General features: G+C 34.0%; 34 protein-coding genes and 2 pseudogenes. 14 read left to right on the top strand and 22 right to left on the bottom strand.

Annotated features, from left to right (window positions below; all coding sequences use genetic code 11):
• Positions 1 to 919: 919 nt before the first annotated feature.
• Positions 920 to 2755, top strand: coding sequence for a signal peptide peptidase SppA (sppA, locus tag RINTHH_RS00705; protein ID WP_044304295.1), 1836 nt, complete (start codon positions 920 to 922; stop codon positions 2753 to 2755).
• A gap of 1464 nt (positions 2756 to 4219) precedes the next feature.
• Here the strand turns inward: sppA and RINTHH_RS00700 are convergent.
• The 6 genes from RINTHH_RS00700 to petB all read right to left on the bottom strand — a co-directional run bounded on the left by RINTHH_RS00700 (position 4220) and on the right by petB (position 11193).
• Complete coding sequence (locus RINTHH_RS00700) at positions 4220 to 5845, bottom strand: alpha/beta hydrolase (RefSeq protein WP_331270883.1); 1626 nt, start codon at positions 5843 to 5845, stop codon at positions 4220 to 4222.
• Positions 5846 to 7306: 1461 nt separating this feature from the next.
• A complete protein-coding gene (locus tag RINTHH_RS11305; RefSeq protein WP_008231631.1) occupies positions 7307 to 7438 on the bottom strand; it encodes a hypothetical protein in 132 nt (43 codons plus the stop codon).
• A complete protein-coding gene (locus RINTHH_RS10060; RefSeq protein WP_008231629.1) occupies positions 7426 to 7632 on the bottom strand; it encodes a Tryptophan synthase beta chain in 207 nt (68 codons plus the stop codon). Before RINTHH_RS10060 ends, RINTHH_RS11305 begins: the two co-directional genes overlap by 13 nt.
• Before the next feature lie 1453 nt (positions 7633 to 9085).
• The gene (locus RINTHH_RS00690) at positions 9086 to 9553 is read right to left on the bottom strand and encodes an ATP-binding protein (protein ID WP_044304294.1); all 468 of its coding nucleotides are present in this window, start codon (positions 9551 to 9553) and stop codon (positions 9086 to 9088) included.
• A gap of 310 nt (positions 9554 to 9863) precedes the next feature.
• Positions 9864 to 10346, bottom strand: coding sequence for a cytochrome b6-f complex subunit IV (petD, locus tag RINTHH_RS00685; RefSeq protein ID WP_008231623.1), 483 nt, complete (start codon positions 10344 to 10346; stop codon positions 9864 to 9866).
• Between the two features lie 199 nt (positions 10347 to 10545).
• Positions 10546 to 11193, bottom strand: coding sequence for a cytochrome b6 (petB, locus tag RINTHH_RS00680; protein WP_008231622.1), 648 nt, complete (start codon positions 11191 to 11193; stop codon positions 10546 to 10548).
• Positions 11194 to 11562: 369 nt separating this feature from the next.
• Between petB and ctpA the strand changes: the two genes are divergently transcribed.
• On the top strand, positions 11563 to 12792 hold the full coding sequence (gene ctpA, locus RINTHH_RS00675; protein WP_008231621.1) for a carboxyl-terminal processing protease CtpA: 1230 nt from the start codon (positions 11563 to 11565) through the stop codon (positions 12790 to 12792).
• A 906-nt stretch (positions 12793 to 13698) separates the two neighbouring features.
• On the opposite strand, the gene RINTHH_RS00670 is transcribed toward ctpA, so the two are convergent.
• Positions 13699 to 14385 (bottom strand): MBL fold metallo-hydrolase, encoded by a 687-nt coding sequence (locus RINTHH_RS00670; RefSeq protein WP_044304296.1) that lies wholly within the window; start codon positions 14383 to 14385, stop codon positions 13699 to 13701.
• 195 nt (positions 14386 to 14580) lie between these two features.
• Between RINTHH_RS00670 and RINTHH_RS00665 the strand changes: the two genes are divergently transcribed.
• Positions 14581 to 16059: a site-2 protease family protein gene (locus RINTHH_RS00665; RefSeq protein WP_008231619.1), complete on the top strand. Its 1479-nt coding sequence runs from the start codon at positions 14581 to 14583 to the stop codon at positions 16057 to 16059.
• 221 nt (positions 16060 to 16280) lie between these two features.
• Here RINTHH_RS00665 and RINTHH_RS11640 read toward each other — a convergent pair.
• From RINTHH_RS11640 to purC, 5 genes and pseudogenes are all read right to left on the bottom strand, one after another.
• A pseudogene (locus RINTHH_RS11640) lies at positions 16281 to 16420 on the bottom strand (acyl-ACP--UDP-N-acetylglucosamine O-acyltransferase); the annotation flags it as partial.
• Positions 16421 to 16668: 248 nt separating this feature from the next.
• Positions 16669 to 17163, bottom strand: coding sequence for a 3-hydroxyacyl-ACP dehydratase FabZ (gene fabZ / locus RINTHH_RS00660; RefSeq protein WP_008231618.1), 495 nt, complete (start codon positions 17161 to 17163; stop codon positions 16669 to 16671).
• 320 nt (positions 17164 to 17483) lie between these two features.
• Positions 17484 to 18083 (bottom strand): annotated as a pseudogene (locus RINTHH_RS11430) (UDP-3-O-acyl-N-acetylglucosamine deacetylase).
• A gap of 85 nt (positions 18084 to 18168) precedes the next feature.
• Positions 18169 to 20520, bottom strand: a complete 2352-nt coding sequence (locus tag RINTHH_RS00650) for a BamA/TamA family outer membrane protein (protein ID WP_044304293.1) — start codon at positions 20518 to 20520, stop codon at positions 18169 to 18171.
• Positions 20521 to 20629: 109 nt separating this feature from the next.
• Entirely contained in the window at positions 20630 to 21382 is a 753-nt protein-coding gene (gene purC / locus RINTHH_RS00645; RefSeq protein ID WP_008231614.1) for a phosphoribosylaminoimidazolesuccinocarboxamide synthase, read from the bottom strand.
• A gap of 1597 nt (positions 21383 to 22979) precedes the next feature.
• On the opposite strand from purC, the gene pip reads away from it, so the two are divergent.
• Positions 22980 to 23930, top strand: coding sequence for a prolyl aminopeptidase (pip, locus tag RINTHH_RS00640; protein WP_008231613.1), 951 nt, complete (start codon positions 22980 to 22982; stop codon positions 23928 to 23930).
• Between the two features lie 550 nt (positions 23931 to 24480).
• Here the strand turns inward: pip and RINTHH_RS00635 are convergent.
• Together RINTHH_RS00635 and RINTHH_RS00630 are read right to left on the bottom strand one after the other, a co-directional pair.
• Complete coding sequence (locus RINTHH_RS00635; RefSeq protein WP_008231611.1) at positions 24481 to 25530, bottom strand: ABC transporter permease; 1050 nt, start codon at positions 25528 to 25530, stop codon at positions 24481 to 24483.
• A gap of 89 nt (positions 25531 to 25619) precedes the next feature.
• A complete protein-coding gene (locus tag RINTHH_RS00630; protein ID WP_044304291.1) occupies positions 25620 to 26141 on the bottom strand; it encodes an adenine phosphoribosyltransferase in 522 nt (173 codons plus the stop codon).
• A 1214-nt stretch (positions 26142 to 27355) separates the two neighbouring features.
• On the opposite strand from RINTHH_RS00630, the gene RINTHH_RS10590 reads away from it, so the two are divergent.
• From RINTHH_RS10590 to RINTHH_RS00615, 3 genes are all read left to right on the top strand, one after another.
• A complete protein-coding gene (locus RINTHH_RS10590) occupies positions 27356 to 27535 on the top strand; it encodes a hypothetical protein (protein WP_008231607.1) in 180 nt (59 codons plus the stop codon).
• Positions 27536 to 27805: 270 nt separating this feature from the next.
• The gene (locus RINTHH_RS00620) at positions 27806 to 28435 is read left to right on the top strand and encodes a DUF3038 domain-containing protein (protein WP_008231606.1); all 630 of its coding nucleotides are present in this window, start codon (positions 27806 to 27808) and stop codon (positions 28433 to 28435) included.
• Positions 28432 to 29856, top strand: a complete 1425-nt coding sequence (locus RINTHH_RS00615; protein WP_008231604.1) for a DUF4335 domain-containing protein — start codon at positions 28432 to 28434, stop codon at positions 29854 to 29856. Before RINTHH_RS00620 ends, RINTHH_RS00615 begins: the two co-directional genes overlap by 4 nt.
• 55 nt (positions 29857 to 29911) lie before the next feature.
• Here the strand turns inward: RINTHH_RS00615 and RINTHH_RS00610 are convergent, their stop codons facing one another.
• From RINTHH_RS00610 to RINTHH_RS00600, 3 genes are all read right to left on the bottom strand, one after another.
• The gene (locus tag RINTHH_RS00610) at positions 29912 to 32182 is read right to left on the bottom strand and encodes a transglycosylase domain-containing protein (RefSeq protein ID WP_008231602.1); all 2271 of its coding nucleotides are present in this window, start codon (positions 32180 to 32182) and stop codon (positions 29912 to 29914) included.
• Between the two features lie 1783 nt (positions 32183 to 33965).
• Positions 33966 to 34427 carry a signal peptidase II gene (gene lspA / locus RINTHH_RS00605; RefSeq protein ID WP_044258141.1) on the bottom strand — a complete coding sequence of 154 codons (462 nt, stop codon included), beginning with the start codon at positions 34425 to 34427 and terminating at the stop codon, positions 33966 to 33968.
• 335 nt (positions 34428 to 34762) lie between these two features.
• Positions 34763 to 35350 (bottom strand): biotin transporter BioY, encoded by a 588-nt coding sequence (locus RINTHH_RS00600; protein ID WP_008231600.1) that lies wholly within the window; start codon positions 35348 to 35350, stop codon positions 34763 to 34765.
• 509 nt (positions 35351 to 35859) lie between these two features.
• Here RINTHH_RS00600 and pstS point away from each other — a divergent pair.
• The 4 genes from pstS (at position 35860) to pstB (ending at position 39859) form a co-directional block, all read left to right on the top strand.
• Positions 35860 to 37017, top strand: a complete 1158-nt coding sequence (gene pstS, locus RINTHH_RS00595) for a phosphate ABC transporter substrate-binding protein PstS (RefSeq protein ID WP_008231596.1) — start codon at positions 35860 to 35862, stop codon at positions 37015 to 37017.
• 112 nt (positions 37018 to 37129) lie between these two features.
• Complete coding sequence (pstC, locus tag RINTHH_RS00590; RefSeq protein WP_008231594.1) at positions 37130 to 38080, top strand: phosphate ABC transporter permease subunit PstC; 951 nt, start codon at positions 37130 to 37132, stop codon at positions 38078 to 38080.
• Between the two features lie 22 nt (positions 38081 to 38102).
• On the top strand, positions 38103 to 38999 hold the full coding sequence (pstA, locus tag RINTHH_RS00585; protein ID WP_008228181.1) for a phosphate ABC transporter permease PstA: 897 nt from the start codon (positions 38103 to 38105) through the stop codon (positions 38997 to 38999).
• Positions 39000 to 39052: 53 nt separating this feature from the next.
• The gene (pstB, locus tag RINTHH_RS00580; protein ID WP_008231592.1) at positions 39053 to 39859 is read left to right on the top strand and encodes a phosphate ABC transporter ATP-binding protein PstB; all 807 of its coding nucleotides are present in this window, start codon (positions 39053 to 39055) and stop codon (positions 39857 to 39859) included.
• A 1065-nt stretch (positions 39860 to 40924) separates the two neighbouring features.
• On the opposite strand, the gene recA is transcribed toward pstB, so the two are convergent.
• Together recA and gyrA are read right to left on the bottom strand one after the other, a co-directional pair.
• On the bottom strand, positions 40925 to 41995 hold the full coding sequence (gene recA / locus RINTHH_RS00575) for a recombinase RecA (RefSeq protein ID WP_044304284.1): 1071 nt from the start codon (positions 41993 to 41995) through the stop codon (positions 40925 to 40927).
• Between the two features lie 975 nt (positions 41996 to 42970).
• Positions 42971 to 45499 (bottom strand): DNA topoisomerase (ATP-hydrolyzing) subunit A, encoded by a 2529-nt coding sequence (gene gyrA / locus RINTHH_RS00570; RefSeq protein ID WP_008231588.1) that lies wholly within the window; start codon positions 45497 to 45499, stop codon positions 42971 to 42973.
• A gap of 207 nt (positions 45500 to 45706) precedes the next feature.
• Here gyrA and RINTHH_RS00565 point away from each other — a divergent pair, with 207 nt between their 5' ends.
• Positions 45707 to 46102: a response regulator gene (locus RINTHH_RS00565; RefSeq protein WP_008231587.1), complete on the top strand. Its 396-nt coding sequence runs from the start codon at positions 45707 to 45709 to the stop codon at positions 46100 to 46102.
• Between the two features lie 179 nt (positions 46103 to 46281).
• On the opposite strand, the gene RINTHH_RS00560 is transcribed toward RINTHH_RS00565, so the two are convergent.
• Positions 46282 to 47151: a tetratricopeptide repeat protein gene (locus RINTHH_RS00560; protein ID WP_008231584.1), complete on the bottom strand. Its 870-nt coding sequence runs from the start codon at positions 47149 to 47151 to the stop codon at positions 46282 to 46284.
• 242 nt (positions 47152 to 47393) lie between these two features.
• Between RINTHH_RS00560 and RINTHH_RS00555 the strand changes: the two genes are divergently transcribed.
• Together RINTHH_RS00555 and RINTHH_RS00550 are read left to right on the top strand one after the other, a co-directional pair.
• On the top strand, positions 47394 to 48872 hold the full coding sequence (locus RINTHH_RS00555; protein WP_008231582.1) for an efflux RND transporter periplasmic adaptor subunit: 1479 nt from the start codon (positions 47394 to 47396) through the stop codon (positions 48870 to 48872).
• A 14-nt stretch (positions 48873 to 48886) separates the two neighbouring features.
• Positions 48887 to 50104 carry an ABC transporter permease gene (locus RINTHH_RS00550; protein WP_044304283.1) on the top strand — a complete coding sequence of 406 codons (1218 nt, stop codon included), beginning with the start codon at positions 48887 to 48889 and terminating at the stop codon, positions 50102 to 50104.
• 498 nt (positions 50105 to 50602) lie between these two features.
• On the opposite strand, the gene RINTHH_RS00545 is transcribed toward RINTHH_RS00550, so the two are convergent.
• Positions 50603 to 50977 (bottom strand): hypothetical protein, encoded by a 375-nt coding sequence (locus tag RINTHH_RS00545; RefSeq protein ID WP_044304282.1) that lies wholly within the window; start codon positions 50975 to 50977, stop codon positions 50603 to 50605.
• 68 nt (positions 50978 to 51045) lie between these two features.
• Positions 51046 to 52761, bottom strand: coding sequence for an ABC1 kinase family protein (locus RINTHH_RS00540; RefSeq protein ID WP_008231578.1), 1716 nt, complete (start codon positions 52759 to 52761; stop codon positions 51046 to 51048).
• Between the last annotated feature and the right edge of the window lie 1035 nt (positions 52762 to 53796).

The following is a 53796-nucleotide window of genomic DNA, read 5'->3' as shown; positions in this document are numbered from 1 at the left end:
GTGCAGTTCAAATTCCTAGGTTTATTCCTAAAATAAATTTATGGATAATTTCCAGGTATCTATTCAGAGGTTATAACAATTAGTTATTAAGTATAATCTCAACTAACTTCTGAAAATTATTGATATATTTCAAGCAGATACTTTAATTTACATAAACCTTATAAAGGAATATATGTAGTTATAGGAAAGTAAAAATTATGATATTTCTCTTAACGAAATAAATAATCTATCTATAAGTTCAACTACCTATATTTATGATTTCTAAATAATTAGGTAACCAAAATGGAGATCACATAGTATATATTTTTTTAGCAATAAATTACAGCAATTGATATAAATATCATAGTGGTTGTATGCTAATTAAAGTTCTTATGCACAGACTGAATTTGCCAGTATTGGGTCAATTTTGCTGAAAGTTAAGTTGATTAATTTTGGAAAACTACATTGTAAATTAAATGAAATATAAGTAATACATTTGTACCAAGAAAAAAATTGTTAGGATATGTTATAGTTTTCTTCATAATGATATATGATGCTAAAAAAAACCTGTAATAACGTGCAGAAGTTTTAATTCTTGAATTAAGAAAAACAAAACTCTAGACTATCAATCATGAGTTAGAAAAGAATATTGTCACTGTTTGATTGTCAGCTACTACCAATTAGGAGATAAATATTTTTCCTAGTTAAAACGTTAGTATTGAATCTCAAATAATAAGAGTGATAATAATTTTATGATAATCAAAATGTTATGCGAAGTTCACTTTAGCTTGCTTATTTTAACAATTAATTTTGGGCATAAAGAGTGTATTGAGAAACTAAAAAAGTTTTAAAAAATGGAACAAATACATAAATGCTTTATCCAAAAAAATATATATATAGCTAACTTATCAATAGATTAATCTCAAATACAAAATTGAATATGGGTAATTTTTTCAAACAAATATTTGCCAACTTGATTGGTACTCTACTTGGACTGATGCTTTTTACAAGTGTAATTACTACAGGATTAGTCATACTGATTTTTGCTTTCACCATATCCCAGAGTACAAAGCTAGTAGTCAAAAATAATTCAGTACTAGTCTTTAATTTGTCCATGAAAATCACTGAAAGTAAGCCTAATAATAATCAACTCCTGAGAAAGATTATATATAATGATAATGAACCCCGCATGCCTCTCCGCAGTATTCTTACATCCATTGATAAAGCAAGCAAAGATAATAAAATAGTAGCGATTTATATCAATGGAAGTATAGCCAAAGGGGCAAATGAAGTAGGGTTTGCTACCCTCAAGGAAATCCGCCAAGCATTAAAAAAGTTTCGTAGTTCTGGTAAACAGGTCATTGCTTATGGTGTAAATTGGGGAGAAAAAGAATATTACTTAAGCTCTGTTGCTAATAAGATATTATTAAACCCTTTGGGAAAAGTGGAAATAAACGGTTTTGACTCCCAACCCATTTTTTTGGCTGGAGCACTCCAAAAGTATGGCGTTGGTGTACAAGTTTTACGGATGGGTAAGTTTAAGGGAGCAGTAGAAGCATTAATCCTTGAAAAATTAAGTCCAGAAAACCGTCAACAAACCCAAAAATTACTCAATGATATGTGGGGAGAATGGCTTACTACTGTTGGCAATAGTAGGAAAATTAGTCCCCAAAACCTCCAACTTATCGCAGATAATCAAGGTATATTACTTGCTGATAAGGCTAAAAATTATGGTTTTGTAGACCAGGTAGCATATTTTGACGAAGTGGTGAAAGACCTGAAAAAAATCACCAACAGTAAAAAAAATGAAAAAACTTTTACCCAAATTACCTTAGACAAATATTCTAATCTTACTCATGGTATTTCGCATGCCACCAAAAACTCTAAAAATAAAATTGCTGTTGTTTACGCGGAAGGAGAAATTGTTGATGGTGAGGGAAAATACAAACAAGTAGGTGGTGATTATTTTGCTAAAGTCTTCCGTAAAATCAGACAATGCAAAGATATTAAGGCAGTAGTCCTACGAATCAATAGCCCTGGTGGTAGTGCTACTGCATCGGAAATTATACAGCGCGAAGTTCATCTAACTCGTGAAGTTAAACCTGTGGTAGTGTCTATGGGGGATGTAGCTGCATCGGGTGGTTACTGGATTGCTGCAGATGCCAATCGTATTTTTGCAGAAGCATTTACCATAACAGGTTCCATTGGCGTCTTTGGTGTCTCATTCAATATTAAAGATCTAGGTAATAATAACGGTATTACTTGGGACTCCGTTAAAACGGGTAATTATGCTGATGCTGAAACTGTTTCGCGCCCCAAATCAGCTGAAGAGTTGAAACTATATCAACGCTCTATCAACCAAATTTATAGTTTTTTCTTAAATAAAGTTGCTAAAGGTCGTAATTTGCCCCTAGAAGAAGTTGGTAAAATTGCACAAGGTCGTGTTTGGTCTGGTATAGTTGCTAAGGAAATAGGCCTTGTTGATGAGATAGGTGGTTTGAATGCAGCAATTACTTATGCTGTAAAACAAGCTAAGCTAGGGAATAATTGGATAATACAAGAATATCCCCAGGTGGATAGTCTTAAAGAATGGTTATTTAGCAAGGCAGCACAAGAGACTACAAAGACCTTGGGTATTAGAGATAAATCCTTGCAAATACAGAACCCAATAATGGCAGAATTCCAAAAACTCCATAGGGAAGTAGCTATTTGGCAAGGAATGAATGACCCTAAGGGGGTTTATGCACGTTTACTTTTTAATATCCTAATTAAATAAATTCATATAAAAACCCCATCTTAATTCTGAAACAGCGGAAATCTAAAATATTCACACAATTTACTGTGCAGCAAATTCTGATGAAACAGATTTTTTGAAGACTTTTCGCTGAATATTACCTTCTGTAATATATCTATACTAATAGTCAAAATTAATTGAATTCAAATTTACTAATATATTTGCTTTTTATATTTGCTGTCTATGCTACATATACTAGGGTTAGAAGTTCTATCTTATGGTTAAAGGGAATTTACTCAAAGGCAATTATGGCTTGAAAAAATTACCAAAATCTATGGATAATTCGGGGTATTTAAGTAATATTTAGTTTTTTGTGAAATTAAATTTTAGTGGCTTTATAAGGAGCTGAGAATTTCCAAAAATTGTCGTGAGATTAAAATAATCCTGATGATTATGACTGAAAAATACTACATTTCAAATTGTTTTAACACTTATACTGAGTAAAGCCAAAATAAATGATTTTACTCCAATAATCTAGCCTGAAAAATTTCCAGAAGTATTAAATTAATCTAAGATAATTGTTAAAAACTTAGTAGTAATATTACAATTATAATTGAACTGTAACTTAGGATGTTTATTTAAAATATATTTATTAATATAAAGATAAAAAATATCCAAATCATTCTTAGTATTACTCATTTTTTAAGTAAAAATGAGTAATACTGAATTTGACTATAGTCAAAATATACTAAATTTTAATTCTTAATTTTTCAATAATATAATCTTGGGTTTGAGAGGTTTAAAGAATATAAATTTAAGCTAAAATAACATCACTTAATAATAATTAAAGCAGCAGCACTTAATTCAACTAAATCATAACTAGAATCAATCATTTTGATAAAGTTATTTAGAGAAAATACTTTCCCTAAGCTAGGAACAAGACTACAAAAATTTTGCCTGATTTTATAGTTATAATAATCAGCAATATCAGTTTAAGCTTTCAATGATAATCTAACACATTCAAGTCAGTGGTAAATATTTGATTGAGAGTTTTAGGTTTCATAATATGCTGAGATTATGAAATTTTATATTTTATCTTTTTCTTCATATCTATATGTTTTGTATTATCATATGTACACATTAAAGCGGCGGATTTACTTTCCAATAAGCTTTGCATTATTTGATAAATTTATAAAATAATCTTAACTACTATAAGTATCATAGTATGTTTTAGAAACCAGTAATTTATCCAATAATTTTATACAAATAAGTTCAAAACTTGAACATATCAAATATCTTATATTATTCAAAATAATTTTGGATAGCAAAGTTCACTTTCAGTAGATTTATATAATGCCGGTAGTTAGATGATAACTAGTAAGTTATTGGCTAAACTTTTAGAGAGAGACTTTGCTCTTTTTATAGATTGCTAGGATATGAATAATTATAGTACCTCCTAATAATTTTTTAAACTTTATTTCAAGTTATCCAGTACCCAATTTGTTCCTAATAACTATTCTTAGCCTTGTATTTCTGAACCAAATCTATATTTCCTAAGGATTTGACAATATTTAAACCCATAGGGTGCTGGGAAATAACTTTGGCATAACTAGCATTTAGGTATCGCTTATATTGAGATTTACCAACAGCATAGGTAGAAAAGAAAGGTATACTCAAGGATTTCATATAACTACGAGCTTGTTGTGGATTATCCCCCATTAATTGTGGGGGTGATTCTAGCGCATTACTAACTTGTTTTCCATTCCCAATAACAGAGAAGTGGGTTCCTCCAGCAATTAAAGCTAAATACTTTTGACGTTTGTTAATTAGAGCAAATGGAAGAATTTGTTCATATAGTGCTGGCGCAACTGTATCATCACTACTAGCAACTAACATTACTGGAACCTGAACTTGACTCAAACCAGATGTCCCAAATACAGAGCTGGTAATAGGGTTAACTGCAATTACCGCTTTAACCCTTTGATCACGCAAATCTTGTATGCGATTTATCTCTTCTACCTTGATAGCACGACACTGTAATAACAAAGAAAGGTTCAGGGTTTGCTTAACTATTTGGGGTTGACAATCTTTTTGGAGACGAATGTAGTCTACTTTTGCTCCTGCTAGAACTAAAGCTGTATAACCACCAAAAGATTGACCAAATACCCCCACCTGCTCTAAATTTAAGCGATTGTTCAGATTGGGATAAGATTCTAAGCAATCAAGAATAAACTTGATATCTAAGGGATGGTCATAAAATTCATTGCGTTTATTAACTTCTTCTGTACGTCTATTGAAAAGTTCCTGCCATTCTTTACTATTACTACCAGGGTGATTAGGAACAATAACAGCAAAACCGTGAGATGCAAGATGGGAAGCTAAATAACGGAAGTTGCTACTATCTGAACCTAAACCATGGGAAATTACTATTACTGGTGCTTTATTTTTAGTTTCTGGTATATATACATCTGTTACCAGAACCCTTTTACGGGATAGATCTAGTAATCTTAGTGGTGGGATTTTTTGCCATTTCCACTTTCCAGAGCGACGCAAATTGGAAATTTTGATATTGTTTCTGTGAAAAAATGGGAGGCCAGCAGCTTCTACCTCAGACTGTTGAGATACTGTAGCAATTGCTTGATTCGTTTGCCGAACTATTTCCTTTAGCTCAGAAGCTATACCTAATGTCCTGGCCAAATCAATATAAATGCTTACAGTAGGATATTTCCGCAATACATTTAACAGGGTTAAGCCCCCTGGTTCTTGTGATGCTAAAATTAGCGCTGATCGTAAAGCATAAAACCCTGGTTTTTGTTTTTTGGGTCTTGTTTTTATTACCTCTCCCAACCGACGTAATAATAATTCTCCTTGCTGTGTATAAAGAAATTGTGAAACAGCTGCCGGATGCACCTTAATTGGACTAGTTAAAACCCGGTGTAAATCCTTAATTTGCTCTGGTTGAAGATATTGCTGATAAATAGATAAATCTCGATCAATTTCACCTTTTTGAGCAAATCTTTCTAGTGCTGTTACCGGAATTGATAATTTTAGTGCTGAGTAAAATGCATAAATTCTTTCTGCTGAACCGGCAGACTCACTCATCCCTAGAGTTGGTATTAGTATTGACAGCAAAAATGGTAGCGAACACCTTTTAAGGACGCTATTCTCATTACCAAACAAACTTTTCATCGTTTAACTGGTTCAATGACTTTGTTTCAGGAGGTATGCATTTTAGTATTTATGCAAATACCCTGGTAAATTTACCTGCTTGAGATACCTCAATATTTAGTGATTTTGTGAGTATTTTTTACTCTTGGTTTAGATTTCATAAAAGCTAATACAATCACAATAGGTAATTTTTATTCCTAATAAGTAATAGCTCTTACTTTAAAAATCTCCAAATAAAATGTTGGCAGGTAGATTATATATACTTACTAGAAATAACAGGTAAGTATCATCAACATAATATTTTCCATATTATATTTAACATTGAATTTTGCTTAGATTAAAGCTCTAATCAAATAGATATAACTACAATAAAATAATAACAAATTAAATAATAAATATGCCTCAGTATTCATAATATTATGATAGGAAATAGATAAATCTCTATTCCTTTTTACAGTAATTATGCGCAAAACTATTATCCACAATTTATTTTACTTGTAAAAATTACTACGTAATCAGCAAAGCTTCTACTAATTTTATCAGGAATTATGTTGGAATTTTGTTACCAATTTTGCTTATAGGATTTTATTTTATGCTGATATAAAACAAGGATAACTTATTATGTCAAGGGCTGATTTTATTCAATATTGTTCAAGAGCCTCAATTTTATTTATGATGGATTTATTAAGATACTGTCAAGATTAACCTAGATAAAAGTGTTATCAAAAATTAAATATGATTAAATACAATATTATTTTTTATTTTTTGATGTTAGATAAATTTGAGACCTTTTAGACTTCTACGTAAAGATTATGAATCATCTAAAGTTTTTAAGTTCTAAAAGAAACAAAACTAATTTAAATTTTAGTGCTATTATGTATGCATTATTGCTACATTTTCATAGTTATAAAACTTTTTGTATTAATTTATTCCTGGGTTTACCCTGCCCCTATGTATAATAATTATTACCAATAGACGAAAAGTAGAAGTTAAATAATGAAAATGAATAGGTGAAAGGTTAAATACTTATCTCTCCTTCTATTTTTACTGTTATTAATTTTTTGGAGAGTATAACCATATCTGGATCTCTTCTTTTCCCCTCAGTTTAGATTTAATGCTTTAGTTGCCATTTGCACATCATTCTTACCTTGCTCAGAACTGTCAATCACAATGTGGAGATTTTCTTGGAGGTGTGGACATCAAATTTCCAAATCAACGACCGCATAAGATGTTTATAAGGCAGGAATAATCCTTTCCAACTGGTATAGCCTCTGAAAGGCTTTTAATTCCTCAAAGTCTGTAACACTTTAATATTCTGCTCTCACTGATACTTTTAAGTAGCTCATGGTGCTGTGAACTACTCCAACACATCCTTTTATCAAGGTAGGAGCATGCTCTTCTTTAGCTATCTCTTTTCTTCCAGCTTCAAAACCAGTTAGTCTTACAGAAGAGTAATTGATAAACTCGTTGAATATTCCCAATTATTGCATTGGAAACATCCCCTACACAAATCCCAATTGTATTGGGTGAACTACCCCATTCCTCTATAGTCTGCATGCGAGTTTCCTGTTCAAAATTATTGCACGAAAATTTCTGACCATCATGGGGTAGATATGAGGACTAGTTACAAAGCCAAGAATATAGTGGGTTGATTCCACATTTATTACCCAATCACGGATAGTTTGAGAAGTAGCCTCTTTGATAGTTTCAGTACTAATGATTAATAATACAGGATATATTTCTGCTTCCATTAGGTACATTCTAAAAACATTTAAAGCTTAGCATTTCATATCATTGATACCCATATAGATAATACACTCCAAACCAAATTGAGTACATACCGTTGCTGTTGCAACTCCATGCTTTCCAGCCCTAATTTCTGCAATATTACATTAATAATTTTAAAACTAAGAGGATGTTTATAGGAAAAAATAGATAGGATACAGATTCATTAAAATACTTATATTCTATATGCAGAAATACAATTTTTATTCCTAGTTTTATGAGTTACGATCTAAACAGAATGAGAATAAGATTTATATTAGCTATGAATAGTCTTAACTGTCTTTTTACCTTATGATACAACTACTTCCAAGTACAGCCAATTTTCAGCAGAGTTAGTTTTACTAAAACCATTTGTCAGGTGTCTATATAGGTTGAATTAATGTAGCTTTTGTATACTTAAATTATTCCCATCCAAATTGTAAAAGATGACAGTACAACAATCATCATCAGACAAAACCTCGGCACCATAAATTTTTACCCCCAAGCCAGCAATTCCAAAACCCTCTTAATAAGTTATGATATAGGCATCCACCAGACAGCAATATTCAATTAATTCTGAACTGAGTATAAAACCAATCAATATAAGGTTATCACTAACTAATCCTGGATTCTCAGTAGTTTATGCCAACCTTGTTTATTTATCTGCCATGCCAGCAAATAAATATTTTAATTCTAGAAAAATCTGGGCAATTTTTAATTAGTAACTTAACTTATATGGCTGGATATATATTCTTTGAATATGTATCCAGCCATATAAAACCTAGCAACGGTGAATTCATAACTTTCTCCATTGACTCAGAAGAGTTTAATATAACCTAGGATTTTTTGCTGGATTGAGGTAATCACCATCAACTACTAATAGTAATGTCCTGAACTTCCCTTGATATTATAAATAATTGAGAGGGAATGAATGTAATACATGTATTGTATTCATATTAATTAACAGATTGATATATTAAGCCAATTTGGCTGAAAATAGATACAAATAATTAACAAACTATGAAATGATTACAATCAACAAATATAAAAATATAGACCTATTATTTTGTATTTATAAATACTAATAACTATAAATAAAAATCATTGTTCCTAATTTATTAACTGTTGATTTTAATTAGTCATTTATTCTAAAATATAGATAGGCTACAAAAATATTTTATTAAATTAATTTACTGAAAATATTCTTATAAAACCTGTACTTTGTGTATATTACCACTAATTTATAAAAATCTTAATAAAGAAGAAACTATATTATGAATAATCTAAATGAACTGCGATTCTTAATATTTTATTTTCAAGCAATAATTACGTTTTAGTAGTTTTATTTATACCATGAAATCTAAATACTTCAACCAGACTAAGATGTTATTAGATTTATTGAGTATATCCCTACATACTAGTACTATAAACTTCAAAAATTTACTTGTCTTCTTGCTCTGGAGGAGAAAGATACTTCAGAATCAGTAGACAATTACGCCTAGGTTCCGAATTCTCCCTAACATCACTATCAACACATTCATATGCAACTCTATCGGACAATCGACGTAGAAGAAACCATCCATAACCTCCTGCTTGGAGCGTGCCAGGCTTTGGCTCTGAAATCATATCTGGATTAAACGGTTTTCCTCGATCCCATATTCTAATTTCTAAGCGACTAGCCCATAGACTTACTTCAATGTCAATAGTGGTTTCTGGAGGTAAATCATGGTGGGCATGACGAACAGCATTAGTAAAACCTTCTGCCAAGGCTAAGCTAAGGTGATCAACTTGAGCTTCTGACCATCCACACTGATATAAATTTTGGGAACAAAATAGCTCAAACCAATTTTGAACTTGGTTGAGAAGTTTTAATTCACTCCTTATTGTTATATGGTCTTTCTGATACATACTAAGTAGTAACCTTCGCCGTAATAAACACAAAGGTATTAGAACAATCAAATTAACAGTCAAAAATAACTTTATTTTCAACTTGCCAGGAATATTAACAACCCAAATTTATCATATAAGGGAATTTTTATTTGCATTCTTTATCATCGTATTCCTCAATTATAAAAGTAAACACCTGCAAATTTTCTGTAGAAGATGATTACCACTTTTTTCAGAAATTTACAGGTGTTATACTCATTAATTCCTGCTTGAGATTTTAAGAGTGGCAAAGTAACAATTGCATTCACTCATATGCAAGGTTGCTATTTATTTAGAATAGGCCTAGGGTCAAAGACTTATCTAGTGGTAATACAGCACCAATTCCTAGCCATATAGTTACCAGAGTTCCAAATAGGAAAACTGTTGTAGCCACTGGACGACGGAAAGGGTTTTGGAATTTATTAACACTCTCAATGAAAGGGACTAAAATTAATCCCACAGGCACAGAGCTCATTAATAAAACCCCTAAGAGTTTATTAGGAACTGAACGCAAAATCTGGAATACTGGGTACAAGTACCACTCAGGTAAGATTTCTAGAGGTGTAGCAAAAGGATTGGCAGGCTCGCCAGTCATTGCTGGATCTAACACAGCTAAAGCTACTAAACAAGTAAAGGTTCCCATAATACAAACTGGGAAAATGTATAGTAGATCATTAGGCCAAGCAAGTTCGCCATAGTAATTATGACCCATACCTTTTGCTAATTTGGCCCTTAGTGCTGGGTCGCTAAGATCAGGTTTTTTCAGTATTGACATTTTTTTGATTTATTCTCCTGCTTCAATTGAGTTAAAGCATTTACCCTAGCTATTAACTTTCATTTAGCCTCCTACATAGAGGAGATTTACAATTTCAGGCAGTTTGCAACTTTTATTTTTCGTCTGTATATAAGTCTAAAACAAGCCTGAAATTATTAATATTCCCGTGAAAGCTATTTTAATAGTTAATAACCATTAATTACAAAGGACCAGAAATTCCCTGCTTACGAATCATTAGGAAGTGGAATAACATGAATACTGCAATTAACCAGGGTAATACGAAGGTGTGGGCACTATAGTAGCGAGTTAGGGTACCTTGTCCTACACTGGCACCACCACGTAACAACTCAGAAATTGTAGTGCCAACAATTGGAATTGCCTCAGGTACACCACTAACAATTTTCACAGCCCAGTAACCAACTTGGTCCCAGGGAAGAGAATAGCCAGTTACACCAAAGGAAACAGTAATTACAGCCATAATTACACCACTAATCCAAGTTAACTCTCTAGGCTTTTTAAAGCCACCAGTAAGATAAACCCGGAAAACATGCAAAATCATCATCAACACCATCATGCTGGCAGACCAACGATGGATTGAGCGAATCAACCAACCGAAGTTAACTTCGTTCATGATGTACTGTACAGATGCATAGGCTTCTACCACAGTAGGCCGATAGTAGAAGGTCATTGCAAACCCAGTGGCAAACTGGATAAGAAAACAGGTTAAGGTAATTCCGCCTAAACAGTAGAAAATATTGACATGGGGAGGGACGTACTTGCTGGTGATATCTTCAGCTATAGCTTCTATCTCCAAGCGCTCTTCAAACCAGTCATAAACGTTTGCCATACAACTAAAAGTTCCTAGAATTCAATTAGTATTGATCAATCTCTCCACTAGCTATTTGGGTATTTTAGCGAGGAGAATTTCACTCTTTCGTTATTTGTTTGCTTCAGAGTGATGTAAGCTTAAACTAACTTAACACTCTTTTAATGGGAGATGTATTGCGTTTTTCTTGTGTCTCAAAATGTTCAATAGTAGACACAAGTTAGATTTTATCTTCTGATAAGCAAGGTATATTGTTACCAAGAAGTTGAACTTAATGGTTTTCCAATGCATCACTTCTACAAAAAAAGTAACATAGTCAAGAGAGTCATTTCATCCTCAGTAATTTAACCACACCTCTTTTTTCAATTAGGTTTAAAAATAAAAATAAACATGGAGTTTATGCACAAACGGATTTTTAAGTTGGGATTACTGCTATTTTTAACAGCCTGGATGAGTTTTTGCAGTTTTTCTCAACCTATAATGGCTTTAACAGAAGAACAGCAATTAATTTCACAAGTATGGCGAATTGTTAATAGGACTTATGTGGATGAGACGTTCAATCACCAAAACTGGCATTCTTTACTAGTCAAAACATTAAAGCAGCAACTTCCAGATCGGAAAGCAGCCTATGCAGTAATTCAAAATATGCTTAAAACCTTGGATGATCCGTTTACTCGCTTTTTAGACCCCGAACAATATCGTAGTTTACAAGTTAATACCTCTGGGGAATTAACAGGGATTGGTTTGCAGATTGCCTTGAATCCAAAAACGGGAAAGCTGGAAGTAATTTCCACTATTACAGGCTCTCCAGCAGAAAAAGCTGGCTTAAGACCATACGACCGTATTATAGAAATTGGGGGAGTTCCTATAGAAGAGTTTACTCTAGATGAAGCTGCGAATAGAATGCGGGGTCCTATAGGCAGTTTGGTTACTTTATTAGTTGAAAGAGATGAAGAAGAGCATAAAAAGGTGATAATAGTTCGTGATCACATAACTCTCAATCCAGTTATTGAACAATTAAAATCTTCTCCACAAGGATTACCCATTGGTTATTTACGCCTTACACAATTTAATGCTAATGCTGCCAAGGATTTAACCAAAGCAATTGCTAATTTAGGTAAGAAAGGTGCTGCTGGCTATATTCTAGATTTGCGTAATAACCCTGGTGGTTTACTACAATCAAGCGTTGAAGTTGCTCGTCTATGGTTAAATTTTGGTACAATCGTTTATACAACTAATCGCCGGGGTATTTTAGATAGTTTTGAGTCTTTTGGAACTGTTGTAACTCAAGATCCCTTAGTAGTCCTCGTAAATGAAGGAACAGCAAGTGCTAGTGAAATTCTTGCTGGAGCACTGCAAGATAATGGTCGTGCTCAACTAGTAGGAGAAACTACTTTTGGCAAGGGTTTAGTCCAATCCTTATTTGAGTTACGTGATGGTTCTGGTTTGGCAGTCACTACTGCCAAGTATGAAACCCCAAAACATCATAATATTAACAAGCTTGGAATTAAACCAGATAAACTCGTTCATCAGGCAGCACTGCAAAACAATCAGATTGCAACATCAGAGGATCTTCAGTATGAGGCTGCATTGGAATTATTAAAAAAACTTATGTTGTAGTGGTTAGATCTGAATAAATAAGGCTGAGTTTAATAAACTAGAAACTATTTTATAAAACAATGAATTAGTGATAATTATTACCATCAATATATTTGCCAGTCATAAAAATCCTTTGTAATAACTTACTCATTATTACCAAAGTCAAACCCTATCATTTTTAAAAATCATCAAATAAAAATGCTGTTCCTTTAGGAGTTAATTAAATTTTTACGAAATTAAGCAAACCCATGAAAAACATTATTCCATAACCATTTTGAATATTATAAAAGGTAATATCTTGCCTTTATGATTGAGTTTAAATAAATTGGTACATGACCAAAGTATTCAAGAAGTCTTACAAATATCAAACTAACTATTTATACCAATTTTTGCTCAGTGGTATTGTAGATATATTAAATTAGTCTCAAGTCAATTTTTATTGATATACATAAGTAAAAGTTGAGAATTAAAAGTATTATTATTTACATTTTAGGCAGTAGATTATATGTTATCTATTGTATTTATGCACTGTGTGTTAACACTTAAAGTATGCATATATATGCATACCGATGTTTTTTAGTATATTGGTATTCTACTAGTAGAGTCTTGATTTCTTATCTAATATAGATAGACTTATATAAACAAGAAAATATGGTCATTAATAGTACTGAATTATCTTACCCCGATGCTTAAATATCATCATCTAAATTTACAAAATTTAAGTATGTAAGAGTAAACAGATTAGAACAATGGTTTTTAAAATTTCCATTTAGTAAAAACCAACAGATAGATTTTATATGTATTTATATATTCATTTAGACCTATATATAAAATATATGAATCTAGGATAATTTACACATAGTATTTTCCATATCCCTCTCTGATAAGTAAATAAGTTGAATTATTTCTGAGGTCAAACACCAATTTTTACAATAGGGGTTGAGTTATAAACAAGTTATGTAGATCTAATTTAGATAGTTGCTCATAAGCATTACCTATTATCCCTCGATCTCGGAGAAAAGCAGTATTTGCACCAGGTAAAATGTACTGGAGATTTTCTGGGGAAAACTTTTCTAACAAGAAACGAATATTGTGGATTTGTCTCTCCCAGTGAAATGTCTTGGCTGTGCGCAAGGGTACTGGGATTCCTTGCTTATTAGGAAGTATATGACGACCTGAAAAGAGCATACCTCCTTTATAGTTGTAGTAAAGACAAGATGAGCCAGGAGAATACCCAGATGTCCAAATTAATTCTATAGTTGGAGTTAGTTGCAATTTTTCCCTGAAAGTTTTCACATTAGCTTCTGGTAATAAATAAGCTTCTTGTTCTTGAATAAGAATTTCACAATTAATAGCTGATTGAATGGCTTTTGCCTTACTAATTGCTCCTCGGTGGGTAATGAATAAGTAGTCTATTCCTCCATGAGAACAGAAAAAATCTTGATTTGTACTTTCCCACACAGGACAATCAATCAGAATATTAGCTCCGTTACTCATAATAAAGTAAGATGTTCCTCCCAATGTATCTCGATTTGGAGGAAAAACAAAAATTTTGGGAAATAAAGTCTTTGGTAACTTAATTTTATGACTGGTTTCTGAGTTAATAGAGTACATGAGAAAAGACGAAATTGGATTAATGATGGACAATAGAATTACATTGTGAAACAACTGAATAATTTCAGCTATAGATTTACCCCCCACGTTAATCATTATATTTATGATGATTAAGTTAAAAGGTCTTTTACTTGTGTTGAATGTTGTAATCCTTATATTACAAGACCGAATATTGATCCATAAAATTTAGAGAAAATGCAACCTTTTTGGCTTATTATTCTGGGAATACTTACTTACTTCATAGTGCGCCGCAGTTTAGCAGGTGTGAATTGGCCACCTGTTTGGCTTTTATGGTTGGTACTAATGATGCCAGTGTTTATATGGAGTTTGTGGACAGCAAAACATGGTTATAAACCACCCCTAATAGTAGTGATATCTACCCTGGCAGTAAGTTGTATTATCTACTGGTTATTATTTCGATGGGGACAGCATAAATCCAAAAACAAAGACCCAAATATACTTGATAAACCAGAAGTCCAATCAATTATTAATCCTGCATTAAGATCATTACCATTATCATCTTCTTTGCAAGAGGATGAAGAACGAAAATTACGCAGTTGCTTTTCTTTTTCTGTATATTTTTTACAAAATATTGAATATTTACCCCAGGCTATAGTTTGTCAGGGTCAGTTAAAGACTAACTCTAGCAAAGCATATCAGCATATTAAACATAATATTGACAGTCAATTCAATGATCGCTTTATACTTATTTTTCAAGAGGGTTTTAATGGTAAACCATTATTTATATTGATTCCTAATTCCAAAGTTAATAAGAAATCGAATGCTTCCAAAGAACAATTAACCAGACCGGGCTTAGCTTTAGTTTTACTAGGTACTACTTTTATAACGACAACTGGAATAGGGGCAAAAATTGCCGGTTTGGAAATGGAAACATTGACGGCAAATCCTCAAGAATTACTTCAAGGTTTACCCTATGCTTTGGGCTTAATGAGTATTTTGGGAATTCATGAGTTGGGACATTATTTTGCTGCTCGCTTGTATAAAATGCGTACTACTCTACCTTATTTTATACCTATACCTGTTTTCCTGGGAACTCTTGGGGCATTCATTCAGATGCGTAGTCTCATCCCTAATCGTAAAGCCTTATTTGATATTAGTATTGCTGGCCCCATTGCTGGGTTTATATTAACTTTACCTTTGTTACTTTGGGGATTAGCTCATTCCCAAGTTGTTCCTCTACCGGAAGAACCAAAAGGCTTTCTAGATCCCAATGCTCTCAATCCTAAGTACTCGTTTTTACTGGCAATAGCTGCAAAATTAGTCCTAGGAAATAAACTAACTGCCCAATCTGCAATCGATCTACATCCATTAGGTATAGCTGCCTGTTTGGGATTAATTGTGACAGCCTTAAATCTCATTCCCATGGGACAGCTAGATGGGGGTCATATTGTTCATGCTATGTTTGGTCAGAAAAGCGCAATGTTTATTAGCCAAGTTTCTCGTCTACTATGCTTATTACTATCTTTAGTACAACCCGGAGTATTTCTCTGGGCAATTATTCTCTTTTTTATGCCTCTAATAGATGAACCTGCTCTAAATGATGTGACAGAGCTGGACAACAAGCGGGATACCCTCGGACTTGTCATGATAGCTTTATTAATTAGCATTCTCTTACCAATTCCAAAAACAATCGCTAATTTCTTGCAAATCTAAATGAAAGGTATTAGTCAATTCTATTGATCTCTTTAATTACCGCCCAAATGAATTGGGAATAATACTTTGTACCTTAAAACCAATATGCAGACAATATGTATTGCCTAAATCTATTAAAACAAAATACTGCTACAAACATATTTAGAACATAACTATAGTTATATAGCTCAGTACAAGCTGCTATTCGCAGCACCAGGATAGAACTGTTTTTTTCAATTTCTAATAGGCCCTTCTAATACGACATGGGTACCAATGGTAGTTTTAGGCCAACTTCAACATGTCCCCCAATTACAGCATATGCCCTAACCTGCTTCACTGTAAGATATAATTCAGCGTTGGGATTAATTACTAGCGTTGGGATTAATTAGCGTCTTCAAAATTTCATCTCCAGAAAATTCTTGAGTGCTATATATTTAATCATTTTTTAATCTTAATAGCTGGCAAAGCAATTAATTTGTGAGAAAGGCAAAGAATAAGTAGAATTATCCAGGGCTTTTATAGCTTGTTATCCAAACTAACTTTTTCTTGTTATCCAAACTAACTTTTTTATTTTTAAATTCAGTAAAGGGCCATTAATATTATGCCCTTACGTTGTTTGTTGGTAAGCATTTAATTAATTAGCGAAAACATTAGTTCTCCTTGAGCAGCTAATTGACTATCAACTTCAGCTTTACCTAACATTTTGCCAAAACGGCGTTGCTTGACACACAAGAGTTCCACAGTCATAACTAATTGATCTCCAGGAATAACTTGGCGACGGAATCGGACTTTATCCATACCTGCAAATACAAATAATCCTCCTTCCACTCCTGGCATTTGAGTTAATACAACCCCTCCAACCTGTGCCATAGCTTCTATAATTAGAACACCAGGCATCAATGGACGGTCAGGAAAATGACCTTGGAAATGGGGTTCATTAAGTGTGACATTTTTAATCCCAACTGCCTTCTCCCCTGGTGTATAGTCAACAATACGATCCACAAGTGAAAATGGATATCTATGTGGTAGTAGTGCTTGAATTTCTTGGGAGGTGAAGGTATTTTTCAGCTCAACAGGGTTAGATGTGGAAGTCTTGATTATATGTTCTTGGGTGGGGGTTGACATTGGCGCTATGATTTATTTTTGTTGTAATTTTGGGCCGCAGTGTGTACTATCCTTTGAGGACTATCAAGAAACTAATTGGGGCAATTAATTACTTTTGTTCCGTAGGGAAAGTAAATAACAATTAGGAATAGAAAAAGAGGAGTGAAGCTCTGACTGAATCTAGACCCCAACATGAGACTTATGAGTAGGAGCAATTATTATAAATATAACCCCTTAACCTTTTCTATCTAAAATCCAATTCCAAATTTCAAATTGGTATTAGCAGCTCTCATGCTGATTTTGAATTTGAGGCTGTTATGACTAATAATGATTTACCGTAATCACCTTAATATCTTCTGAGTGAATTGAATATGTAAATTATGACTGGCTTTGTATGCCAAGAAGTGGGCACATGTAAAAGTCCCTAATAGACTTAAATCTTCTAAAAAACCCAGGATTTTGTGATGTAATAGTCTATTCACAAACCTCAATGTGAGATTCAATTAACCCTAGGGGCTAAAAACTAGCAAATTTTTCACACTGCCACCTTTAATCAACCCTACTCTCTGGAGTTATTCAATTTGATGGAGAAGACAAAAGGTACGTGCGGGTGCAATATTCGTTTCAGGTTTAATATGAGCAACTTCCATATCCGCGCCTAGACTCCAACTATACCACTGATTGCTAATTGCAGTAGGGCTGCAAGTAAATGTTCTACCGTGGGTATACTGGATTCTCCATAACCCAATTGAGTAGAAAGTATGAGTATGGTTTATAGATATTACTTGGGCAAGAATAATTGGATTTTCTGGTAAATCTACACAGACAAAGTGATGATTACTTCCTGTTGGTGCAGGTAGTATGCGTAATTGGGTATGCAAGCCAGTATATAATTCCACTCCTGAACGAGTTATTTCCTTGGCTAAGATGTTTGGTTGCATATTCAATAGGTGAGAGAAGTAAAAGAGTTAGGGAGAAATAGAGAGATGCTCAAATCCCTAATAATAAACCTAGAAATCGAAAGTTTTAGAACCTTTCTCCAATGCCGAAATTGATACGATTGTTTCCAGTATCATTAAAACTACAGTCAACACGAATTGGGCCCAGAGGAGATTGTACTCTTACACCAACACCATAACCAAACCCTGTACCATTCTTATTAAGCATTTCAGCAGCTTTCGTAGTATTACCCAAATCCGTACCAAAATCTGCAAATAAAACACCAGTAATTACGGGAAAAATGGGAAACCGGTATTCCATAGAGGCTTGTAGATAACTGCGTCCACTACTTAACTCTCCTTCTTCATAACCACGTACCGAGTTGCTACCACCAAGAGTAAATGCCTCGTATGTTGGTAAATCTCCTAAAATAGCTCCTCCTTGGAGATTGAATGCCAAGGTTTCCACGTTCCCTTTTATGAAGTTGGTAAAATCTATGGGTATATATTGGCTATAACTGCCTTGAAATCTGGTTAGGGAAATATCACCTTTGCCAATAGGAATTGATTTATCTAAACTTAAACGGAAAAATGAGCCCTTAGTGGGTTGTAATGAATTATTACGGAGATCACGAGAAGCACCTAATCTTACCAGAAACAAATCATCCTGACCATCTCCTGATTTGCTCAAATCTAATAATTCGTTTGCTGTACCTTCAACTCTACCTTGTTCTATTAAATTTCCGTCTGCATCCTGAATGGAAACTCGTTGATATTGTAATTTGGCAGAAGCTATCCATTCCGAACGTTTATAAGGATTACCAGATAAAGGACGAGTAAAGTTCACACCACCACCCAAACGTACAACCCTCGGGCGATCACCACTATCGTTCATATTATTGGGATTAATGGTTTTAATATCCTTATCGTCTGGACCATCAAATACCAAAGAAATTGAACTTCTACGAGAAGCATTTACTGTATAAGAAGTCCGGCTAGGATCCCCGTTAATCCAAGGATCTGTAAATCGCACATCAAAAAGTAGCTCCCTTTGCCCTGCTTGCAATTCAGTTCCTAGTTCTTGGTCCCTACCATTAAGGTTTTGTTCTTGGTAGCTTAAGGTTCCAAATAAGCCACTAGCAGAGCTAATACCTGCACCTGCAGCAATTGAACCACTTCTACGTTCCACGATCTTCAATACTACATTTACTTTTCTGGTATCATCACCAGGATCTAGGGAAATACTAACATCTTCAAACAAACCCAAGCGAAATAATCGTTGTAAATCTTTTTGTACAATATTACGGTTAAATACCTGTCCTGATTTAAGTTCCAATTCACGTTTAATTACGTATTCCTGGGTACGTCCTTTAATGGTTTTACCCTTATCATCAGTTTCTTGTCCTTCTTTATTTCGGAAACGAATGATAATACTTTCCACAACTCCTTCTGCAATTTCGATCGTAACTACACCATTTTCAGAAACCTTGGGTAAACCAACTACTTGAGCCAATACATAACCATTAGCCCGATAATGCCTGGTTAATTCATTTAAACCCTCTTGAAAGTTTTGCAGATTAAGTATTTTTCCGTACTGGGATTGAAATATTTCACTTATTACTTCTGGCTTTAATACTGAAGAAACTCTTGTACCAGTATGTGTCTCTATTTTGACTGTACTTAGAACTGGGTTCGTTCGAACCTCAAAGGTAATCTGCACACCGAGAGGAGTATCTTCTGGTATAGCTTGCACTTCTGAGAAAAAACCAGTGGCAAAAATGGCGTTAATATCTTCCTGTAGTTGTGAGCGAGTGGTAGTTATACCAGGTTTTGTGCGGATTTCACTATAAACCCGTTTTTCCAGGTCTTGTGCAAGTTTGCCATTAGTTGATTTAACAAGCACCTCTGCAACCAAGACCCTGGTTTCTGGCTCCTGAGTATTTTCTTGAGGGGTTTTTGAATTATTCGGTATGTTAGGTTTAGTTGTTTGCTTATTAGCCAGATTGATTTGAGTTTGTTGATTGTTAGGAACAATTGAAATTGATTGGAAATTTAAAGTTTTTCTAGCATAGGTATGATTTTGGAACTTTTTCTCTTGAAAAGGTATGTCTGATAGGTCATCATATTTTTTCTGAACTATTTTTTTAAATTTTGGAGGTATTACTAAACCTGATTTACTTTGGAAAAAGAACTTGCTTGAAATATTTTCACTTATTTTATTTTGGCTAGTAACTTTAAGACGATTAATAGGAAACGCCAATTTAGAGACTGTTATTTTTATAACCCGGTTTAATGGTTTGTTGAATAGTCGATTTGAATTATTATTGCTTAGTATTCTTCCTATTTTAATATCATTTTTTGGCGCTTGGGGATTTTCCGCTAAGGAGGCACCTAATGGGATTATTGCTACAACTGTAGCTAGCACAGGAGATAAGCGCATTTTATTTATATTCCTCTTCAGATTCAGATCTATACACCACCACAAATTATTGTGCTCTCATATGTCAATAAAATGAAAAAGCATGATCTTCTTTTCTTTAATGCAATCATTAATTCCAGTTGTTCCTCTGATGTGGAATTGCATTTAATATTCTATGTAGTACCTCTTTATATGCATCTTCGATCTTGCCTAGGTCTTTACGAAAACGATCTTTATCCATAACACGGTTATTCTGATCAGTTTCTGCATTATTCCATAAACGACAAGTATCGGGGCTGATTTCATCTGCAAGCAAAATTTGTTGTTGAGAATCCAAGCCAAATTCCAGTTTAAGATCTACAAGAATAATTCCACATTGCAGAAAAAATGCCTGAAGTAATTTGTTAATTTGCAATGCTAAATTGTTAATTATATCAACTTGTTCTATAGTTGCTAGTTGCATTAGGTTTAGGCGATCAAGTGTGAGTAGAGGATCACCCAATTGATCATTTTTATAATAGAATTCTACTAATGGTTCCAGTAATACCTTTCCTAAGGATAAACTTGTTTGTTGACAAAGACTACCTGCGGCAATGTTCCTAACAACTACTTCTATGGGTAATATTTTTAATGCCTTGACACGCATTTGATTAGGTGCCGGGCTATCTATGAAGTGAGTTTTTATACCATTTTCTGCAAGGAGTTGAAATAATTTGCTGGAAATAATACAGTTAATCCTACCTTTGTCAATAATACTGCCTTTTTTTTGAGCATTAAAGGCTGTAGCATCATCTTTAAAGTTTGCGAGGAGAACTGCTGGCTCATCTGTATGATAAAAGATTTTGGCTTTGCCTTCGTATAACTTTTGGGAACTAGCAGACATAGTAGAGAGTCAAATGGTAATATTTAGCTTGTCATAATTTAGCCTTATAATAAATTAAGGTTTGTTGTAAGGCTAGACTAGCTCAATTATTTTATACTTTTTGGTTGTTGAATATAGTCAGATTCTGTTTTGTTGTAGTGTTTACTCTCTAAAGTTTATAATAGATTAAGGATAAACTCACCTTCTCAAGTAGGGTAATTACTCCATTAAGCAATAAGAAAATAAATTCCTAACTACTTTTTTACATTAAAGAGTGCTATGTTTAACAGCACTCTTTAATATTACTCTTCATTATTTAACTTTTATATTTTTACCTTTAATTATTTTAAATTGAGAGAACATCAATTATTTTTATATTAGTTACTACTAGAGTAGTACACTATAATTATCTCCTTTGCTGTAATATGCGTTAATACCCTGTATGGGATATTGCATTATCATTTCCCTATACTCGACTTTAACTATCTTTTAATGGATTAAACTTCTGGAGTAGTATTTATCAGACAAGGGGGTAAAATTACTTAACCCCTTGTCTACTTTTGATTTACTTATATAATAGTCTTTTTCAACTATAGAAAGAAAGCGGTACTTAAAACTTTTAGGTATATCTTTTCTATTCTTATTTACTTGTATATCAGTATTTTTTTAGCAAATATAATTGCATGCTAGATAACAAGTACTTTGCTAAGTAGTAGTTGAAATGATATGAATAATATTATTTTTGCCCATTTTTAGCATAATGCTGCACTAAAGCAGAAAGTGCTAAAGACCACCTTCTTAAGGATATGTGGCTCTCTTAGGAGTAACTGGTAGGACTTAAAGGCAAAGGCATAAAATGACCATTGATTTGGGACCATAAATATAACTAAGCCATTATATCAATAGTTTGCTTAAAAATTTATTTGCCTTGAAAACTAAGTATTTAATTATGAAAAGCATATATTAGCTTGTGTTAAAAATTATATAATCCCAATTATTATTTAATATATCCTAATTATTCAATTTTTCTAAGCTGTAATCAAACAACCAGATATGTAAAATACTAAAGGGGAAATATTGAAACTAAATACATAACTATGATAACTTGTAATATTATAAAATTCATTGAAAATTATTAATTTACTATTATAACTCGAAGCTATTTTAATGAGGCTAAGTTATGTTATATGTTTCAATTGAATAATCAATAATCATGAAATAAAAATATTCATAATATGTTCATATTGTGAATATTTTTATTTGCACAATATTTTTAATAAAATTAGGCTTATCTAATTCAAATAATTTATAATTAAATTTAAATATTCAGCGCTATATAATATCAATTACCTTGTCTAATTGACTGACATTTATTTAGATGATATTCGTGGCATTTAATATGCTTTCATAAACTTAATATGCTAATTTATGAATGTATTTTACTTTCAGGTTTAGAGTATGAGTAATTTTCAAAACTACTTGCCAACACTCCTTAATTGACTAAATTTGAGGTATAAGGGGTGCAAACACTATACCAAATTGTTTTACTCAGTCATAAGCAAAATTACTGTGTTCTTGCTTTATAAAATTATTAGATATTATGAGTTAGAAAATCCCTATGCGCAAACTTTATCCATACAGAGAAGCCTATAATCAAGGTCAAATCAAAGTATCCGATCTGCACACTATTCATTTTGAGGAATCAGGTAACCCTAAAGGGAAACCTATATTATTCCTTCATGGTGGACCTGGTAGTAGTTGCTCACCTGTTTACCGTCAATATTTCCATCCTGATAAGTGGCGTTTAGTTATGTTCGATCAGCGCGGTTGCGGCAAGAGTTTACCTAACGCTGAATTACGTGAGAATACTACATGGGATTTGGTTAGTGATATTGAGAAACTACGATCACACTTGGGAATAGATCAATGGGCTGTTTTTGGTGGTAGCTGGGGAAGTACCCTATCCTTGGCTTACAGTCAAACACATCCCAAAAATTGCACTGGGTTAATTTTACGAGGGATCTTCTTATTACGACAGAAAGAACTTAAATGGTTTTATCAGGAAGGAGCAAGTAATATTTTTCCTGATGCTTGGGAAGATTATCTTAAACCTATACCTGTTGAGGAAAGACAGGATCTCTTAAGTGCATATTATAAAAGATTGACAAGTAATAATAAATCTATACAGATAGAAGCAGCTCGTGCTTGGGTCGTTTGGGAAGCTAGAACCAGCAAATTATTTCCTGATATAACTTTAAGCCAAAGATTTAGTGTGGAAGAATTTGTTAGAGCTTTTGCCAGAATTGAGTGTCATTATTTTGTAAACAAAGGATTTTTTAAACAAGAAGATTTATTAATTAAAAATGTGGACAGAATTAGTCACATACCTGCTGTTATCGTTCAGGGAAGGTATGATATGGTTTGCCCTATGGTGTCGGCTTGGGAGTTGCACCAGGCTTGGCCAGAAGCAGAATTAATTGTGGTTCCTGATGCAGGGCATTCTATGAGCGAGCCGGGAATTATGAGCAATCTAATTGAGACAACAGATAAATTTGCAAACCTGTATTGAAAAATATGATGAATAAATTCTCCTAATAACAGTTGATTACTAATAAATAATGTTTACTTTTATATCCTTTAAGTTTGCTTGAAAATCTTGATACTCTGGTTAGTTGGAAAAGGCATCATATAGAAACTATGTCGATTATTTGACCATGAATAACATAGATAAAATAAATATGCAAAATGATCTGGTATCTTCTTGAAAAATATTCGAAGTAGTTTAGAAAAAAGTCTGAGTTAAAGCTCAAATTCTACAACCTTAATATTTTGTAAATTTGGTTTTATATTTATAACAAGGTAAATTATGATAATCTAATATCAGTAACAATGAAATGTTCATAAAAATTATCAAATTGGCTACTATAAACATTATTTATCCTAACCCAATTTATCCTAACCTATTGATTATTTTCTATCAAAAAGCTCTCTTGATATAAGAGGATTATAGTTTCTATGAAGTAAGCCAGTAAAATTTAGGAGTGCTTACTCCTAAAACGAACTTTTCATAAGTATATAAGTAGAGAAATTAGGTACATAATTCTATTTAATCTTGGTTATTAATTCAGATTTTCAAAGCGAATGCGAGGATCTGCAACTTTGAGTAATATATCAGCGATTAAGTTACCTAGGACTAACAGCACAGAACCTACTACCAAACTTGCCATTAGTAAATATAAATCTTGTGCCTGTACAGCCTGCAAAGTCAACCTACCCAAACCAGGCCAATTAAAGAAAAATTCTGCAGTAAAAGCACCACTCAATAAACTAGCTAACTCAAAGCCCAACAAAGTGATTAGGGGATTAATAGCATTACGTAAAGCATGGACATAAATCACCTTATTCTCTGGTAATCCTTTTGCTCGGGCAGTTTGAATATAATCTTGACGTAATACGTCCAGTAACTCGCCACGAGTAATTCTTTGTAAACTGGCAAAACTGGTAATACTTAAAGCTAAAGTGGGTAAAATCATGTGCCAGCTAATATCCAAAATTTTACCAAACCAAGATAAATCAGTGTGATTGATGCTAGTCATACCACCAACAGGAAATAAGGGAGTAGTAATTTGGGCAAAAATCAATAATAATAAGGCAGTGATAAAACTAGGAAAACCTTGCCCTATATAACTTATAATCCGTAAACAACGGTCAGTTAAATTATTTTGTTTTACTGCAGCAATAATGCCTAAAGGAATGGCAATAGCCCAAGTTAAAAATAAAGATGAAAAAGCCAATAGTAAAGTTGCTGAAACCCTTTCACTAATAAGCAAAGAAACGGAGCGCTGATAGATAAAACTAGTACCAAAATCTCCCTTGGTAAAAATTTGCCATAACCACAGAAAATACTGTTCTGCCCAAGACCGATTTAAACCAAATTGTTCCTTTAACTCTTCAATTCTTTCCGGGGAAATTTTGGGATTTTGTTTTAGGGTATCCACATAATCTCCAGGTGCAAGTTGAATAATAATGAATGATAGTATTGATGCCAATAATAAAGTTAATATAGCCTGGCATATTCTCTTAATAATATATGAACCAGTCTCGCTAGTTAGTAGCTTTAAAAACGTTTCCTGAAAATTTTCATCGGATTTGCTAGGTATTTTATTCATAAAACCGAACAATTTTAAATTGTATTTTAAAAAGAAATTAGAAAAGTAAAAAAATGTGGGGAAGGAAAATTATATCCTTCCCCTATCGTTCACAAATATTCTACAAGAGTTATAATTGGAACATTTGGTAAGTTTTTACGACCTTGAAAATTTTGTAGCTCTATAATAAACCCAAAACCAACTACATCACAGCCAGATTTTTTCACCAACCTGGCAGTTGCATTTGCAGTTCCTCCAGTAGCAATCAAATCGTCCACAATTAATACTTTACTTCCAGGGTGTAAGGCATCTTGATGTATTTCCAAACAATCAGTACCATACTCTAATTCGTACTCAATGCAATAGACGGCTGATGGTAACTTGCCAGGTTTACGTACAGGAATAAATCCTGCTCCCATTTGATAAGCCAAAGGAGGGCCAAATATAAACCCACGTGATTCCATGCCCACAATATAATCAGCATTAATACCCGCATGAAAAAATTTTTGGGTGAAGGAGTCAATAGCATGTTTTAACCCATCTGGGTCTCGCAACAAAGTAGTGATATCACGGAACACGATACCAGGTTTAGGAAAATCTGGTACATCACGAATCAAAGACTTTAAATCCATAAGCAGGAGGTGAATTCTAGTAGTACTAACTACTGACACTTACCAATCCAAATTATTAATTCTGGATAAATTTTTGGTATACACCTGAGAAATCCTACACCATATTATCGCTGCATTGAAAATAAAATGGTGGGGAATACTTAAAGGTAAGCTGCAATTATTATAGATATTAGGATAGTTTATTCTTAAGTGAAGTGGGTGATTATCAATAATCCCCCAGGCTTATTTTTAAGGTAAAAAGTTTAGGAAAAAGAAGCATTCTACTTCAAATAATTGTTGTTATAAATTACCATTCACCAAGTCTAAATACTGAGTCATGAGCTTTATAATAACTCAAAATTTTACCAACAAAAGTGGAATGAAACACATCATATTAAGTTCTTTTTATCGATTGATTAAAATTATAATTATTAAGATATTAATAATCGACTTACGATAAGTTTAAGCAAAAAGATTATAGTATAGACTATCTATTATAGTTATAAAATGTCAAACTCCTAATTATGTGACAATTAAAAAATTATGTAAATAAAAATAAAACCATAAATATACTATCATCACGCATAAGATTGAATTTCACTGGATTATTATCAAAACTGTAAATATCTAGATATAAGAACAAATCAGTCTACAATGTGTAGAAAATCATATATGTATTTGAGTGAAGTGCATCTGAGGAGATATTTGAAAGGTCATCAAATGAAGAAAAATTTTAATGGTAGGAAAGTGCAAAAATTTTCCCATGCTCCAGACAACAACTTAGTATTCTCATAAATTAATAAATTAAATATCATTAGAAATATCAAAAATGATACTCTTTTACCCATAATTTTTGAGGAATATAAAACTATTATTTTTTCTACTTTCAAAACTTCTTGTACCATCCAAATAAAAAACTTAATAGCCAATTAGATTAATAGTTTTCCACCAATACCAACATCTAAACAGATACCTGTTCGAAGTATTTGTTACTCAAGTTTCGTAACTTATTTAAAAAAATGTTGGTCTTCAGCAGAATATTCCGCTTTACCTATCATCGATGAAGACTTGTAAAAATAATTGCAATGTGGTATCTGTGATAAGCTCTTTGATGTCCTTTGATTTCTTAGATGCTATCACAACCAATATCCTAAAATATCATCTCCATACCTTTAATGTTCTGAATGTCAATCATGTAATCTTAATAATATTTTACTTGTATCTGAGTCAAATTTATGAGATCATCACTGGATTTTCAACCAAGTACTGAATATTTTTGCGCCATTCATGAAGAAATTATCTGTTTACACTATGTATCTAGTGCAAAAATTTCCGAGGTAAAATCTACCATCTCAATCTCTCTGGCAAAATGGCAAAATATAGACAACCATATTGGTCATGAAGCCTATGTCTAGACCAAACTGTTTTTATTTAAGGGGTTCCGATTAATCATAAAATTAATATTGTGTACATCTTATTAGATTTACAGGAGTGGACTTTACACACAATTACTTATTAAGCATGCTATTTGCCATCTATACTGGGGTGGTCCTCTTGTGATGTACCTGATTCTCCGAGAACACTCTAAGAAAATTAACTATTGTTACTATTAGAGTTACTCTTATTAAGCTGTTTGTCTTAATGAAAACCACTCAGTTTGTAGAAGCCATATCAAGGTATTGATAATGAATATCTCCGGTGGTAGTACCACACTATTTGACAGCCCAACCTCCCAGACAGGAAAAATGATTCTGGAAAAATTGCCAGAATTAGGAGTAGATTTGCAGGTATGCCCCCGTACAACTTGCCTGCAAATTGATTTAATCTTACTAGCAATTGAGGCTTTGGAATTGGGTGGATCGGAAACTATTTTGGGATTTGCAGAAGAACTACATTTAAAAGATATTATCAAACACAGGGTAAATTTATGGCGGATACGTAGCACAAACCCCTTACGTCGGGCCTATATTCGCCGCCATTTAAGTATTACTGAAGCAAAAGCATTAGTAATTATCACTTGCTATGTGGCTAGACAGTTGACAGTTGTAATTCGTCAGTTGATGATGATGTCCCAACAACTATATGAAAAGCAAATTCCTTTAGAACAACATTTACGCCTTGCCAGTTATTTAGAAAGGTTTAGGGCACATTTTAAGAGTCGTATGAATCCTGGACGTTCCGGGATTTTAGCGTTGAACACTGATGAGGAACTAAACAAATTGGCAATTAGTTTGCTTGGAAAATTACTGTTTTGTACTGGGACCTATGGTATGCAGCGATTCTGGATTAGTTTGTTTTATGGGGTATTAGAATGAGTATTCAACGCAAATATAGTTTGCCTAACTGCACTCTAATTTTAGAGGGTTTGAGTAATACTGCTCAGGCAAATAGCCCTCAGGAAATCCGCCCTCTTCTATCCATTCTAGTAAATGCAGAATGTCATTTATCTGGACTTAAGGAACCAATTACTGGAGGAAGGGAATTTTTTGAAAGCCTGGTGAGGGCTGTTAGCGCATATGCTCAAGAGTTTTTAAGTAATGTATCAAATTCTCAGGCAAACAAAAAAGAATTTGAGCCGGTACAGCTAGAAAAATTAAGTGATAATCAACATAGATTGGTTTTACGTATGCATGAAGTGCAAGACAGCAATTTCCAAGCACCAACTGCCTTAGATATAAGTACAGTACAGCTATTTGATCTGGTAGAAGCTGTTGATCAGTTTCTTGCTGACAGCCAAACACTACCAGAAATAACTCTGGAACTACAGCCAGTTGTCAATCACTATAATAGTGTAATTCAAATATTTCTAAAGCAGGCAATTCCTGCAACTTTAGGTGTTAGTAGTTTGGCTGCGGCTGCCATAATTTTTGGCGTATTGCCTCCTCCTAAATTTCATCCGATACAAAAAATACAATCAGATGAGTCTAGTATACAACCCTCTGAATCGACACTTTCCAGAAAAACAGTAGATATATGGGGGGATGATAGTAAAATCTCAAAAGTAAATACAGATAACGATAATAATGCGTCAGATCCTAATATTATAGATTTGGAAACAGTCTTAAAAACAGTTCCTGAAATTAATAATGCATCTCAGTTGAAATTGCTCAATCGTCATGTTTATAACCAAATAAATCCGGAATGGAAAAATCGTGTGGTATTAAAACAAGACCTAATTTATCGTGTTGGTGTAGCAGCAGATGGGGCAATTATTGGTTATAAAGCCATTAATAAGGAAGCAAATAAAAACATAGGGATAACTCCTTTACCCCAGTTACTTTATATTCCTACTAATCAAAAGTTCATTAATAATGAACCTATAGCTCAATTCCGAATTGTGTTTCGGAAAAGTCAGGTTTTAGAAGTAAGCCCTTGGAATGGCTATGCAAATACCCCAGATGTGGTAGGGCCAAGAATCAAGAATAATGTTCAGATAAAACAATTAAGGCAAAAACTTTTCGATAATATACGTGAAAATTGGGGGGAGACTTCTGCATATAAACATGTATTAAAGTACCGTGTGGCAGTTACAGGAGATGGACTTATTGCTGATTATGAGCCTCTAAATCAAATGGCATTCGACTACTACAAGGAAACCCCTCTGCCAGAAATGTTTTCGGCAATTTACGGTTCTAATATTACTGCTCCTAATAATCAAGAACCTCTGGCTCATTACCAGGTAGAATTCTTGCCAAGTGGTAAATTAGATGTTAAATATTGGAAGGGATATAAATAAGAGATGAAGTAGTTAGGAAAATTTGTACTTACAAGATTGCTTTATTATTCTTTTCTCATCTAATGATTTTTCTCATATAGTTTCCCCATAATTGAGCTGCTTGATCACTACTACCAGAAGTAGGTTTATTATTATCATTTCCTAACCAAATACCAGTTACTAGTTGTTTGCTTGGTAAGAAGCCAATAAACCATAAATCAACGTTTTCGTCCGTAGTTCCAGTTTTCCCTCCTTCGTCTAGGCCAATAGCCGCACTAATTCCAGTTCCACTGGTAATAGCTTTTCTCAATAAATAATTCATGGTTCTGGCTATACTTGTCTTTAAAACTCGTTTGTTAGTATCTACGTTTCGATTAAAGGAGTATATTATACGACAGGTTTTAGGATCTTTATGATCCTTGCAGTCACTACTGTCTAAAATCTTGGTAATGGCATGGGGCTTGTTCCAAACTCCATTATTGCTAATTGCCCCAAAAGCACCAGTAATTTCTACAACATCAACTAAGCTTTGTCCAAGAACCATTCCTGGTACTACTTCCAATTCGGATTTTACCCCCAAACGTTTTGCCATATCTGCGACCTGCTCTAAACCAACATCCTGAGCTAATCTTAATGCAATAGGATTTTCAGATAAGGCAAATCCTGTGACTAAATCTAAAGCACCTATACTTGTACGACATGGCTTGTAAGTAAATCCCCACCATGTCAGAGGAGAGCAAGAATAAGTTCTCCCTATAGTTATGCCAGATTCTAAAGCAGCAGCATAGGAAAATAACTTAAAGGTAGATCCAGGTTGTCTTTTAGCTTGGGAGGCACGGTTAAATTGACTGTATCGAAAATTTGTACCTCCTACCATAGCTACTATTGCCCCGGTATTAGAATTGAGAGTGAGTAATGCTCCTTCGGAAAAGCCAAATTTAGAACCACCAATATTAATTGCATTTTGCAGAGATTTTTCTGCTTCAGTTTGTATAAAAGTATCTAATTGGGTTTCAATAATAAAATTACCTTCTCCAGCTAAATCCTTTCCCAAAATTGATTCTAACTCAGCAAAAACATAGTTATAAAAGTAGGGAGCAATAACTTTAGCTTCCTGCTCACAGACTCTAGGGCTAACTTCAACTGGTGATCTTCGAGCTCGATTATATTCACTTTGTTTAATTTTCCCCATTTCTAACATACGTTGCAATACGCGATTGCGATAACCAATAATATTATGCTTACTTCGACTATCCCCACAAAAATTAAACCCATTAGGAGCTGGTAAAATTCCTACCAGGATTGCAGCCTCAGCGGCAGTTAATTCCTTAGCTGTCTTATCAAAATAATAACGAGCTGCATCTTCAAAACCAGAGGTATCAACTCCTAAATACACTCGGTTTAAGTACATCAATAAAATTTCATCTTTGCTGTAAAAAGTTTCTAATTTCAGGGCAACTATAGCTTCTCGAATCTTCCGTTCCAGGGAATCTTGTCTACCGACATAATCCCGGAGTAAACTACGGGCTAATTGTTGGGTAATGCTACTTGCCCCCTGTTTTGCATCACCACTACGGGTATTAACTAGTACAGCTCTTAAAATTCCCAATGGATCAATTCCTAAATGCCAATAAAATCGGCTATCTTCGGAAGCCACTACTGCTCCTGGTAAATACGGTCCAAAGTCTGATAAATGCTCCATATCAATATGGCTTATGGAACTGGGTTTACGTAAATGAGTAAACCCATCATGGGCATATACAATGACTGGTGCACGAGTTGCTTTACCTGGTAGATTTTTAGCAGAAAATTTAGTCCATTCTACAGCAATGACTAATGCTGCTAAAGCAGTTACACTTATAAACCCATAACCTACCCAGGCTAAAGCTTGAAAATACCAGGGAGGAGGATCTATATACTGTAATCTCACAGATGCGGCTAATTCCGGAGGACCCAAAGTAAGAATATCTCCATGAATTAATTCCACAGAAGTCAGCCGTCTTTTACCTCGATAAATTCCATTAGTAGAATTTTCATCCTTCATGGTGAAAGCAGGTTTCCTTTGGGACGAATTTCTAGATAGGGAGAGATGAATTTGACTAACTACCGGATTACGAACAACAATATCGCTCGATTTAGAACTACGTCCCAAAATGTAGTGTTCGCCTAATAAAGGGTACACCTCAGACCTATCTCCCCCTACATCCTGCACCCACAGCTCTGGAACTCTTACATTTTGTCTTAGTATCAGTTTGGAAAAATTCACCCTGGCTTGAATTGTTTGTACTGCCTGGTTAATTTGACCAAAAAGGGTTTGGGTTTTTCGAGGAGGTTGAGGAGGACTCATGAGCTATTCACACCATGGTTTGTATTTAAGAATTGGACAAACGCAATTTACATATTACTCTTTATTACTATTTGACTATATTGAATCACTGGATTTTCATGATGTTTGTAATATTTATCACATTTGATTTTTAGCTTAAAACGACTACCATTTTTTAACGTCAAAACTATGTTTCATAGAGAAAGTCTATATAATATTTGATGAATATACATTATCCTTGGATATTGAGTCTCAGTAATAAAAAGGTTAAATATACTACTCTCGTTTCTAATAGAGATTCAATCCAAATTATTATAGGTAGTTGTTACAAGAAATTTTCCCTCTGTCACATAAATAATTGAAAATTTGCCTTGATATCATAAAGGTTTTGTAATTAAGGGGTGATAATAAAATAAATTCCAGAGTCGATATAAGAGTGAACTGAGAAAATAAAATGGGGAATAAAGCCTCAAAAAACAAGGGTTAATTTTATACCAACAGAAAATAAATATTGCCAATTCTAAACCAAACTATTTTTTGGAAAAATTGGAGTGAGCATTAAAACCTGGAATGTATAACCATGGAATTATTTTTGTCGTATTACTCAATCATGGCAATATATTATTGAAAGCTATAAATTATGATAACTAACTTTTTCTTTATATGTGGGGCTACACCACTGACACTAGATTATAGCAATAATTAAAGGCATCAACATTAGAAAATTTACTTAATTAGCCAACAAAATCAAGATATGAGGTTTGAAAAACCACTTTAGAAATTTGTAAATTGCAAGCTGATATCATATACGATAGTTTCATTTTATTGAAAAATAATTTGGTATTTCTCAAAACAAACTAAGCATCGTTTAAATAGGAAAAATATCATTATTATAAAACAGCTGGTATGAATTTTTTTATAAAGTAATGGCTATTAATTTAATTCTAATATAAGAATTTTTCTTGGTATATATAAGCTTTGATTATGATGAATAAAATTATTTCATAGGGGTAAAATTAATATCGAAGCAACAAAGAATTTAGAAAGAATATAGATCTGCACATATTGAAAAATTATAGTATTCCTTGATATTTAAGTACTGTAATTTGCATTAGACTAAAAGTAAGACCTTAATTATTAAAAAAACGGCATCTGGAATATCAAATTGACAAATATAAAGGACTTAAACCTGGAATATACTATTTTCGTCCTGTAATTAGATAAAACAAGGTAAAAAAATAGCATATTTGCCATTATGATATAGAGGAAAGAGGTTTATAATCTTAATTTTTTACTATTTTTGTTTTGCCAATTATAAAGTTTATTCAGCTACACAATTATTGTAAGGCCATCTTTATGGGTAACATGAAATGTACTAAAAATGCTGGGATTTATCTAAACAAAAACCTGAAAATAAATCAATAATTTTAACCATTCTATCTCCATTTTTATCAACTTATAAATAAGTTTGTTGCAGGATAAATTACTTAATTATTCTATAATAACATTATCATATGAGTTTCAACCTAGGCTTGTAACTACCTCGATTGAGATAATAACTGTATTGTTATCCTTGAAATCACTAAATATATTATATTCAGATATAATTGAATGAATAAATCTCAGAGTATTTCTATGATATGAACTTTTATTTTAAAAGTTCCACAAAATTAATTTTATTTATGATCAACCAACTTAAGTAATATTATTTGTTACAAAACTTATGCGCATTTGATATTTTCTCGTCTTTCTCTATCTTTAAGATTTGGTAGAGATTATAAAAATGAAAATATATCAATTATCTTTACTTATTAGGTGTTTGACTAAAAGCCGAAATTAATAAAGAAATAATCCCTATGTTAATAAATACATCAGCTAAATTGAATATGGGGAAATTAATCAGACGAAAATCTAAAAAGTCAATTACATACCCTGAAATAAATCTATCTATTCCATTACCCATTGCTCCACCTAAAATACAACCATAACCAAGTTTCTCCCAAAAACTTAACCTAGGCCCCCAAATAGCAATAGCCATTAATGCAAAACTCACAATTAAAGAAAGCCAACGTAACGACTCTACATTCCCATTAAATAAGCTAAAAGCCGCACCAGTATTGGTAACATAGGTAAAATGGAAAATTTCAGGTATGATAGGGAAACTTCCCTTAAGACTAAAAGTCCTGACTATCAAATATTTTGCTAGCTGATCTAATACGAAAGTTACTGATCCAATAATCCAGAAAAAACGGTTTTTAAAATACATACTTAGTAATGTTTATAGGTATTCCTTAGGTAATTTTTTTGCCAAATTTTTACTGATATTTCTTAAATAAAATTAGTCATAAGACCTTTAATCTCTCACTATTATCCTAAACTATATATACTTGTAAATATTAAATAGTCAGGGTCGTAGATACAATTATGATGAGATTGTAGTTTTTTGTTATCGTAATGTAAATCCAGCTAAATTCAAGTAATTAGTACTGCAGATATAAACAATTAATTTAATTATAAATCCTACATGATTATCCATATCAAACTTTATTATTTACAAAATATCAAACTAATCCTAAATTGAAAAGGCTCATAAATAGGAAATCAATAAAAAATCAAATGTCTTAAAATATAAGCAAGAATTGTGACAGCACATACTACGGCCAGTTGTCCAGGTATCTGTAACCAAGAATACTGAATAATTGCTTGTGAAAGACTTATAAGGAAAGCATTTTGTAATTTTAGAACATGGCTAATACTTAAATAGGTAATACCGCAGATATGGATAATAAACAAACCACAAATGCAACTAAAGGCTAGGGATTCTAACCTTGGGCGTGCTTGAAATGCCAAAAAACCACATATCCATGCCCCGGGAATAAATCCTAAGAGATAGCCAAACTGAGATAGCTGGACATAGCCAATCCCTCCACCATTTGAAAAGACAGGTAGTAAAGTTAACCCCATAAGTAAATAAGCAATTTGAGACAGAGCACCTGCATTTTTCCCTCCTAAACATCCTACTAACAGTACCCCACCGACTTGAAAGGTTACACCCAACGAAAAAATACTTACACTATGACTACTCCACAACCAGGGGAAAGTTGTGATATGCGCTTCTAAAAAAGTTCCACCTATGGTTAATAGTAAACCGATCATAGACCATAGTAGTTGATTGGATGTTCTTAACATTTACAAAATACTACTTATATGATTAATTCTCATCTAATTCCAATAATTTCAATGTTTTCATACTGCTGAAACTTCATATTTATAATCTAAACAAGGTAATTATAAGCTATTATGTTCCTATGAATTTATGGATGATATTTGCTTATACATAAATGAATTCACATATGAATTCATTTATCATTAGGTTACAAAATATACTGCGAACTCAAATTATTCCTGAAGTTCGTTTCTGCCCAAATATCCAATAAGCCTATAATAGGTTGGCTATTAGGTTATGATAGGGTAATAATATTCGCACCATACTAACATTATAAGTATAATATGAGGCTGGTATGGAAAATGGAATTTCCTGTATGTTTTGGATTAAAGAATTTGGAGTAAAGAGAAGATTAATTTTTTTGTGATTTACTCTAATTTATAAAACCTAAGTCTCTAATGTTAACCTTGTCTTTACCATTGAGAACTATATTATAAACGCCCAAAAAAAGTACTCAAGCTATATATTATTCATGTCTTTGGAACTTCAGGTATCAAAAGTTTCTCCTGCTCTGAGGAAATTCCTAGTTTTGTTACTGTCATTAAGTATGGTAGCTTGTGGTGGTAATAGTAAAATTAATCAAAATCAGCCTTCTCCTAATGGTGCTACTAAAACTACTTCTGCAAATACAGATATCTTTGATTTAGGTGGTGACATTACGATCAATGGGGTGGGAGCATCTTTCCCCGTTCCCTTGTATCAACGCTGGTTCTCAGATTTGAATAAAAAATATCCCAACTTGCGAGTTAACTATCAATCAATTGGTAGTGGTGCAGGAATTAAGCAGTTCACCTCTGGTACAGTGGATTTCAGTGCTAGTGATGTGGCAATGAGGGATGAAGATATTGCTAAGGTAAGCACTAATAAAGGTGTACTTATGTTGCCTATGTCTGCCGGTAGCATAGTGATGGCATATAACCTACCCGGAATTATTGAACTCAAATTACCCAGAGAGGTTTACATTGATATTATGTTGGGTAAGATTAAAAAGTGGGATGATGCTAAACTTGCTGCAGCAAACCCTAGTATTAACCTTCCCAACCAAGATATTACATTAATACATCGTTCTGATGGTAGTGGGACTACGGGCGTATTGACCAAGCATTTAAGTACTATTAGTTCAGAGTGGGAAAATTCAGTTGGAAGCGGTAAAACTGTTCAATGGCCAACAGGATTGGGAGCAAAGGGTAACGAAGGGGTAACAGCTCAAATTAAACAGATTGAAGGCTCTCTTGGTTATATTGAGTACGGTTATGCAAAGCAGAACCAAATCACTTTTGCTTCCATAGAAAATAAGGAGGGTGAGTTTGTCAAGCCTTCTGAGATTTCTACTATTAAGACCTTATCATCTGCTACTCTACCAGATAATCTGCGTGCCTTTATAACAGATCCAGTGGGCAAGGGATCTTACCCTATTGTCACCTATACTTGGATTCTGGCTTATAAAAAATATAATAATCCTGCCAAAGCAAAAGCTGTGGAAGCAATGATTGAATATGGGTTAACAGAGGGCCAAAAAGTAAGTAGAGAGCTCGGTTACGTTCCTCTGCCGAAAAATATAGTACAAAAAGTTGCTGCTGCCGCTGATGTAATAACTCCTGACTACAACATATCCGTGGCAAATAATTAATAAACATAAAGTGTAAATCACGGATGTTCTCTTAATTTATCAACTTTTAACCCGAATTTTTAGTTTGATTCCCTCTTGTATATAGAAGGCAATTAATGGGTCAATTTATTTCATGAGTATTCAAGACCAAAACATTTACACCAGAATTCAACGACGATCACGACTAGATAAATTATTAGATGATTGTTTTGTATGGCTCACTAGGTTTTTGGCATTTGCAGTCGCGGCTGTTCTATTTTGGATAGCTGCACAAGTTTCGATAGAAGCCATACCAGCAATTCAAAAATTTGGAGTGAGATTTTTAACTGATAGTTCCTGGAATCCAGTCAAAAATGAGTATGGAGTGCTGCCCCAAATTTATGGGACTTTAGTTAGTTCATTAATTGCTTTACTAATAGCTGTACCTGTTGGCCTAGGTACAGCTATTCTGCTCAGCCAGAACTTTTTACCATACAAGGTGAGAACTGTAATGGTATTCTTAGTTGAGTTAATAGCCGCAATTCCCAGCGTAGTTTATGGTATTTGGGGAATATTTTTCCTTGTGCCCATTCTCACCAGTTGGGGTAGAATGCTCCACTCTAGTTTGGGTTGGTTGCCAATTTTTGCCAGTGCTCCTTCTGGTTTGGGAATGCTACCAGCCGGGGTTATTTTGGCAATTATGATTTTGCCAATTATTACTGCCATTTCCAGAGATGCACTTACGTCTATACCCCCCAGTTTACACCAAGCAGCTGTAGGGTTAGGGGCTACACGGTGGGAAACAATTTTAAAGGTTATGCTCCCCACAGCTTTTTCTGGTATTGTCAGTGCTGTAATATTAGCTTTAGGAAGGGCAATGGGAGAAACTATGGCTGTTACTATGCTAATTGGGAATGCTAACAAAATAGATTTTTCCCTATTTGCTCCCGCTAATTCTATTGCCTCCTTGTTAGCAAATCAGTTTTCTGAAGCAGTGGGTTTACAAGTTTCAGCCTTGATGTATGCTGCCTTAGTACTATTCATTTTAACTTTAATAGTGAATACTGTTGCAGAATTAATTGTTGGGCAAGTGAAACGTATATAGTATTTGCAGTTTTTTAGATTTTATGAGCTCTAGTTTTGCCAATTTTCCCAATAATAAATTAATTCATCGCAGTTTTTTAAGCCGTTCTCCTAATTCACCCCGGAATTGTTTTAATAATTTTATGAATTGGGTAGTGTTTCTTTGTGGAGCACTTGCCTTACTACCTATAATAGCGGTGCTATCTTATGTCTTGATTAAAGGAATAGATAGTCTAAGTTGGAGCATGTTTATAGAATTGCCCCCACCACCATTAGTTGAAGGGGGAGGGTTTCGTAATGCAATTTTTGGTACTCTTTTGATGGTAGGAATTGGGTCAATTATTGCTGTTCCCTTTGGGATATTAGTAGCAATCTACTTAGTAGAGTTTAGTTCAGGAAAATTATCTTGGTGGATTCGTTTTGCTACTAATATTCTCAGTGGTATACCTTCAATTATTGCTGGGGTATTTACATACGGCTTATTAGTACATACAGGTATTGTTGGTTACTCCCCTATAGCTGGTGGTGTAGCATTGGCAGTACTTATGCTACCAATTATTATCCGCACCACGGATGAAGCATTACAATTAGTTCCCAATGATTTACGACAAGCCTCCGTAAGCTTGGGAGCTACAAATTTTCAGACGGTTACTCAAGTGGTATTAATAGCAGCTTTACCAGCAATTGTTACTGGGATAAGTCTAGCAGTAGCTCGAGCGGCAGGAGAAACTGCTCCCCTGATATTCACCGCTTTATTTTCTCAATTTCCTTTTAATGGTTTTGTTCAACCCATTGCCTCTTTAGCCTTATTGGTTTTTAACTTTGCGATTGTTCCTTACCCTAACCAACAATCCCTAGCATGGGGGGCTTCCTTAATTTTAGTATTGATGGTTTTGATGACCAGTATTATTGCTCGCTTGGTTACTAGTCGTAAATCCTAATAGACTAAGAAAAACCAAATTTAACATTGGGAATCCAATTACCAAATTAGATTATGGCTGCTAATGTTGATGTCGCTAGTCAAACACAGATTGTTTTAAGAACAGAAGGTTTGAGAGTTTACTACGGTAACCTTTTGGCACTTAGTAATATTTGGCTAGATATACCTAAGAATCAAGTAACAGCCTTTATTGGGCCTTCTGGTTGTGGTAAAAGTACACTATTAAGATGCTATAACCGTCTTAACGACTTAATTGAATCATTCCGAGCAGAAGGTAATATTTTCTACTATGGCGAAAATCTATATTCTAAGCATATAGATCCTGTAGAAGTACGTCGCCGGATTGGCATAGTCTTCCAAAAGCCAAACCCATTCCCCAAGTCAATTTATGACAATATTATCTTTGGCCCAAAAATCCATGGCTATAAAGGCAATATGGATGAATTAGTAGAACATTCCCTCAAACAAGTAGCTCTATGGGATGAAGTTAAAGATAAATTACGGAAGAGTAGTTTGTCTTTATCCGGTGGGCAACAACAAAGGTTATGTATTGCTAGAGCCATCACAACCAAACCAGATGTGATTCTAATGGATGAACCATGCTCTGCTCTTGATCCTATTTCTACCTTGCGGGTAGAAGAGTTAATTCGCGAACTAAAGAAAACTTATACTATAGTTATGGTTACCCACAATATGCAACAAGCATCACGTGTATCTGATCGTACAGCATTTTTCAATGTTAAATCTTCAGAAAAGGGGGAGCGCATTGGGTATCTTGTAGAACATGAAAGAACAGAAGTTATTTTCCAAGATCCCCAGCAGGAATCCACTAAGGAGTATATAAGTGGTAGATTTGGTTGAATATTTGATATATAAATATAGAGGTAAAAAAGTACTATTTGAGCTGCTGAATTTATTTTGGGGTGAGTGTTATGGCTTAAAACCAAAGCAGTTGAGGTGGTAAAAAACAGCAAAAATTTTTCCTAACCAAATACTTTTTAATAAAAATAAACTCTCTTCTGAGAATATTCTAACAAGAAATATTTTCCAATATCAGAGCAGTTATTTATTATTAATCTAATATCATAATTTATTTAAACTAAGCTAAGTTTTTAATATTAGTAAGTTAATTTCCTCAGCAAAGAAAACATAAAACCAAAAACATAATTAGCAGCACTTTTATATTGATATATAAACCAGGCATTTTATTGTTTTAGTTTATGTTAGAAAGGTATTTAGATTTATTTCAAGTCTACTAATAATTTAAGTTGGGATTCTATAAACCTTATTTATTTATGAAAATTATCATATGACTAGCATTTCCACAGTCGAGTATTAATAAATATTACGGAGATTATTAAAACCCCTAATTTGATTGTGGAAACTACACTTACCTTACTATAGATGGAGTTTTACTCATCGTTTACCCAATGTTGGGTATTTCTTTCTATATTTACACCAGCTCTCTTCCTGTATCTAAAACAGTCATATTGAGTGAATACTGTAAGAAATAAAATTGTACACAGGTAAAATTTAGAAGATAGGACGCAAAAACCTAGTATTTATGGACTTGGAATTTGAATAGTACTTAGAACAGATTCAAGTAATCTTATAATAACTTGCCCACTTTAAGACTTTTTTAAACGGTTAGGTTTATTCCTGAACGGTCTCAGCTTGACAAAAATTCAAAAAATTAAGAATCATTCAAGTATCTACATTCTTTTTAGTTTTTGAGGTCCAGATTTAAATCCCAAATTGACTCTGAGTAAATTCATTTAAATCATAAGATTGAATCTAAACTTAAGTCATAAATAAAATCATGGAAATAAATCATTCCCTAGTTTGACCTACATACATACTCAAACTAACAATTATAATTTAGCCCCCACCGTCAAAGTTTTGAGTGAATATTGAATCTACCAGGTTTTAGTCTCTTGTCTCTTCTTGATTTTTATCATTGCTCGATTTTCCCACAGAATTAGCAGATACAACAAACCCCATTTCCAACTTCTCTCTAACTAACTGTTGGATTTCTTCTGCAAAATCTGTATTATCTTCCAAATAATTAATAGTATTATCTCTACCCTGAGCAATATTGTTACCGTCATAACTATACCAAGCACCTTTGCGAAGGATAATTTTAGTTTCCTCTGCCAGATCAACCAAACAACCAAGAGTGGAAACACCCATTCCAAAAATAATATCAAATTCGGCAATTCTAAAGGGTGGAGCAACTTTGTTTTTTGCCACCTTTACTTTGACGCGAATCCCAAATTCCTCTGTCCCCTTTTTCAAGGTTTGGATACGGCGAATATCTAAACGTACAGAAGAATAATACTTTAAAGCATTACCACCGGTTGTAGTTTCTGGATTACCATAACTAATGCCAATTTTTTGGCGCAACTGGTTTATAAACATTACGGTGCAGCCAGACTTACTTAAGTTACCAGTAATTTTACGCAAAGCTTGGCTCATTAATCTAGCTTGAAGTCCCACATGAGTATCCCCCATATCCCCTTCAATCTCGGCACGAGGGACTAAAGCTGCTACAGAGTCAACAACAACAATATCAACTGCAGCAGAACGTACCAGTTGATCCACTATTTCTAAAGCAGCTTCACCTGTATCTGGCTGGGAAACCAGTAAATTTTCAATATCAACCCCTAAAGCTGCAGCGTAAGTCGGATCGAGAGCATGTTCTGCATCTACATAGGCTGCAACACCCCCTTGTTTTTGAATTTCAGCTACAGCTTGTAAAGCAACTGTAGTTTTACCAGAACTTTCTGGGCCATAAATTTCAATTACTCTCCCCTTGGGTAAACCACCACCCAAAGCTAAATCTAGAGTTAAAGCACCAGTAGAAATAGTTTCTATCCTCATTCGGGCTGCATCACCCAAACGCATAATTGTACCTTTACCAAAAGTACGCTCAATCTGATTGAGGACAATATCCAGTGCTTTCTGTTTACCGGTGTTATCAGTGGTGTTAACAGCCATTCCTACCTCATGTTATGAAATTTTAGGGATTATTGGTTTTGAAATCAGAATAGACAATATACACTATGCCTTACCAATAATGATTGGCCTATAAGTGAGATTCCAGAAACTTTTACAACATTACAATTACTACCTCGAACTTTAGCAAAGTAATAATATAATATTTTTTCGGCTACAATAATTATGAAATTGCATACCAATTTCTACGTATGGCTATAGTATATTATGTGTTTGTAAACCATTTGTTATATCAATTGCCATTGTTGTTGTAGCTGGTTTAATTAAGAAAACTAATTGAAAAAGATTACGATAATTTATTATGTTCCCAGGTATTCCCTAATTCTTATAAGGCCTGAAGAGTTAAGCCTGACTATCAAACAAATTAAATAGTTGAATTTCAGGCGCTTGGGAATAATACTAGATATTGACTTTGCAACTAGGGTATTTTTTTAGTTGTTGATGGAATTGAGTTTTTCCCAAAAAGCTAAAATCATTAATCTGGCTTATCTTATCACCCATGAATAAGTAGTTATTAGTAATATCAAGATCATAAATAAGGCAAGAATAGAATTTAATTATTAGGGTAAAATTATTTCAATATTCTAAAGTACATTGGCACTAGTTTACTCACTATAATTGATCGCCATCATAGCGTACAACATTTATACTTATCTTCCTACTATAGGCTAGTATTATCCATTAGGTTATAAAAATAAATGCTATGAAATTATAAGTGCTGTTATTATACTGCTGAATTTAAAAGTTAAATCAACACCTGGATACATAATGGAAAATCTAATTGATTATCACTTTTTATAATGTAGAACTTATTATTTTTGGTAATGATCAGATTATTAACTAGTTTTCCTTATATTTCGCCTCAAGCTTAGTGGATTACTAAATTTTCTATTCAACTATTATTTATAGTACCTTAATGTAAGACTTTTTTGATTAAAAATCAAAAAAGTCTTACTCCTAAACACTTAAGGTACCCGGTCTAGCATTTATAACAGAAACTATTTTCTCATCCCGAGATAAAGTAATTACAATTTCCCCTAAGCTGCTTCTTCCAGCTAGAGGTATTTGACTAACTTTCAGGAGTTCTGCCCTATCCTTGTTAGTAAATATAATTACTTCATCATCTGACTGAGCTGCTACCATAGCTGCCAGACTATCAGTTCTACTATTAAATTTCATGGCTTGTGTACCTAAATCGCCACGATGTGCAAGTTTTATTTCATTAGTGTTTAGACATTTGCTATAACCATTTTGAGTAAAAAGTAATATGTTTTGATTTTTATCCAGTGTGATGCAATCGACCATCTGTTGGCTTTTGAGTATACGTATTCCTTGTAATCCAATGGCTGCCCGTTCCATTTTTGGTAACTGTTCATCGTTGATAGGAAAACGTAGTAGTCGACTGCCAGAACTAGCTATAGTTAAATGTGTTTCGGGAAATGCAAACTGGGTACATAATAACTCATCGTCATTTTTTAACTTAATAATAGTGGTACCGCGACGACTAATCTGTTTCAATTTGCTTATGTCAAGCCGCTTAATTTTCCCTTGTTTTGTAAGCAGAATTAAGTCTGTATCTTTCATGTTTTTTGGCACCAAAAAGTGGCTAATGATATTCTCTTGTGCCTGTTGAGCAGCATTACTTAGTAAAGTAATTAAAGGTGTTCTTTTAATTACACGCCCTACAGATATAGGAATACTTTCAACACTTATTGGATATACTTTTCCTGTATTGGTTAAGACTAGTAAATCTTGAGCTCTGTCAGTAACATCTGTTTGTATAGTAAAGTCATGTTCGGGAACATTACGATCACCTTTAGATTTTTTACCTGAGGCTTGATAGCAACGCACATATCCACGATAAGTAAATTCGAGAATAGTTGGTTTTAGGGGTTGCTCTGAAATACCATTGATTAGGCTTTTATGGGAAACTGTATCTTTGCTGGTTTGTTTTTTTTGCTTACCCAGTTCTTCAGTTTTGGGTGATTCTTCGAAAATGTGAGTTCGTCGGGGATCACTATATTTATGTTTGAGTGATCGTAATTCTTTTTTCAATGCTTTTAATAGTTCGTGGCGGTTGCTAAGTAGGTTTTGAAACTCAGCTATTTTATTGTTGAGTTCAGCAAACTCATCTTTTAAATTCTGCTGTTCTAAACTAGTCAACCGACGTAATGGCATAGATAATATAGCATCAGCTTGAGGTTCAGTTAAATTTAGTTGATTTTGCAGATTTTGTTTGGCAGTACTTCCATCAATAGCTTGGCATAGAATAGTGATAACTTGGTCTAAGTGAGCTAGTGCTACCAGCAAACCTGATAGCAAGTGTAAGCGACTTTGGGCTTTATCTAGCTCATAGCTATAACGGCGATTTAGTGTTTGTTCCCGGAAATTTAAAAATTTTTGCAATAGTTGCCGCAAACTTAGTTGACAGGGATGTCCATCTGATAATGCCAACATAATAGCCCCAAAGTTACTTTGCAAAGCAGTTTGATGATATAATTGTTCTAAAACATAATCTGGTTGAACATCTCTTTTTAGTTCTATAACTACTCGCATACCTTGACGGTCACTTTCATCTCTGATATCAGAAATACCTTGGATCTTAATCTGATTGACTAAATCAGCAACTTTTTCAATCCATGCAGCTTTATTTACTTGGTAGGGTAACTCTGTAACTATAATTGCTGTGCGTTTTTTACTACCCCGACTGCCAGCAATTTTTTCTATTTTGTTTACACCTCGTATTATAATAGTTCCCCTGCCATTAGAATATGCTTCACTAATCCCGTTACGACCGATAATTTGACCTCCTGTAGGAAAATCTGGTCCAGGGATAAGTTCAAATAATTTTTTATCTGTTAAATTCGGGCAATCAACTAAAGCAATTAGACCATCCACCAATTCTCCCAAGTTATGGGGAGGTATATTTGTCGCCATACCCACAGCAATACCTGCACAGCCATTAAGCAGTAAAAATGGTAACCGTGCAGGTAAAACAGTAGGTTCCTGTTGAGAATTATCAAAATTGTCAACAAAATCAACTGTTTCCTCCCCTATTTCCATTAACATCCCCTCATTACTGATAGGAGCTAATTTTGTTTCTGTATAACGCATTGCTGCAGGGGGATCATTGTCTATACTACCAAAGTTGCCATGACCTGCTAACAAAGGATAACGGCTGGAAAAATCCTGTACCAATCTAACTAAAGCATCATAAACAGCCTGATCTCCATGGGGATGATATTTACCTAATACATCCCCTACCACACGGGCACATTTACGGTAGGGACGATCTGGTGTTAGCCCCAGCTCGTACATAGCATACAAAATACGGCGGTGAACAGGCTTCAAGCCATCCCGGACATCTGGTAATGCTCTGCCCACAATTACACTCATGGCATATTCCAAGTAAGACCTTTGCATTTCTATGTGTAAAGCCGTGGGAATTACCTGCCCCTTAGGGGGAAGGTTTAACTGTTTCGCCATGAGTTTCTACCTAAATTTTAACTACACAAATTTCACTGTGACTGAACACCTCAGCAAACACAGCATAACGGATGAAATCCTATTACTTACAGAATCTTGATATTCAGATTCCAAAAACCAGTAGTATTATCCTTGATACTAGGGATAGTTATTAAATAAAAGTGAGTAGTAGTTAGTATCAACCTTATCAGTATTAGCAAAATTTCTATGAAAACAGTTTTGATAGTTGAAGATGACCTAATTAACGCTCGAGTATTTTCTAAAATTCTGACTAAGCGGGGGGGTTTATATGTAAAACATACAGAAGACGTAGATAAGGTAATGACAATTGCCCAAAATAAAGAAGCTGATATTATTTTGATGGATGTTTCACTATCGCGGAGTGTTTACCAAGGTAAATCTGTAGATGGGATAAAAATAACTCAAATGCTGAAATCTAACTCCAATACGGCCTCTTTGCCTATTATTCTCGTAACTGCACATGCTATGGCAGGTGACCGTGAAAAATTCCTCAAACAAAGTGGAGCCAATGGTTATATCTCTAAGCCGGTAGTAGATCAACAATATTTCGTCAACCAAATAATGGCTTTACTGCCAGAATAAATATTTAAGAACTAATTCTTGCGCATTTTCAATAACTAACAATTAGGTCAAGTATCTACATACCAATGTATAATAACTAGGATATAAAAAGCCTAATTTCCCTGTGCTTATGGAGAAGACCATAGAGTTGCTCAGATGGTTTAACTATTGGAAGATACTATTGTGGGGCAATGTAAATTTCAATTTGCATATGTGGTATTTTCTATTTGTTGAACTATATTTTGGATTGGTGGTAATTTTAAAAATCTCCTCGTATCATTCAGTAATCTTTCCCCCCACAGATTTTCTTTTAAGAAGTTAGGATTGGCATAACGTACATCAGTACCTAGAACTTTTTTACCCATATTAATGGCTTGATGGTAATTTCCTTTCCTGTAAAACGCAACAGCCAATGCAAGTAAAGGCTCAGGTGCATTTTTCCCAATATCAACTGCCAACTTCCATTTTTCTATTGCCCCATTCGTATCCCCTTTTTCATACATAACCAAGCCAACATTATTAATTGACGGCCAGAATTGGTTATTGCTACTGATGGACTTATTATATTGTGCAATCGCATCAGAAAATCTGCCCAACATATAATAACCATTACCTAGATCAAATAGTCCCTCTGCATCATCTGGTTTGAATTTTAATCCTAACTTATAGTAAGCAATAGCCTTGTCGTACTTCTTTTGCTGAAAATGGGCTGAACCCAGAGCAAATAAGACATCTGTATTACGGGGGTTGATAGACTGGGCTTTTTTGAAGGAATCAATAGCTGTATCTAACTCTTGTTTTTGCAGGAATAAGCTGCCTAACAAAAACCAAACTTTCTCATTTTTGGGTGCTAATCGGCTGGCCAATCTTGCCCGAGGTAAGGCAAACTCAAATTGTCGGATTTGTGCCAACTCAGCTGCTTCCTGTGCTAGAACTAATCCCTGTTTCTCTAATTCTCTTTGATCAAGGTGCAACACATGTGGAAATAATGCCTGGGCTGAAACAGGGCTTGCTATACCCCACAGGCTGCAAATTGCCAAAATAGAAATCAAATAAATAACTTTAGGCACACTACCGCCTCTTTGATTATCAAGTTAAAGAACCGTTCACCTTGCAAATAGCTAAAACAATACTATCTGTCACTATAGATAAAACGCAATTTTATATTTGTCCATCAGTGTATCAAATATGCCAGGATAAATTAAGACTATCTCACTCATTCAGGTGAAATTATCAACTTGGACTTATTATTAACATAGGAACAAGTTAAGCATGAATTTCCTAAAAGAGCTGAGGAGAAAAATTCTTAAAAATGGTACTTAAGGAAAGAATAATAGTTGCACTCAAGGAAATAGCAATAAGAAGACTAGGTAAGACAAAGCATTCATCTACTTGGATAGGAGGATTTTTTATACTTGCTACAACCATATGGCTAAGTATAAATGTTATTCCACAAGCAGTAAAACAAATTCAATCAAGTCGAAATAATGTTAACGAATCAACTATTCCGGTAACTACAAAAAATTTCGTGTTACGCATTATTGCAAGTGGTAAGGTTGTGCCGATTAAAAGCGTAAATGTTAGTCCTACAAACCCCGGTATGGTCAAGCAATTAATGGTGGAACAAGGCGACTATATCCGACAGGGAGACATTATTGCTTATATGGATAGTGCTTACATTAAAGTCCAAATTGCCCAAGCGAAAGCGAACATTTCTAAACTCCAAGCACAATTGGACCAATTAATAGCTGGTAGTCGTCCTCAAGATATAGCTCAAGCTAAAGCACGTCTCACCCAAGCCCAGGCCCTATTAGATGAGGCAAAAACTGGTAATCGTCCTCAGGAAATAGCCCAAGCCCAAGCTCAAGTTGATGCTGCGAAGGCAAAAGTATTAATGAGTGGTAATCAAGTAAGTCGTTATGGGTACTTGTATGAGCAAGGAGCCTCAAGCAAACAATTATTAGACCAGTACATTAGTCAAGACAAAGTGGCTAGGGCCAATCTTAGGAAAGCAGAAAAATATCTCTCTTTACTGCAAAGTGGTAGTCGCATAGAATATATTGCCAGAAGAAAAGCATCAGTAATGGAAGCTAAAGCTGCCTTGGAATTATTGGAAAGTGGACCCCGTCGAGAGGAAATCGCCCAGTCCCGGGCTTCTTTGGAAGCCGCAAAATCCCAATTACAGGCTTATTTTGTCGATCTTGAAAACACAATAATTCGAGCTCCTTTTAATGGAGTTGTCATGCAAAAATACGCAAATATGGGTGCATTTGTCACCCCAACAACTTCCTCATCTATAAGTGCTTCAGCAACTTCTAGTTCAATTGTCGCTTTGGCTTCTGGATTGGAAATACTAGCCCAAGTACCAGAATCAGATATAGGTAGAGTTAGACGAGGTCAAGAAGTAGAAATTGTATCTAATGTTTATCCTAATGAGGTGTTTCAAGGTCGAGTACGCCTAGTTGCTCCAGAGGCAATCAAAGAAAATGGTGTGACTCTATTTCAAGTTAAAGTTAGTATCATTACTGGAAAACAAAAGTTAATTTCCGGACTTAATTTAGACTTAACTTTATTGGGCAAACAGGTAGATAATGCCCTAACAGTACCTACAGTAGCTATTGTCACAGAAAAAGGGGACATAGGGGTACTAGTTCCTGATGCAGAGAACCAACCTCTTTTTCGTTCCGTTACTATTGGTTCTCAAATAGAAGACCAAACGCATATCTTATCAGGTTTAAAGGGGAATGACCGTATTTTTATCAATCCTCCTAAAAACTATAAACGTAAATAAATAAGACTAAGGTGATGAATCTACTGGAAAATCTACAAATTGCCAGGAAAACCCTCATAGAAAACAAGTTACGTAGTACCCTTACTATGTTGGGAGTTATCATTGGTAATGCTTCCATTATTACTATGGTTGGAATTGGTCAAGGAGGGCAGAAATTTGTTATTAAGCAATTAGAATCTTTGGGAACAAACGTTTTGTTTGTCAGACCTGGGAATCAAGAAACTAAAAGGATTACTTCTGATTCACCCAGAACCCTAGTACTAGCTGATAGTAAGGCAATTATGGCCCAAGTTCCAACAGTTGAGGCTGTTACAGCAGAATTAAATAGTAGGCAGTTAGTGACTTACAAAAACCAGAATACTAATGTAAATGTCATTGGTACTACCCCCAGTTTTTTACAAGTGCGGGAATTTGATATTTCCCAGGGAAGATTTTTTTCTGATATAGATGTGAAACGTAATAACCAAGTTACCGTTATTGGTGCGAAGCTAGCACAAAAATTATTTGCTAACCATAATCCTCTGGGACAATATTTAAAAATCAAAAACTTGAGCTTTCAGATAGTCGGAATTTTAGGAGAAAAGGGTTCTAATCTTGGAATTAACTATGATGAAACAACACTGATACCAATTACCACCACAGCTAATAGAATTATTGGTAGAACATCGCCTTATGGGATTGAAGTAAACTATTTGACTGCGGCAGTTAAAAACAAGGAAAGTATTGATTCAGCAGTTTTTCAGATTAGTAATTTGTTAAGACTACGACACAAAATTATTGGAGAAGATGACTTTGTCATCTATACCCAAAAAGATGCAATGAAAACTGTCAGTAAAATCACTGGTACACTTACACTTATGTTAACAGCAGCCGCAGCTATTTCCCTAATTGTTGGTGGTATTGGCATTATGAATATTATGCTTGTATCAGTTACTGAACGAACCAAAGAAATTGGTTTAAGAAAAGCTATTGGCGCTACCCAGCAAGATATTCTTACGCAATTCATAATTGAATCAGTAATTATTGCCATTACAGGGGGTGTTATTGGTACAATCTTAGGAGTAGCAGGAATATTCATAGTAGCCAGTCTTACAGTTATAGAAGCGGTTATTTACCTGCCAGCAATTACTATTTCTGTATGTATATCTGGTGGTATAGGTTTACTATTCGGTGTATTCCCTGCCCGCCATGCTGCCAAGTTAGACCCCATTGTGGCATTAAGGAGTACTTAACTCACCAGACATTTAACATGAATTTTATCATTGCACAAGGTTCTTACGATTACCATGAAGAGACTAGCTATCATTATTGAAAAACAATCCTGGGGCAGTTCTTTGGCTCTATTCAGAACAACCCATATACATAATCGTGTTTAAAGCCTTTTATGTGCGATGTTGCTTAATGTAATGACAATATTAATATTTTGGCAAATTTCTCAAAATATACTTCCCTCGAAAGAAGTCATTTGGAAATTAACAGTGCAGACTTTCTGCTTGCTATTTCTTACATACTAACTACTAAAAACTAAATTTATTCCTACACGAACACTTAAGAGTGAGAGAAACCAAATGCTTAGTCAAATTCTTAACTGGAAAATAAAAGTATAATTTTGAATTTTTCACTTACACTTAATGTATTTAATTACAAGTCATAATGACTTTAATCTCACATAAAAAGTAAGGGTTCGATTGACTTTTCAACCTGTCCACCTTTTTGTTCCGAATGCTAAACTAACCTAAAGAGTCCAAATCCAATGATATCATGCCTTGACTTTCTATAGAAGTTAGCATATTAACCAGTTGGGACCATACTAACCAGCAAGTCAACAAAGTTGTTGGTAAGCCAATGCTACATGCTAAAATGGGGGTAAAACCAAATACTTCCAACCCAGAGCATAGAAATAGGCCCAGACCCATTGTAACTCCTATGAATGGCAATGTATAATGCCTTGTTGATAAGTGATTATTTGGTTTCCCTCCACCGACTACCTGCCACCTCTTGATAATCAATTTCAAGGTTGCACTTAATGCTAAACCAGAGGTCAAAGCTATAAGTAAACCAAAAATTAACAATAAGTAAGGTGCCTGAAGAGAATAATAGTACATGCTTATATTAAGTATAATTGATAGTAGCTAACATGATAATTTGTTTATCAGCCACTAACAGCATATTACTAATTTTGTGGTGTTGAAAAAAAAGATGGTGCTTTAGGTATCATGGCGGCTGCCCCCTCTCTTGAGAATTTTGTGAGCATGCTAAAAGCCACATCTAACAGACGATTGGGTTGCAAGTCATCTTTTACTAGTTCCCATAACCTTTGTACTTCTTCTGTGTGAAGCCTTTCATCTTCAGTGAGTGCTAATAACAATTGTCGCCGTAGAAATTTTCCTTCTTCAGACAGAAGGTATTGTATGCCCAATCTAGCTGTTGGCAGTACATCAAAACTACCATCAGTACGAGCAACTAAAATTAAATTTTCCAACCTCTGCCACTGGAATTTACCGTTTTTAAACAGTATATTTAGTAGTCTTTGCCGTAATTGAGGAGATTCTCCTGTAAGGAGTCTGCGGGCAACATAGGGATATGCAACCTCAACTATTTTAAAATACTTGTTGAGGCTTAGAGCAATTCCTTCTTGGGTTATCAGAGAACGGATAATTAGAGCAAATTTTGCAGGGATCCGGAATGGGTAATCATACATCAATTCTGAGAATTGGTCGGTAATGGTTTTAAAATTGAAATCCCCAACATTTTGATTGATAGCATTTCCCAGTAAAGCCTCTAATGCTGGAACTATCGGGCGAATATCTGTATTGGGTGCTAGGAACCCCAATTTTACATAATCTTCAGCTAGGTAATTATAATCTTGGTTTACTAGATGTATAATTGCATCTACCAGTATTTCTTTAGTACTTTCATCCAACTGGTCCATCATACCAAAGTCGATGTAACCCATTGTGCCATTAGGCATAGCAATCAAGTTACCAGGATGAGGATCTGCGTGGAAAAAACCATGCTCTAAAAGCTGTTTTAAACCGGAAATAACACCTATTTTGATAATTTCTTCCGGATCTAATCCTGCAGCACGAATACGTTTGGTATCGTTGAGTTTAAATCCATCCAACCATTCTAAGGTAAGGACTTCATTAGAAGTATAACGCCAGTATATTGATGGTACTTTTACACAAGAATCATTATGGAAGTTGGTGGCAAACTCCTCAGCGTTGCGTCCTTCATTAAGGTAATCAATTTCCTCAAACAACTTTGCCCCAAACTCATCTATAATCATGGTTAGGTCATGTCCCAAGTTTAATGGTAACCAGCAGCTTAACCGACTTGCTGCCTGGCGCATTAAATATAAATCTAGGGTCAAAATAGGACGTAAATTAGGGCGTTGTACTTTTACGGCTACCTCTTCACCGCTGTGTAGTCTTCCGCGATACACTTGACCTAAACTAGCTGCAGCCACAGGATTCAGGGATAAATCACTGAAAATTTCTTTGATGGATCGACCAAGTTGTTTTTCTATAATTCCATATGCAATTTTATTATCAAATGGTGGTAGTTGATCTTGTAATTTTACTAACTCCTCTAAGAAATCCTTGCGAACTAAATCTGGTCTAGTTGATAGAGCCTGTCCTACTTTAATAAAAGTAGGACCCATGCGGGTTAATAGTTGCCGTAATTGGTTTGCCCGTTTGTCTTTAGCCCGTTGGTTTCTATTCAACCATTCATCAAACTTAAGACTAAGGAAAAATACACCAAAACCAATGATGATTTTTAGGGCTCTTGACCAAGCTAACCATGGGCGATAGTGATAATAACTAGCTATGATTCGGGGATCATAGCTTAGTTTTTCTCCGCTGTGTGTAAGGGTTTTTGGACTCACTCCCTTATTTACCTCTTCAAATTTAAACTCAAATTTTTTTTGACTGAGACAATGCTTTTATTAGTCCACAAATATGCAGTGACGTTTTTTAGCTGATTATCTTTGGCTAGTTATTTAATAAATTAATAACAACTAATCTAAACTTCATTAATTTATCTATTAACTTCATCTTATCTTAATACACAAAATTACATTTAGTTATATTAACTTATCTGTAGTCAATTGGAACTTAGGTTTAGATTGAAACACTGGACTTTAAATAAAAATACTCAAAGAAAGTTCAAGTGTATAACCCAGGTATCTAAATTTATATACAGGTATTTTTAAATATTTTTAAGATGTACTTAATTCTCCTATTTACTTGCCAAATTTGAGACAATTAGTTTGAAACAAAAACTAATTTAAATGATTTCGAAAATTTGTAATTATCTCATAATAGTAACTCACGACAATTATCTTGTATACTTTTACAATTTCGTGTAAAAGATAACCTCAAATAGCTGATTTGATGTAACAATACTTACTTAAGCAAGTTGATAAGTGTATTGAATTTATCTAAAGTTTAATTTATAGGTTCAAGAAAAAAAACACCATGAAGATTGCTTAAATCTTAGGCACAAAAATCTAAGATACTCCATATTAGAGAATGAATCCTATATTATCTTACCGGCAATCTAATACGAAATAATACTAGGAATAAATATTTCTGTAAATTAATCATAATTTTACATTGTCAGAAGCCAAAAAATTTTCTAGATTGAGATGATGATCATATGGGTAAATTTAAATCTTTATTTAAATTTAGTTAACTTAACTAATATCATTTAGATGGCTTTTTAAGTATTGTCTATATCGTAAAAAAACTTTTACGAATATTATAAATAATACGTTAAATATTATACTAATGAGTAATATTGAGTATATACTAACCCAATAACTTGCTATGTTCATAGAACAAAAAATCGCTGATCATTTGATTATTTAAATTAAAATAAGTAGATATGAGTCTGAAATCATCTCTGATCATATATGAAT

It is taken from the genome of Richelia intracellularis HH01, assembly GCF_000350105.1.
GTDB lineage: Bacteria > Cyanobacteriota > Cyanobacteriia > Cyanobacteriales > Nostocaceae > Richelia > Richelia intracellularis.
The sequence above is the reverse complement of the archived record's forward strand: the minus strand, read 5'-3'. Positions and strand labels throughout refer to the sequence as shown.

Excerpts from the sequence above, each read along its gene's own strand:
- sppA (WP_044304295.1), top strand. The coding sequence starts at position 920 with ATGGGTAATTTTTTCAAACAAATATTTGCCAACTTGATTGGTACTCTA.
- RINTHH_RS11305 (WP_008231631.1), bottom strand. The coding sequence starts at position 7,438 with ATGCAGACTATAGAGGAATGGGGTAGTTCACCCAATACAATTGGGATT.
- RINTHH_RS10060 (WP_008231629.1), bottom strand. The coding sequence starts at position 7,632 with ATGGAAGCAGAAATATATCCTGTATTATTAATCATTAGTACTGAAACT.
- RINTHH_RS00690 (WP_044304294.1), bottom strand. The coding sequence starts at position 9,553 with ATGTATCAGAAAGACCATATAACAATAAGGAGTGAATTAAAACTTCTC.
- petD (WP_008231623.1), bottom strand. The coding sequence starts at position 10,346 with ATGTCAATACTGAAAAAACCTGATCTTAGCGACCCAGCACTAAGGGCC.
- petB (WP_008231622.1), bottom strand. The coding sequence starts at position 11,193 with ATGGCAAACGTTTATGACTGGTTTGAAGAGCGCTTGGAGATAGAAGCT.
- ctpA (WP_008231621.1), top strand. The coding sequence starts at position 11,563 with ATGGAGTTTATGCACAAACGGATTTTTAAGTTGGGATTACTGCTATTT.
- RINTHH_RS00670 (WP_044304296.1), bottom strand. The coding sequence starts at position 14,385 with ATGTACTCTATTAACTCAGAAACCAGTCATAAAATTAAGTTACCAAAG.
- RINTHH_RS00665 (WP_008231619.1), top strand. The coding sequence starts at position 14,581 with ATGCAACCTTTTTGGCTTATTATTCTGGGAATACTTACTTACTTCATA.
- fabZ (WP_008231618.1), bottom strand. The coding sequence starts at position 17,163 with ATGTCAACCCCCACCCAAGAACATATAATCAAGACTTCCACATCTAAC.
- RINTHH_RS00650 (WP_044304293.1), bottom strand. The coding sequence starts at position 20,520 with ATGCGCTTATCTCCTGTGCTAGCTACAGTTGTAGCAATAATCCCATTA.
- purC (WP_008231614.1), bottom strand. The coding sequence starts at position 21,382 with ATGTCTGCTAGTTCCCAAAAGTTATACGAAGGCAAAGCCAAAATCTTT.
- pip (WP_008231613.1), top strand. The coding sequence starts at position 22,980 with ATGCGCAAACTTTATCCATACAGAGAAGCCTATAATCAAGGTCAAATC.
- RINTHH_RS00635 (WP_008231611.1), bottom strand. The coding sequence starts at position 25,530 with ATGAATAAAATACCTAGCAAATCCGATGAAAATTTTCAGGAAACGTTT.
- RINTHH_RS00630 (WP_044304291.1), bottom strand. The coding sequence starts at position 26,141 with ATGGATTTAAAGTCTTTGATTCGTGATGTACCAGATTTTCCTAAACCT.
- RINTHH_RS10590 (WP_008231607.1), top strand. The coding sequence starts at position 27,356 with ATGAGATCATCACTGGATTTTCAACCAAGTACTGAATATTTTTGCGCC.
- RINTHH_RS00620 (WP_008231606.1), top strand. The coding sequence starts at position 27,806 with ATGAATATCTCCGGTGGTAGTACCACACTATTTGACAGCCCAACCTCC.
- RINTHH_RS00615 (WP_008231604.1), top strand. The coding sequence starts at position 28,432 with ATGAGTATTCAACGCAAATATAGTTTGCCTAACTGCACTCTAATTTTA.
- RINTHH_RS00610 (WP_008231602.1), bottom strand. The coding sequence starts at position 32,182 with ATGAGTCCTCCTCAACCTCCTCGAAAAACCCAAACCCTTTTTGGTCAA.
- lspA (WP_044258141.1), bottom strand. The coding sequence starts at position 34,427 with ATGTATTTTAAAAACCGTTTTTTCTGGATTATTGGATCAGTAACTTTC.
- RINTHH_RS00600 (WP_008231600.1), bottom strand. The coding sequence starts at position 35,350 with ATGTTAAGAACATCCAATCAACTACTATGGTCTATGATCGGTTTACTA.
- pstS (WP_008231596.1), top strand. The coding sequence starts at position 35,860 with ATGTCTTTGGAACTTCAGGTATCAAAAGTTTCTCCTGCTCTGAGGAAA.
- pstC (WP_008231594.1), top strand. The coding sequence starts at position 37,130 with ATGAGTATTCAAGACCAAAACATTTACACCAGAATTCAACGACGATCA.
- pstA (WP_008228181.1), top strand. The coding sequence starts at position 38,103 with ATGAGCTCTAGTTTTGCCAATTTTCCCAATAATAAATTAATTCATCGC.
- pstB (WP_008231592.1), top strand. The coding sequence starts at position 39,053 with ATGGCTGCTAATGTTGATGTCGCTAGTCAAACACAGATTGTTTTAAGA.
- recA (WP_044304284.1), bottom strand. The coding sequence starts at position 41,995 with ATGGCTGTTAACACCACTGATAACACCGGTAAACAGAAAGCACTGGAT.
- gyrA (WP_008231588.1), bottom strand. The coding sequence starts at position 45,499 with ATGGCGAAACAGTTAAACCTTCCCCCTAAGGGGCAGGTAATTCCCACG.
- RINTHH_RS00565 (WP_008231587.1), top strand. The coding sequence starts at position 45,707 with ATGAAAACAGTTTTGATAGTTGAAGATGACCTAATTAACGCTCGAGTA.
- RINTHH_RS00555 (WP_008231582.1), top strand. The coding sequence starts at position 47,394 with ATGGTACTTAAGGAAAGAATAATAGTTGCACTCAAGGAAATAGCAATA.
- RINTHH_RS00550 (WP_044304283.1), top strand. The coding sequence starts at position 48,887 with ATGAATCTACTGGAAAATCTACAAATTGCCAGGAAAACCCTCATAGAA.
- RINTHH_RS00545 (WP_044304282.1), bottom strand. The coding sequence starts at position 50,977 with ATGTACTATTATTCTCTTCAGGCACCTTACTTATTGTTAATTTTTGGT.